This is a genomic window from Amycolatopsis nivea (genome assembly GCF_004522235.1).
Lineage (GTDB): Bacteria > Actinomycetota > Actinomycetes > Mycobacteriales > Pseudonocardiaceae > Amycolatopsis > Amycolatopsis nivea.
In genome coordinates, this window is the sequence record NZ_SDLT01000022.1 from 1 (window position 1) to 57,671 (window position 57,671).

The following is a 57,671-nucleotide window of genomic DNA, read 5'->3' on the forward strand; positions in this document are numbered from 1 at the left end:
GACACGGCCTACAACACCAATCACACCGGTGGATCCAGGTCTAATTCCCTCAAGGAGCCCTTCACGGACCTAGAACGTGCGTCAGTGAACCGCGTCCAGCGCGTTCACCAACCCGCGTCCGTAGTACGAGTTGTTCTGCTTCGGACCCTCACACGCCGACACATCACAAGCCACCGGATCCGCCTCCGCGGTAAGCAAAGCCGCCAACGCCCGCGGCGGCGCGTTCCGATGCGTAGAAGCCAAAAGCGCCGCAACCCCAGCCGCATGCGGCGAAGCCATCGACGTGCCGCACTTAGTCCCATATGCGCCATTGAAAATGGTCGACAGCGGGCACCCCGCGCCCTGCCCAGAAGGCGGAACCTGTCCCGAATCGCCGCCCGGCGCAGTCACCGTGACCGAGCCGTAGTTGGAGTAGTAAGCCTTCGTCCCCGCGTAACCAACCGCGGACACGGTCACCACACCGTCGATCGCCTTGGGCAGGATGCCGCACGAAGAATCAATCTTGTGCGGACGGTTCGGGTCAACAGTCTGCTTCGTGACATCGAAGCCCGAGTTACCCGCCGCAGCGACATTGAGAGTTCCGCGCTGCGTCGAGTAGGTCACGGCACGCCGTACGGCCTCGTACGCGGCAGCGTCGCCCGCTTCGTTGCGGCAGTAGAACATCCCGGGGTCGATGTAGTAGCTGTTGTTCGTCACCTGGAAACCGTGCTGTGCGGCCCAGACAAAGCCGCAGACCGCTGCCTCCGGGAAGATGTAGCCGTCGTCGTTCACGACCTTCACGGACGCCAGCCGCACGCCCGGCGCGATGCCGGTGAAGCCGCGCGACGCGTCCTTGCCCGCGATGGTGCCTGCGACGTGCGTGCCGTGGTCGGAGTTCGTCGGGGTCCACGCGGAAGCGTCCGGCGCGCCGGTGACACAGCCGGTCGAGGACTTCGCGTCCACCGCGTTCGCGAGCGCCGGGTGTTTGGCGTCGATGCCGGAATCCAGCACGCCGACGGTGACCGACCGCGAACCAGGGTTGATCTTGTTCGCTTCGGGAGCGTGGATCGCCCGCATGTCCCACTGCTGAGTCGACAAATCGCTACCGGTGGCGACGCTCTCCGTCTGCTCCAGCATCCCGACCGCCGAACGCAGTCCGGCGCGGGCGGCGGCCTTCGCGGCGACGTCCTTGCCACCCGAATAGGCCCGCTTCACCCCGATCCGGTCGGCGAAGTCCGCGTTGCGCGAGCTGGCGACCGCGACGCCGATTTCCGGGTAGTACGCGATCCGTTTGCCGCATTTGGCGGTCAGCTCCGCGTCGACCGAACGCTGCTTCTCGCCCGGTTGGTACAGCACGACGTAGCTGTACTGGGTGCTGGTGGTGTCGCACGACGGCGCGGGCGCGGCGGACGCTGGCACAGCCACCGCACCGGCGGCGACGCCGGCTACCGCGACCGGGACGAGCAATCGACGTAAACGGGACATTTAGCCTCCATGGTCGGTCGCCCGAAACTAAGCCAGCCCGGACGCGCCCCGCCACCGACCAAAGGACGCTTCGCCGGATCAGGTGTTGGCGCGATCCCGGGACGTCGCCCGGATGCCGCGCCAGCCGAGCACCCCGATCGCGGTGCCGAGCACGAACGAAACCACGGTCAGCACCGCGTGCACGATGAAGTACCCGGTGGGCGAACCGTCGGGCGCCCACGACTGGTTGCTGGCCCACAGATTCTTGGCGAACGTGATCCAAATGATCCAGGACCAGATGCCGAAAGCGAACAAGGCCATCGCTGTACCTCGTGAAATGCGCATGTCTCGAGTATGCCGCCGGACCATCGGCGCTAGATTGCGTGGGTGCACCCCGCTTTCGCCCGGTCGCTGCGAGCATTCGCCGCGACACTCGCCGCAGCCCTCGTAGCCGTCGCCGCGCCCGTCGCCCTCGCCGCACCGGCGCTGGCGGAGCAATGCACCGAGCACGCCGCGCCGCCGGCGCCGGTGGACACCTCGGAGAAGCCGAAGCCGGGCCAGCCCGTCCCGCCGCCGCTTCCGGTGCCCGCCCAGCCGGTCGGCGGCGACCTCCTTGGCGGCTGCGGCCCGGTCCTCCCGCCTGGCGCGCCCGCGCTGCCTCCTGGCGACACCTCGGCGTCGTGGGTCCTCCAGGACCTCGACACCGGCGCGGTCGTCGCGGCGAAGGACCCGCACGCGCGGGAGCGGCCGGCGTCGCTGATCAAGACGCTGCTGGCGCTGGTGGTGGTCACCGAGCTGAAGCCGGACCAGGTCATCGTCCCGACGAAGGAGGACGCCGAGCAGGAGTGCACCTGCGTCGGCATCACCGCGGGCGGGCACTACACGGTCGACCAGCTGCTGCACGGCCTGCTGATGCACTCGGGCAACGACGTGGCGCACGCCTTCGCGACGGCGCTGGGCGGCGTGGACGCGGCGGTCGCCAAGATGAACGCGCTCGCCGCCCGCATCGGGGCGACGGACACTCGCGCGGCGACCCCGTCCGGCCTCGACGGACCGGGCATGTCGACCTCGGCGTACGACCTGAGCCTGGTCTTCCACTACGCGATGAAGCAGCCGGAGTTCGCCAAGGCGGTCGCGACGAAGGCGTACACGATCCCGGCGATCGACGGGAAGCCGCCGATCCCGGTGTTCAACGACAACAAGCTGCTCGGCGTGTACCCCGGTTTCCTCGGCGGGAAAACGGGCTTCACGGACGACGCGCGGCACACGTACGTCGGCGGCGCGGAACGCGACGGCCACCGCCTCGCGATCGTGATGATGCGGGCCGAACAGCGTCCGACGAAGGTGGTCGACCAGGCGGCGAAACTGCTCGACTACGGCTTCGCGCTGGAGAAGAACGGCGCACAGCCGGTCGGCCAGATCGCCTACCGGCCGCTGAGCACCGACTCGGCCGCCCCGATGTCGGACAAGGAAGTCACCCCCGCGGGCGCGACGACCGCGGCGGCGGAGAAACCGGACCCGTTCGGAACGACCGGCTGGGTGCTGACGGTGGTGGTGCTCCTGATCATCATCGCCGGGTTCGTCATCAGCTACCAGCGGAAGCGCAACGCCCGCGCATAGCGAGCCGATGAAAAAAGGGCCTCCTTGATTCGCTCAAGGAGGCCCTTTTGTGTCAGCCCTTCCGCCTGCCTAGCCACGCCAGCAGCGCACCGGCACTGAACGCACCGGCCACGGAACCGAGCCCCAGCCCGTGCTGCACCGTCACACGGGGCTCCAGCAGCACCGGAGCGGGCGGCTGCACCACGCGTCGCTGGTTCTCCCGCGCGGTCGCCGTCCAGGCCGTCACCAGCAGCAGGAACCGCGACACCAGGTTCGCGAACACCAGCAACCCGATCACCGGCCCGAACAACGCGAACGACGGCGACTTCGTGACGCTAGCCAGGTACACAGTCGCGACCTGCTGCAGAATCACGAACCCGACAGAGGCGAAGATCGCGCCCTTGACCGCGCTCCGCAGCGCGACGTGCTCCCGGGGCAGCCGGGCGATCACCCACAGGAAAACCAGCGCGTTGGCGATCAGGCTGAGCACGATCGTCGCGGCTTGGAGCAGGAACTTCGCCCACCCCTGGCCTTCCAGCCCGACCAGTTCCAGCAGCAGTTCGCCGAAGCCACTGCCCGCCGCGGTGATCGCGAACGACACGACCAGCGCCAGCCCGAGCCCGATCAGCGACAGCAGGTCCTTGATCGTCTTGGTGACGAACGGTTCCGTCTTCTTCTCCTGCCCCCACTGCGCGGTGAGGGCGTCGCGGAGGTTGGCCATCCAGCCGACGCCGGAGTAGAGCGCCAGCAGCAACCCGAAGATCCCGATCCCGCTGCCGGAACTCAGCGCGGTGTCGGTGATCTGTTTGACCAGGCCGCGCAGGCCTTCGGGGACCGAACTGTCGATCCCGTGCGTGATCTGGTCGATCACCGCGGTGTTGTGCCCGAGCACCATGCCGACGACCGCGAACGCCACCATGAAGATCGGGAACACCGACAGCACGCTGAAGTACGTGATCGCCGCCGCGTAATGGTTGCCGTAGTTTTCGTTGAAGGAATCGTTGGCGCGGATCAGGTGATCCAGCCACGGGTACTTCCGCCGCAGCCGGGGCAGCAGCTTTTCCTTGTCACCGGTCTCTTTCGCCACCGGAAAACGCTAACCACGGCAACCGGGCCCCGCAACGCGAGCGTGCCCGCGCGGTTACTGCTCGTGGAAGGCGGAGAGCATCTTCTGGGCGGCGGGAACCAGCAGCCGGGTCGCGTCCGCGCCGCTGATGCCGTTCGGGGCGGCGTTGTGGTCGGCGAGGTAGAGCTTGAACACGAAGCGGCCCTTGCGGAACAGCACCTCGCCGTTGGTCTGGCCCTTGCTGCGCACCTGCCCCTCATCCCCGACCTGGGCGGGCGTGGACTGGCCGTCCTTCGGCGCGGACCCGAGGTAGCTCTTCGCCGCGTCTTCGCTGAGGAAACTGATCGCGGTCAGGTGCAGCGCGCGCCGGTCGATGCCGTTGTCCTGGCCGGTGCCGCGTTCGCAGTCGATCTGCACGTAGTTGTGCTGGGTGCTGTTGGTCATGAACATGTCGCCGACCGCGGTGGCGGGGGTTTCGGCGACCATCGGCGAAGCCTCGGTGCCGATTGCCGGGGTCACGGCGTCGGGCGTGAGCATCGGGCAGGGCTGCGCGACCGATTTCGGGAACGCCGAGCTGTCGTAACCGATGACGTTCGCCCCGGCCGGCGCGCTCACCTGCTTGGCGAAGTTCTCGGCGAGCTTCTTGCCGAGGTCCTGCAGCTTGCCCGCGTTCTTGTCCGCCTTCAGCTGGAAGTCGAAGTCGACCAGGGTGTCCCCCAGGACGAGCACGGCGTCGCCGGCAGCGTCCGACGGGCTGTCCGTCGTGCGGCGCTTCGAGAAGATCTTCACCGGGCCGACGGTCAGGCTGGGGTCCGCGTCGTCGAGGTAGGGCTTGGTGTTCACGGTCGGCACGTACGCCGGCTGGGATACCGCGACCGCCAGCTCCTCGTACGTCTGATTGCCCTGGTCGTCCTGCAGGCTGTACACACAGTGGTTCACGCCCGAGGTCAGCGCCTTGGCGTAGGTGTTTTCAGACGACCGCAGCGGTCCCGAACCGTCGCCGACCAGGTAGCGGCGCTCGAAGACGGCCCCGTTCGGGTCCGGCCGCGATTCGACCTTGATCCCGAGCGCGACGAGGTCGGCAATCGTCAGCAGGTTGCACGCCTGGATCACCGGCTTGCCGCCGATCTGCACCGCTTGCGGGTTCGCCTTTTCCTTGATCGGAGCGGGGTCCGGGTACTGCGAGTTCGCATAACCCGGCCGCTGCACGGTCTGGCCGTCGGCGTTCGGGTCCTTCGCGTTCTCGCGGTCCGATCCGGAGAATCCGCTGCACGACGTGACCAGCATCAGCGTCGCGACACCGATCGGCCACAGCCCGGTTTTCCACTTCACTGTATTTATCCCCCCACAGGATATTTTTTTGTGTACTCCCCGCTCAGCTCGCGGGCAGGAACCCGATCCGCTCGTAGACCGACGCCAGCGTGGCCGACGCGACCTCACGGGCCCGATGCGCGCCCGCGGCGAGGATCCGGTCCAGCTCGGCGACATCGTCCAAATAGGACTGAACGCTCTCCTGCAACGGCGTGACCCAGTCGACCAGCACCTCGGCGAGGTCCTTCTTGAGATCGCCGTAACCCTTGCCTTCGTAGGCGGTTTCGAGGTCGGCGACGGTCCGGTCGGTCAGCGCGGAGTAGATCGTGAGCAGGTTGGAGACGCCTGCCTTCTCCTCGCGGTCGAAGCGGACCTCGCGACCGGTGTCGGTGACCGCGGAACGGATCTTCTTCGCCGAGCGCTTCGGGTCCTCGAGCAGCTCGATCAGCCCGTTGCCGGTCGCCGCCGACTTGCTCATCTTCGAGGTCGGTTCCTGCAGGTCGTAGATCTTCGCGGTGTCCTTGACGATGAACGGCTCCGGCATGACGAACGTCTTGCCGAACCGGCTGTTGAACCGCTGCGCGAGGTTGCGGGTCAGCTCGAGATGCTGCCGCTGGTCCTCGCCGACCGGCACCGCGTTCGTCTGGTACAGCAGGATGTCCGCGGCCATCAGCACCGGGTAGGTGAACAGGCCGACGCTCGCGTGGTCGCTGCCCTGCTTGGCGGCCTTGTCCTTGAACTGGGTCATCCGCCCGGCCTCGCCGAAGCCGGTCTGGCATTCGAGCACCCAGCTCAGCTGAGCGTGCTCGGGCACGTGGCTCTGCACGAACAACGCGCTGCGCTCCGGGTCGACCCCGATGGCGAGCAACTGCGCGGCCGAACGCCGCGTCCGCTCCAGCAGCACCTTGGGATCCTGCTCGACGGTGATCGCGTGCAGGTCGACGACGCAGTAGAAGGTCTCGTGGGTGTCCTGCAGCCGCACCCACTGGCGCAGGGCGCCCAGGTAGTTGCCGAGGTGGAAGGAGTCGGCTGTCGGCTGGATCCCGGAAAGCACCCGCAGGCGCCCGTTCTGTTCGTCGGACACGCCCGGGATTCTTTCAGGCTGCGAAGACGCCCCTGCCGCGGGCCCGGCGGTTCGCGGGACGGACGGGACGTTTCGACGCCCTCCGCGCGGGTATCTGCTTCCGGGAGGGCGTTGCCGGAGAGATTTAAGGGGTGGATGTGCAGCTCAGGTCGCCGATACCGCGGTGTGGGGAGAGCGGCGAGGACGACCGGAGCCGCAAGTGACTCAACCGGCGGCGTGGAAAGCATGGCGAAGTTCGCCGCTCGGCCGGGGAAGATCTTGCTGCCGGAGAACCGGCCAGCTGACTAGGACTGCCGCAGGTTGAGCGCGGCGGGAGCCGGTTCCAGCGGCCGGGTCTCCTCGTCCAGAGCCCCGGCGGCAGCGACCGCCTCGAGCGCCTTCGCGCGGGCCTTGCGGCGCTGCCGGACGACGCCCAGCGCCATCCCGATGACGCCGAAACCCACCGCGACCAGGCCGACCGGTCCGAGCATCCCGAACCCGGCCGACGTCGTCTCCGCCCGGACGACACTGTCGTCCGCGAACGCCGTCGCACCCGTCCCGACGGCCGCGACCAGCACCGTCGCCAGCACTGCCAGGACTCGCCCGCCCGCGACGACCAGGGAACGGCTGCCACGGACAGCCCGGCGAACCGGAGTCCGCTCGGCCGACCCCGTCCCGGACACCCCCGATGGGGTGACGGACGAGCGAAGCGCTGGACGGCCAAGAGCCAGCGTGGACCGTGTCACGAACCGGCCTGGGTTGCGCACCGGAGTGCCTCCCGCGAGGTGACTGTTCTGAACGAGCGCCTCACCCGTAAGGATGAGTTCTCGACGTGCTACTGGTCAGAAAACTACCGAGCGTGTCAAGACCTGTCGGATCTGATCAACTCGGGAGCCGAGGCTAGCGCCCACTCGGGGAGTAACCGAGGCCGCCCCTGCGGTCTCGGTGTCATCGGTGGTCAGCGCCGTGCGCCGTGCGCGGAACCACGCACAGTGTCCTCGATCCCCGGCAAACCGGACAGAATCACCCTGCAGAACAAACCCGAACTACCCTCAGCAGGCTTCACCCACTAGTCACCAGCAGGACAACCAGGTTCAGCCCGGGAACGGCACGTCGTACGTCGCGGTGACCGGCGCGTGGTCCGACCAGCGCTGGTCGTAGGATTCTGCCCGTTCGACCACCACGGACGTCACCTTCTCCGCCAGGCCGGGCGTCGCCAGCTGGCAGTCGATGCGCCAGCCCGAGTCGTTGTCGAACGCCTTGCCCCGGTAGGACCACCACGTGTAGGGACCGGGGCCCTCGGGGTCGAGCCGACGCTGCACGTCGGCATAGCCCGCTTCGTAGACGCGCCCCATCCACTCGCGCTCCTCCGGCAGGAACCCGGAGTTCTTCTGGTTGCCGCGCCAGTTCTTGAGGTCGACGGTGTCGTAGGCGATGTTCCAGTCGCCGACCACGACGACCTCCCGGCCCTCCGCGGCCGCCTTCGCGCGCAGCTCGACCAGGTACGGCAGGAACGCGGCCATGAAGCGTTCCTTCTCGTCCTGCCGCTCGGTGCCGACGTCGCCGCTCGGCAGGTACAGGCTCGCGACGATCACGCCGGGCAGGTGCATTTCCAGGTACCGCCCGCTGTCCTCGAACTCGGGCTCGCCGAACCCGGTCCGCACCTCGTCCGGCTCGACGCGGCTGTACAGCGAGACGCCGTTGCGTCCCTTCGCGACCGAGGGCGCGTGCGCGGCGAACCACCCCTCCGGCGCGACGACGGACGCGGGCAGCTGCGCGGCCTCAGCCCGCACTTCCTGACACGCGACGACATCCGCCTCGGTGGCGGCCAGCCACTCGACGAAGCCCTTCTTGACGGCAGCCCGGAGACCATTGACGTTGACAGTGGAGACGATCAGCACCCCGCGCACGCTACCCGCCGGGTCCGACAATTTTCCGCGCGCGGCGGGTCCGGCGAGGTCCAGAATGACCGCCATGCCTCGCTTGACCGTCCTCGGCAGCTGCGGCGCCTGGCCCGAACCCGGCCGCGCCTGCGCCGGATTCCTGCTGTCCCACGAGGACTTCCACGTCGCACTCGACCTCGGCTACGGAGCCGCCCCGCGGCTCTTCCAGCACGTCGCCGCCGACCGGCTCGACGCGATCGTCGTCACGCACGAGCATCCCGATCACCTCGCGGACGTCAGCGCACTCGGCCGGGCCCGCCACTACACGACCGACCGCAAGCTCCCGCTGCACTGCACTCCCGGCAGCGTGCGCCGGCTCGCCGCGATGGAGCCCAACCCGGCTCCCGACGAGAACTTCGACCTCCACGATCTCGGCCCCGACACCGACCTCGGCCCGTTCCGGCTCACCGCCGCGCTTCTGCCGCATCACGTGCCGAACTACGGCGTCCGGCTCACCACACGCGGCTACACCCTCGCCTACACGGGCGACACCGGTCCCGCTCCGCAACTGACCGACCTGGCCCGCGACGCCGACGTCCTCATCTGCGAAGCGACCCTGCAAGGCGCGCCGCCGGACGATCCCCAGTACCTGATGACTGCCGCGGAAGCAGGCCGACTCGCCGCCGCGGCGAATGTCCGCACGCTGTTGCTCACGCATTTCTGGCCCGGTTCCGACCGCGCGGTTTCGGTAGCCGAAGCCCGCGCCGAGTTCGCCGGGGAAGTACTCGCCGCGGAAGAAGGACTCATGCTGAATCACGCATAATCGCGCGTTCCGCACAACAAACGCGATCACCGTTCACCCTGAACGCTTTCACCCCGGCACCGCGCGGCGCAAAAGAGCGAACCGAACCCGCATCCGGCAATCGCGAACACCCAGAGCCGTCCGGACGCACCGGTTCAACCGACCGGCGCATTCCCGCGTGGACAACCGAAGCCGTCCCACCACATGGGACGAATCAGCGAACAACCACCGGCCCGGACCCGCACCAAGCTCAGCAGCCGCTCGGCCCCGGCCGAACCACGCGTCGCAGAAAACCCAGCAACCACGCGAACCTAAGCGCGGCAACAGACTCCACGCACGACAGCGTCAGCACACCACCGGCTCAGCACCTCAGCCAGGCACCAGTACCAACCAGACTCAGCACTTGGCCCCGGACACCGGCGTCACGAAGCTGTCCGCGACCCACTTGCCGTCGGCGACCTTCCGGAACCCGTTCTGCACCACGGGTTGCGCGTCGAATTCCGCGCCGCGCAAGTACTTCCCGACGACCTTCCCGTTGCCCGCGGCGGTTTCCCGCGCGTTGAGCACGTCGGCGGTCACCGAGACCTTGCAGCCGGTCGGGGATCCCTGCGCGTCGGCCCGGCCTTTCTGGCCGAACGCGTAGATGACCACGACCGCGGCGACGACTCCGATAATAATCAGTGTCTTCTTGGGCAAACCCAGAATCACGGCCGCTCCTCAGTCGCGAAAAACCCCTCGTCCAGAGTAGGCAGTCCGACCCGGCCCGGACAGGTTCGCGACCCCATTCCACCCGGAGGTGCCAATCCTGTCACCGACACATCACGAAGAGTGACAAAAAAGAGAAGGGCACCTCGGAAGACTCCTCCGAGGTGCCCTTCTCGCAAAAACGGCTAAAGAAAGATCAGCCCTGCGCGATCTTCTTGGCCAGGTTCTCGTCCAGCGTCGCGAGGAAGTCCTCGGTCGTCTGCCATTCCTGGTCCTTGCCGACCAGCAGCGCGAGGTCCTTGGTCATCTTGCCGCCCTCGACGGTGTCGACGACGACCTGCTCCAGCTTGTTCGCGAAGCCGATGAGCTCCGAGTTGCCGTCCAGCTTGCCGCGGTGCTCGAGGCCGCGGGTCCACGCGTAGATCGAGGCGATCGGGTTCGTGGAGGTCGGCTTGCCCTGCTGGTGCTGGCGGTAGTGCCGGGTGACCGTGCCGTGCGCGGCCTCGGCCTCGACGGTCTTGCCGTCCGGCGTGCGCAGCACCGAGGTCATCAGGCCGAGCGAACCGAAGCCCTGCGCGACGGTGTCGGACTGGACGTCGCCGTCGTAGTTCTTGCACGCCCAGACGTAGCCGCCCTCCCACTTGAGCGACGCGGCGACCATGTCGTCGATCAGCCGGTGCTCGTAGGTGATGCCCTTGGCGTCGAAGTCCGACTTGAACTCGGTCTCGAAGATCTCCTGGAACACGTCCTTGAACATGCCGTCGTAGGCCTTGAGGATGGTGTTCTTGGTCGAGAGGTAGACCGGGTACTCGCGGTCGAGGCCGTACTGCAGCGACGCGCGCGCGAAGTCCTCGATCGACTTGCGGTAGTTGTACATCCCCATCGCGACGCCGCCGCCCTCGGGGAAGTTCGCGACCTGGAACTCCATCGGCTCGGAGCCGTCTTCGGGGGTGTAGGTCATCGTCAGGGTGCCCGGGCCGGGGACCTTGAAGTTGGTGGCCTTGTACTGGTCGCCGTGCGCGTGGCGGCCGATGATGATCGGCTTGGTCCAGCCGGGTACCAGCCGGGGCACGTTGCGCATGACGATCGGCTCGCGGAAGATCACGCCGCCGAGGATGTTGCGGATGGTCCCGTTCGGGGACACCCACATCTTCTTGAGGCCGAACTCCTCCACGCGCGCCTCGTCGGGCGTGATCGTGGCGCACTTGACGCCGACGCCGTGCTGCTTGATGGCGTTGGCGGCGTCGACCGTGATCTGGTCGTCGGTGCGGTCCCGCTCCTCGATGCCCAGGTCGTAGTAGTCCAGGTTGACGTCCAGGTACGGGTGGATCAGCTTGTCCTTGATGAACTGCCAAATGATGCGGGTCATCTCGTCGCCGTCGAGTTCGACAACGGTGCCCTGGACCTTGATCTTGGCCATGAGCAGCGGTGCTCCTTCCGCGGATCTTCGCGTTCGCTTCTTCGCTCTCCGATAGCGGTACAAGCGTACTGCTTAACAGAGCTGGATGGTTCCAGAAGTGGTCGGAATCAAGTCTCTACCACCCTTGACCCGGCCTGCCGACCGGGCACGACTGCGGAACCAGCCGAGCGGGCCGCCCGTCCCATCGCGGCAAGCACCGCACTGGGAGGTCCCGCCATGTCATACCCCGAGCCGTACTCCGTTTATCCTCCCGCGGGCGGCCCGGTCGCCGCACCGGCGGGCAGCCGGGCGGTGGCGCGCGTGCTCAGCGGGCTGTGCGGGCTCGTCCTCACCCCGGTCGCGCTCGGGCTGCTGGCCTACGGCAGCTACCTGCACCAGCGGCAGATCGCGGCTTCGTTCGCCGAACACGGGGACGCCCTCGGCATCACGTTGGCGGTGGCGGGCGCGGTGCTCCTGTTCGGGGTCGCCGTGCTCGGCGCGTGGTCGGGAACCGGACCGATCGCGGGCGGGCTGGTGTGGTGCCTGGTCCCGGGGGTGATCACGCTGGTGGCGCCGCGCTCGGCGTTCGATCTGCTCGACCTGCTGCCGCGCGGCGAGATGACCGTGGGCGTGGCCGGGTGGATGTCGTCGGGCGCGCTGCTCGGCACCGGGTTCCTGCTGGTCGGCACGGGTCTGGCGGTCCGGCTGGCGCGTCGGCGCAGGTAGCGGCGGACCGGCGCGGGCCCGGTGAGACTATTTGCAGATGGGATTGTTCACCGTAGCCGAGGCCCGCACCGAGCTCGCCCGGTTGCTTCCCGTGCTCGCCGAGCTGATCCGGGTCCGCGCCGACGCCGCCGAACTCGCCGCGTCGCTGCGCCCGGGCGGGCGGGACACCAGCCTCGGCGGCCTGCCGGAGTGGAAGGCCGCGCAGGCGAGGCTGGACGACCTGATGACCGCGATCCAGGCGACCGGAGCGGAGCTGAAGGGGTTCGCCCCGCTGCTGGTGGACTTCCCGGCTTCGCTCGACGGCGACGACGTCCTGTTGTGCTGGCTCGAAGGCGACCGCGAACTGTCCTGGTACCACCGGGCCGACCTCGGTTTCGCCGGCCGTCGCCGATTGCCCGGATAATCACTGGTCAACCGCACTACGGTGGCTAGGTGAGCACACTTTTCGACGCCGACGCGGCGGGATACGACGAGGACACCTTCCACCCGTATGTGGCCGAGCAGCTGATCGGCGGCCTGGCCCCCAAGCCCACTCTCCTGGTCGACGTCGCCGCCGGCACCGGCGCGGCAGCCTTCGCGGCCCTGCGCCTGGAACCGGCCGCGGTATTCGCGATCGACCTCTCCCCCGCGATGATCGAGATCGCCCGCACCAAGGCCGCCGACCGCGACCCGGACGGCCGGATCACCTGGCAGGTCGGCTCCGCGGTCCCGCTGCCGATCGGCGACGGCGAGGCGGACGCGGTCGTCTGCGCGTCGGCGCTGCACTTCCTGGGCGCGCGCGCCTTGACCGACTGGCGGCGAGTGCTGCGCCCGGGCGGGAAGCTGGCGTTCAGCGTGGTGTCGGCAGAACGCTTCAAGCCGACCGGCAGGTTCGCTGACGTGTTCCCGCGAGACCTGCGCGTCCCGGGCACCCTCGAGGAAGCCGCCGCGCTGGCCACCGACGCCGGATTCAGCTCGGCGAAGGCACAGCACGTGACGCTCGATCAGGGCGACCGGGTACGGCAGGTTTTCGCGGTGTTCGCGGAGGCTTAACGGTGGAAGTGCACCTCGCCGCGGGTAGCCGCGGCGGGGGTGCAGTGCAGGACGAAGGTGACGTCGAGATCCATGACCGCGCCGTCGGCCGCACGGGTTAGGCGGGAGACGGTGAAGTCGGCGGTCGCGTCCGGAAGTGCGCAAGCGCACGTGCCGCCCGCCTGGGACCCGCGGAACGCGATGAAGCTAGGCGTGGCGAGCTGCGGCGAATTCTGCGGCCGGACAGCGGCGTTCGAGTAAGTCCCCTCGTGCAGCTGCTGTCCGGCAGGCGCGCTCAGTTCCAGCCGGGCCCAGTCCCAGCCGTCGGGCGTCTCGGCGTCCACTTTCACCGCGCCGTTGTACTCCCAGGCTGTGACCTCGTCGACGGTCCAGGAAGCACTGCCTTCAAACGCGTAAGCGCCTTCGTCCGAGGTGTAGCCGAACCCGGCCGCCGGATCCGCGTGCGCGGCCGATGCCGTCCCGAACGCGATACCCGTCGCAGCGACGAGCGCCAAGATTCTTCGCATGATTCCCCTCCCCTGGGTCGCTGCCGATCTTGGCAGGATTCCCTGCGCTGCGGCGGAAAATCCCCCATTCAGCCGTGCAGCTGAGCCCCCTTGAGGATCTTGTCCACCGCGTTCTTCGGCCCGTGCACGGCCATCCCCGCCAACGCCAGCTTCTCCGTCGGCACCGCCCGCACCGCCGCGCGATTGTCGACGTCATTGCCGGTCTGGAACAGCTCGTCGGTGAAGATCGAGAACCGCAGACCCCGCGAGAGCGCGCGGCTGTGCGCCACGCGAGCGTCTCCGCGGTGCCGGCGAACACGAGTACCGGCTGGCGGAACATCGGCAGGTACTCGGTGTCGTCGGCGTCGAGGTAAGGCTCGCCGATCAGTTCGGGCGTCGTGTGCGCCACGCCGCTCACCAGGAACGCCGTGACGTTCAGCCGTTGCCACGAGGCCAGGTCGTCCCGCAGCAGCACGGCGATCTTCGTGTCGAATCGGTTCATGCGGGACAGCATCGGCCCGGCACCGCGTGCGGGTCTTGTACGTTTTGAACATGACGGTGTCGGCTTGGTGCCCTCCGGTGCCTGGGATCGCCGAGGCGTTCCACGCCCGGTTCACCGACCACGCCTACCCCGCGCACACGCACGACACCTGGACGCTGCTGATCGTCGACGACGGCGCGATCAGCTACGACCTCGACCGGCACCACCATGGCGCCCTCGGCACGGCCGTCACCCTGCTGCCGCCGAACGTCGCGCACGACGGGCGCGCCGCGACCAGCCACGGCTTCCGCAAACGCGTGCTCTACCTCGACGCCGACGTCCTCGGCGACGACCTGATCGGGGCCGCCGTCGACCAGCCGAGCCTGCCGGATCCGTTGCTGCGCACCAGGATTCACCAGCTGCACCAGTCGCTGACCGAACCGCTGGAAGCCGAAAGCCGCCTAGCCCTGGTCGCCGAGCGGCTGCGCACCCACCTCGGCCGCTTGACGGTGGCGCCGCCCGACCGCAGCCTGGCCGACGACCTGCGCGACCTCCTGGACGAACGCCTGCCCGATTCCCTGACGCTGGCCGACGCCTCCGAGGTATTGGGCGCGCACCCCGTCCACCTGGTCCGCGCCTTCGGCCGCCGTTTCGGGCTGCCGCCGCACCGGTACGTCACCGGCCGCCGCGTCGACCACGCCCGCCGCCTCCTGCTCGACGGCACCCCGCCCGCCGCCGTCGCCACGACCGCCGGGTTCACCGACCAAGCTCACCTGACCCGACACTTCCGTCGCTACCTCGGCACCACCCCGGCCCGCTTCGCACGCGGCTGACCGGGCGGTTTGTGCGAAGATGGCCCCATGCTGCGCGAACTGCACCTGACCGGCGACCCGGCGGCCGACAAGCTGCTCAACGACGACCCGTTCGCCCTGCTCACCGGGATGCTGCTGGACCAGCAGTACCCGATGGAGCACGCCTTCGCGGGCCCGCGGAAGATCGCCGACCGGATGGACGGCTTCTCGCTGCAGAAGATCGCCGCCACCGACGTCGAGGCATTCGTCGAGATGTGCGTCGTCCCGCCCGCGATCCACCGCTACGGCGGCTCGATGGCCCGCCGGGTGCACGCGCTGGCGCTGCACATCATCGAGAACTACGACGGCCGCACCGAAGGCATCTGGCTGGACGGCCGCCCCAAGCCGGACGGCGAAGAGGTGCTGAAGCGGCTCAAGGCACTGCCCGGTTTCGGCGAGCAGAAGGCGAAAATCTTCCTAGCACTGCTGGGCAAACAGCGCGGCGTCGCCCCGAAGGGCTGGCGCGAAGCCGCAGGCGCATACGGCGACCGCGGCTCCCGCCGGTCCATTGCGGACGTGACGGACGCCAAGACGCTGGGCGAGGTGCGCGCGTTCAAGAAGGCCGCGAAGGCCGCGGCTAAGGCGAACTGACTCAGCCTCGCGCGAACACGCGGATCTTGAGCCGCCCGGCAACTGGGCGAACCGATACAGTGGGCTGTGTCGAGGACGAATCCACATCATGAAGGAGGGGCCGTGGTCGACAAGTTCGCCGATCCGCTGCTGACTCCCAAAGAAGTGGCTCGGCACCTGCAGATTCCTCAGTCCACCATGTACTACTGGCTCGGCGAGAAGGCAGACGGTACGCCGCTGGTGCACCGAGTCGAACCGGAACGACATGGCAGGCCGTCAGTTCCGTTTGTCGCCGTGATCGAGGCCTACGTGCTTCGAGCGCTGCGCGATCTCGGACTGACCAAACGAAAGATCCGTGACGCCGCTGCTGAGGTTCGTCGGTCGTTTCACACGCCGTATGCACTGGCGACGAAGCAGATCGCAACCGACGGAGTGGACATCTTCCTCCACTACGCGGACGGGGACCTCGCGCGCGTCGGAGATGGTCAGCGACCGTTCCGCGAGATCATCAACGATTACCTGCATTTCATTGAATGGGACGCTGCGGACGGTTTCGCCGGAAGCCTGCGCCTCCGGCAGTACCCCGATGTGGCACCGGTGGTGATCGACCCACGGTTCGGATGGGGCACGCCCGTTGTCGAGTCGACGAAGGTACCGGTCGACGCCGTCGTCGATCTTTGGCTGGCCGGCGAATCCTTCACCGACGTCGCTTACGAATACGGTCTCACTTCGGAACAGGTCGAAGCGATCTGCAGAGTAGGCCGTGCCGCCTGAGTTTTTCCTCGATCGAGGGCTAGGACGAAGGCTGGCCGAAGAGCTGACCGACCTCGGCTGGATCGTGCACCGAGCAGCCGCGCACTTCCCGGACGATGCCCAACACGTCGCCGACGAGGACTGGCTGGACTACGGCCTGGCCCGGGGATGGTCGCCATTGTGCAAAGACGGCCGGATCAAAGGTCGTGACACGGAACGCGCACCGCTGGAGACGTACGGCGGGGTTCTTTTCTATCTCGACAACCAACGCCTCAGGGTCGACGACATGGTGGCTCGATTCGAGCAGCATCGGCAAGCGATCCACCGGGCCGTAGCACGTGGCGGCCCGCGCGCATACGCAGTCGGTGCGCACAGCCTGCGTGCAACCTGGCCATGACTCGTCAGGCCGTCTGACTCAGCCTCGCGCGAACCAGACCACGTCCGGTTCCCCGCGCGGCACCGGAATCTCCACCACGTCCACCTCGGCGAACCGCTCCCGCAGGCGAGCCGTGAACCCCGGTGCCGCGCCCGCGCTCCACACCGCCAGCACCCCGTCTGGGCGCAGCAGCTGAGACAACCGCTCCAGGCCGGAAGCCGCGTACAGCGACGCATTCCCCTCGGTGACCGTCCACTCTGGACCGTTGTCGATGTCCAGGCACAGCGCGTCGAACGTCTCGCTCGTCGTCCGCAGCCACTCCAGCAGGTCCGCCTCGACCACCGTCACCCGCGGGTCGGCCAGCGCCGCGCCGTGCACCTCGCGCAGCGGACCGGTGCGGTTCCAGGCGATCACGGCAGGTTCGCGTTCCACGACCACGACCTCGGAAACCACACTGTGGTCCAGCGCGGCACGCAGCGAGAACCCGACGCCGAGGCCGCCGATCAGCACTCGGGCGCCGGGTGCGAGCCGGTCGGCCGCTCCGGTCACGAGCAGCCGTTCCGACTCGCCGTTGCGGGTGTCCATCAGGAACATCCCGTTTTCGATCACCTCGAACTCGGCGCCGTCGCGCCGCAGCACCAGTTCGCCGCCGTGCCCGGGCACGGTTTCCAGTACCTCTGCCACGCCCGGCAGCTTCTCAGACCGCGACCTCTTCGCGGACCTCAGCCCGCTTCCGCGCGCCCCAGAAGAACACGACCACCAGCATCGCCGCGGCGGCGAGGATCGCGGCGATCTCCGGCAGGACGGTCGGCCCGGCCGAGGTCAGCACCGCGCCGCCGACAACGCCGGACAGCCCGACACCCAGGTAGATCGCCGACGCGTTGAGCGACAGCGCAAGCCCGGCGTGCCCCGGCGACAACTCGATGAGCCGGTGCTGCAACGGCGGACTGAACGACCAGTTCGCCAAGCCCCACACGAACAACGTGATCCCGGCCCCGACGACGGTCGTCGCGGTGAACGGCAGCAGCACCATCACGGCGGTGAACCCGATGAGCACGATCAGCAGCGGCTTGCGCGCACCCCACCGGTCGGCCGCGCGGCCGCCGGCGAAGTTGCCGATCGCGCCGCCGATGCCGTAGCAGAACAGCAGCACCGTGATCGTCCCGCCGGAAACGCCCGCGGTCGCGGACAGCACCGGCGACACCAGCGTGTAGACCATGAACGCAGCGAGGCAGGCGAGCGTGGTGGTGACCAGTAGCGCGACCACCCGCTTGTCCCGTGCGACCGCGAACCGCTCGGCGAGCCCGACCACCGGCGGCGGCGCGACCTTCGGCAACGCGACCTGCACGCCGATCGCACCGAGCAGCGAAAGGATGCCGACGAACAGAAACGCGCCCTCGTAGCCGAACTGCTGGGAGATCACGCTGCCCAGCGGAACGCCGAAGATCAACGCGATGGTGAGTCCCCCGAACACCAGCGACACAGCTCGTCCGCGACGTTCCGGCGTGGTCAGTTCAGCCGCGACGGCCGTGGCGGCCGGGGTGTAGACGGCGGCCCCGATCGCCGTGACGACCCGCGCGATGAGCAGCGTGGTGTACCCCGGCGCGACGGCCGCGAAGACGTTCCCGACCGCGGCCACCGCGAGCGCGGCGACCAGCAGCGTGCGCCGTTCCCACCGGCCGGTGGCGGCGGCGAACAACGGCGAGCCCACCGCGTACGCGATGGCGAACGAGGTGACGAGCTGCGCTGCGGCCGTCGCGGAGATGTGCAGCTCGGAGGTGAGCGCCGGCAACAGCCCGGCCACGATGTAGCCGCTGGTGCCGACGCCGAAGGCCCCGAACGCGAGCACCGAGTTCCGGGCCGCCGCCGAGGACGAGACGCTGGACATGAATGTTCCCCCAAGGAAACCTGAACGGATAGTTCGACGAACGTCGTAGTTCGATGACGACCGTACACGGACCCGCCGACAATTTCGACAGTCGTCGTACTATGGACGCATGCCCGCCTCTGTGCCCCTGCCGCCGCTCGCCTATCCCGACCGCGACGAGATCACGGTCGAAGCGGTGCTGCGCGCGCTGGCCGACCCGGTCAGGCTGGCGATGGTCCGGCAGCTGGCGAACTCCGAAACGGAGATCTCGTGCAGCGGTTTCGAGGTGCCGGTGACCAAGTCCACACTCACCCATCACCTCGCGACCCTGCGCCAGGCCGGGGTGATCGTCGGCCGCCAGGAAGGCACGACCCGGTACAACTCGTTGCGCCGCAACGATCTCGACGCACTGTTCCCCGGCCTGCTCGACGGCGTGTTGGCCGCGCCCCGCTGACCGGTCGCGCTACGTGGCGGGCCTCACCCGAATACCGGGATGACAAGGCCGCCCTCCATCGGTTCAACTAGAGCGAGACAGCACGACGACGTCGGGGCTGTCTAGTTTTTTGCCCTCGTTCTAAAGCGCTTCAGAAGCCTGGTCTCCAGGCGCTGAGCAATCGTTTTCTCCAGGAAGGGAGAGCCGTGCCCGTCGCGTTGCTCGCGCTCGCAGTCGGTGCCTTCGGCATCGGTACCACCGAGTTCGTGATGATGGGTGTGCTGCCTCTGACCGCCGCGGACTTCCACATCGACATCCCGTCCGCGGGCTACTTCATCTCCGCGTACGCGCTCGGCGTGGTGATCGGCGCGCCGCTGCTCACCGCGCTGGCCGTCCGGTTGCCGCGCAAAACCATGCTGCTGGCGATGATGGGTCTGTTCACGGTCGGCAACGCGCTGTTCGCGCTCTCGCCGAACCAGGACTTCGGCATCGCGTTCCGGTTCCTCGCCGGCCTGCCGCACGGCGCGTTCTTCGGCGCGGGCGCGGTCGTCGCGTCCAGCCTCGCCCAGCCGGGCCAGCGCGCGAAGGCCGTGTCGATGATGTTCATGGGCCTGACGCTGGCGAACGTCATCGGCGTCCCGCTCGGCACGCTGCTCGGCCAGCAGGTCGGCTGGCGCGCGACGTTCGGCGTCGTCGCGGTGATCGGTCTGCTCGCCATTGCCGCCATCGCGAAACTGGTGCCGCACCAGGGCCGCCCGGCCGACCCGTCGATCCGCGGCGAACTCGGCGCGTTCCGCCGCCCGCAGGTGTGGCTGGCGCTGGCGATCGTGATGTTCGGGCTCGGCGGCGTCTTCGCCTGCATGTCCTACATCGCGCCGATGCTGACCGACGTCGCCGGCTACTCGCCCGCCAATGTCACGGTGCTGCTTTCGCTGGCCGGGGTCGGCATGACGATCGGCAACTACCTCGGCGGACGGCTCGCGGACAAGGCGCTGATGCCGAGCCTGTACGTCGCGCTGCTCGCTCTCGCGACCGTGCTCGCGATCTTCACCGTGACCGCACAGGGCAAGGTCGGCGCGGCGGTCACGATCTTCTTCGTGGGTGTCGCGGGCTTCATGATCGGCCCGATGATGCAGGCCCGGATCATGGAGAAGGCGGGCGGCACTCCGTCGCTGGTCTCGGCCGCGGTGCAGTCCGCGTTCAACATCGCCAACTCAATCGGCGCCTACCTCGGCGGCCTCGTCATCGCAGGCGGACTCGGCCTGCTGGCCCCGAACTGGGTCGGCTCACTGCTCGCCGTCCTCGGCGTATCCATCGCCGCAGTGTCCGGGCTGCTGGACCGCCGCGAGGCGCGAGTCCAGAAAGAACTCGCGCTCGCGTCCTGACCGCGCTCGCTCAGGAGGAGGCGGGCGGCACGCCGTCGCGGTCTCGGCGGCGGTGCAGTCCGCGTTCAACGATCGGCGCCTACCTCGGCGGCCTCGTCATCGCAGGCGGACTCGGCCTACTTGGCCCCGAACTGGGTCGGCCCGCCGCGAAGCGCGAGTCGAGAAAGAACTCGCGCTCGCGTCCTGACGGTGCTCGCTTAGGAGGAGGCGTCGAACGGGCCGCCGACGATCGACAGCGAGATGTAGAGCACTGCGGCGCACAACGCGCCGTAGGTGAGGATGTCGACGGCCTTGCCGCGGATCGCGAGCAGTCCGGCGCGCTCCTCCGGCAGCACCGCGCGCAGCACCCCGGCCACTAACAAAGCCACGCCGACCAGCGCCGCGCCCTCGCGCCAGTGGTACTGCAGCGCCCGCACCACAGCCGCCGCCAGCAGCAGCATGATCACCGCGAACGGCACGTGGACTAGCCAGGGACGATCGCCGCGGTGCCGTTGCCCGGTCATCGCCATCAGCGGGCGGCCGCGCGTTCCGCAGCCTCGACCACGTTCGTGACCAGCATCGCCCGCGTCATCGGGCCCACGCCGCCGGGGTTCGGCGACAGCCAGCCGGCCACCTCGGCGACCGCCGGGTCGACGTCGCCGGTGAGCTTGCCCTCGACGTGCGAAACGCCGACGTCCAGCACCGCCGCGCCGGGCTTGACCATGTCCGGCTTGATGATCCCGGGCACGCCCGCCGCGGCGATCACGATGTCCGCGCGGCGCACCTCGGCGGCGAGGTCACGGGTGCCGGTGTGGCAAAGCGTGACGGTGGAGTTTTCGCTGCGCCGGGTGAGCAGCAGACCGAGCGTGCGGCCGACGGTGATCCCGCGGCCGACCACGGTGACCTGCGCGCCGTTCAGCTCAACGCCGTGCCGCTTGAGCAGCTCGATGATCCCGTAAGGGGTGCACGGCAGCGCGCCCGCTTCGCCGAGCACGAGCCGGCCGAGGCTGATCGGCGCGAGTCCGTCGGCGTCCTTCTCCGGGTCGATGCGCTCCAGGACGCGGTTCGCGTCGAGGTGCTTCGGCAGCGGCAGCTGGACGAGGTAGCCGTGGCAGGCCGGGTCCGCGTTCAGCTCGTCGATTACGGCCTCGAGCTTCTCCTGGGAGATGTCCGCGGGCAGGTCGCGGCGGATCGAGTTGACGCCGATCTTCGCGCTGTCCGCGTGCTTCATCTTCACGTAGGAGTGGGAACCGGGGTCGTCGCCGACCAGCACCGTGCCCAGCCCAGGGGTGATCCCCTTCTCTGCGAGCGCGGCCACGCGGGGGCGCAGCTCTGCGAAAATGGCGTTCTTCGTGGCCTTGCCGTCGAGAATCTTCGCCGTCACGGCGGCCATTGTCGCAGAGCCGCCGGAGACTGCCGGTCAGGAGTGGGTTCTGCACTCTGTGTGTCCGCGACACCACCCGATCGGCCCGCGCGTCTTCCGTCGAATCAGCCGTCCCGGGTCTTAAGCTGGAGGGGCTCCGCCGCATCACCCACCCAGGCGTGTGACCCGTGCCATATCGCGTCCGTCGAGGTCAGCGGGCTCGTCCACCGGCCTGAGGGTGGCAAAAGCCCTATGCGGGGTGCGTTCGTGCGCGCGAACAGTCAAAATGTTCTCTGTGGCACAACCGACGACGCAGCTGAACGCGACGGAGCAGGACACTCTGGTCAAGCAGATCGGACTGGCCCTGCTGCGCGCCGCCCCGCGCGACTGGCGCAAAGTCTCCGCGGAGTACCGAGCCGTCGGCAGGTACCACGAGCTGACCGGCGAGATCGTGCTCGAGGACGGCTCCGCACAGGAATGGATCGCGACGCACGACATCGCGACCCTGTTCGGAAGACTCCGCGCGGGCATGTACCGCGACGGCCGCGGCACCTGGTTCAACGCGCGCTACCAGCTGGACCACCCCTCCAGCTACAACCTCGAATACAACCGCGACGAGCCCGGCTGGCACCTCGCCCCGCCGCCGCAGGCGTACTCCGACGAGCTGCGCATGTTCCCGCGCACCGAGGAGAACGTCCCCGAGTGGCTGATCCGCCGGATGTCCGGCCTCGGCCCGGAACAGCCCGGACCGCACTTCCGCATCGCCCGGATCTTCGACACCATCGGCCCGGCAGGCCGCCCGGTGATCAACCGCCCTGACCTGGACGTCGACGAGCAAGACCGGCTGCTGGACTACCTGGACCACGCCCCCGTCGTGGTCCAGGACCGCGGCTACGACATCGACCGTCTCGCCCAGACCCCCGAAGCGACGGTCCCCGTCGCCTTCCACAGCGACGGCCACTGGATCTGGCCGGCCGCGGTCAACTTCTATCTCCGCACGTACGGCGTCTCGCCGGAAGCGGACCTGATCGAGCACATCCGGGCGAACGCGTTCCAGCTTCCGCAGGTGGATGAGCTGACCCTGCAGGGCGCGGCGGCGTATCTGACTCGCGGGAGCCAGACTCCGCAGCAGCGACCCGCTCCCGGCGGACCTGGCGCTGGTGGTCCCGGTGCCGGTGCTCCTAGTGCGGGTGGTCCCGGTGCTGGCGGTCCTGGCTCGGGCGGACCTGGCGCTGGTGGCCCCGGGGCAGGCGGTCCTGGCGCTAGTGGTCCTGGTGTGGGCGGGCCTGGTGCCGGAGCTCCCGGCGCGGGCGGGCCTGGCGCGAGTGGTCCCGGTTCCGGCGGTCCTGGCGGCCCCGGCTCGGGCGCTACTGGTCCCGGTGGTCCTGGCGCGGCTGGTGGGCCAGTCGGTGCTGGCGCAACGGGCGGCCCCGGCGGACCTAACGGCCCTGGCGGCGCAGGCAGCGCCGGTGGGCCTGGCGGTCCGAACGGAGTCGGCGGACCGACTTCGGGCGGCCCCGGCGGATTCGACGCCAACGAACCTGGTTCCGGCAGCCCCAGCGCTGACGGCCCCGGCTCTGGTGGCCATGGCGCAGCCGGAGTCGGAGCAGCCGCCGCCGGACTCGGCGCGGCCGGTCTGGGAGCGGCCGCACTCGGCGCGGCAGGCGAGTCTGGACCAGGAAGCCACGACAACTTCCACCCAGCCGACGACTTCAGCGACCCCGGTTCCGGCAGGCCCGGACCGGGTGCGCCCGGCCCCGACCGACGCGGCCCAGCCGACGAGTTCGACAACCGCGACTCCGGCCGACCGGACAACTTCCACCCCGACGACAACTTCAGCAGGCCTGGCCCTGCGGACCGGCCAGAAGGCACCTTCCGCCCGTCCGAAGACTTCAGCGGGTCTGGCGCAGCCGACCGGCCAGAAGGCGCCTTCCACCCCGACGACAACTTCAACAGGCCCGGCGCAGCCGACCGGCCAGAGGGCACCTTCCGCCCAGCCGACGACTTCGGCGGCCACGAAGCAGCCGGTGGCCCGGAGGGCATCCACCCCGCTGACGAGTTCGGCAGGCCCGGCGCGGCCGACCAACCGGAGGGCGCTTTCCATCCGGCCGAGGAATTCCGCAGGCCCGGCGGATCGGACGCTCCCGGCTTCGACTCGGCGGACGAGTTCGACGGCCCCGGCTCCCGCAGGCCCGGCGCGGCCGGCGGCCCAGGCGGCCCCGGTCCCGATCGGCGCGGCCCGGCTGACGAGTTCGACAGCCGCGATCCCGGCCGAGCGGACAGCTTCCACCCGGCCGAGGAATTCGCCGGTCCCGACGCAACGGACGGCCACGGTTTCGACGACCGCGGCGGCCCGGAAGAGCACTTCGAGCCCAACCGCGGCGCCTCGGACAGGCGTGAGAGGCCTGGTCCGCAGGGTCCGGGCACATCGGACACGCGAGGGTCCGGGCAGGACAGCCCCGGCGGGTCGCACGGACTGGGCGTAGCCGCCGCGGCGGCAGGAGCAGCGGGCGTGGCGGGCGCCGCCGCGAGCGGCACTCGTGCTGAGCACCCGCACGAAGCTGGTTACGACGAGCACCCCGACGCGGCCGGCTACGACGACCAAGCCCACGACGCCGACGGCTACGACCAGCAGGGGCACGCCAACGCTGGCTACGACCAGGCAGCCGGTTACCCGGAGGACTACGACCGCGGCGAAGGCCAGCGCGCCCACGCCGATGGTTATGACCAGCACGACGAGGGTTACGACGAGTCCGCCCACGGCGACTACGACCACGCACCGCACGGTGGATACGACGCAGAGCCGTACGACCAGCACGGGTACGAGGACGCCGCATCTCACGAGGCCGGTGCCTACGCCGAGCAGGGGTACGACGAAGCCGGTCAGCACGGTCATGACGAAGCGGGTTACGACGAACCCGCGCACCACGTCGATGACCGCAACCGCGACGCGGCCGATTACGACGACGCCCACGGGTACGACGACCACCTCGACGCGCACGGGAGCAAGGTTCCCGGCGTCGGCGCGTTTGAGCAGCCCGCTGCTCCGAACACGGAGGACGGCCTGGTCGGCGCGGATGGCCTCATCGGCGCCGACGGCCTCATCGGAGCGGACAACTCCGCCGACGAACCCGCCGCCCCGAACCGGCACAACGCTGAGCCGGACGCAGGTCGGCGCGGCGCGGCACCGGACGACAGCCGTGACCAGGAGGGTGGCCGTCGGCGAGCCCAGCCGGACGCCGAAGCGGACGACAGCCGCCGGGAAGACGTGCGGCTGAACGCCGAGGACGGCGGGCGGCGCAGCGCCGAACCGGACAGCCAGGCCGAACCCGCGGACGAGCGCGGCAGTCACGTCGGCGCGGCTGCGGCCGGGGTCGCCGCGGCAGGCGGGCTGGCCGCGGCCGGGCTTGCCGCTGCCGCGCACGGTCGGAGCCGGGAGAAGGAGGCCGAGGGCCGCCACGGCACCGCGCCGGAGCGTCCTGCGGAGCCGCCCTTCGAGCAGGACTTCGACGGCGGGCAGTACGACCGCTACGACGACGGCCACTACGACGACGAAGACCACACCGAGGTCCACCATGACCTGGTCCCGAGCCGCAACGGCACCGGCCCGGGTCACCCGGACGACGAGGACGACACCGACGTTCACCGGCCGGTCGACGTCGAGAGTGAAGAGCCGGTGCTCTTCACGCACGGCAACGAGCCGTCCCGAGACGACGACGAGCAGCGTGCCGAACTGTTCACGCACTCCAATGGTTTCGAGGACGACAACCGTCGCGAGGCCGAGTACGACGCGGGCCCTCCGACCGCGATGATCATGCCGGGGTCCGAGATCCCCGGCGGGCTTCCGGTGCCGGAGATGCCGGTTCCGCCGCCGTCCGGCGGGCGGCGCGCGGCTCGGGAGCAGGCCGAACCGGCCCCGGTCGCGCGGCGGGAGCAGCCCGCTCAGCCGGAGCTGGCCGAACTGCAGGCGAAGCTCGACGAACTGGACGTGCCCGAGGCCGCGTACCGGCTCGGCGGCCCCACCGAACGCGGCTGGAGCGTCGAGCAGGTGGGCGAAGGCTGGCGCGTCGGCTGGTACGACGGCGAGCTGATCAACCCGGCGGTGTTCGGCGACGCGGAGGACGCCGCGGCGTTCATGCTCGGCAAGGTGCTGCTGTACCCCGACGGGTATGTCGCGGCGGAAGCCCCCGCACCGGCTGAGCAGCCAGTCGCGGACGCGCCGAAGCCGCCCGTGGTGGCGACGTTGTCGCCGGAGGTCGCGACGGGCTCGTTCCCGGTCCGGCCGCGCGAGAACGTGCCGCCGCAGGAGCAGACCGCGTTCACGCCCGCCGATCAGCTGCTGGCCGACGACGAACCGCCTGCCCGGCAGACCCCGCCGCCCGCTCCGCCGACGCAGGTCGCGGCACCGGTGAGCCCCCCGACCCAGGTGGCTCCCCCGGTCAGCGCCCCGCCGACGCAGATCGCCTCGCCGGTCAGCGCGCCGCCCACCCAGGTCGCTCCGCCGGTCAGCCCGCCGCCGCGGCGGGAACCGCCGGTGCGGCGCGAGGAACCGGTGCGCGCCAACGGAACCGGCGGCAGCGGGCAGTGGCCGATCGCGCCGCTGTCCGGGGAACCGCCGCTGACCCTGTTCCGCGGCAAGGAACTGCGCGAACTGCCCGCGGGCAGCGAACTGGACCGCTTCGGCGGCCCGAACGGCAACCTGACCTACGCGGCGGGCACCCCGTTCGAGGAGCGTTCGCTGGTGCCGGAGTGGGTGAACCGGCCGTACCACGTGTACCGCGTGCAGCGGCCGCTCGAAACCCTGGCCGGGGTCGCGATCCCGTGGTTCAACCAGCCGGGCGGCGGGTCGGCGTACCTGCTTCCGGCGAGCATCGAAGAGCTGCTCGCCGAGGGCGACCTGATCGAACTCGACCCGGGCGAACCGCCGATCGACTGAGAAAACCGAAGCTGCGGAAAAGGGGCGGGGCCAGCGGGCTTCGCCCCTTTTCCGTGCCCGGAACCGTGCTACTTGACGACCAAGCCATGGGCCGCGGCGAACGCCACCGCCAGTTCGACGTCCACGTACGCGCCGCGCAAGTCCGACTGCACCAGCCCGTTCGCGTCGACCACCGCACCGCGCAGGTCGGCTCCGGGAAACTTCGTGCCGATCATCCGGGACCCGGACAGATCCGTGCCCCGCAGGTCGGAATCCGTCAGATCCGCCTCGTTGAGGTTCACTTCCCGCATCCGCAGACCGGACAGGTCCAGTTTCCGCAACCGGCCGCGCGCGAACGACGCGAGCGACAGATCGCATTCGGTCAGCGCGATCCCGGTGTAGCGACAGTCCACAAAGGACGAACCAAGCAGCGAGCACGACGACCAGCGGCTGTCGGCGAGCACCGAGCGGTCGAACGTGCAGGAGCGGAACGCCGACGCGTCGTGCCGCGAACCGGCGAGATCGACCTTGGTGAAGTCGCAGTTGTCGAAGGTGCAGCCGCGGGTGCGCAGGTCGCGCAGGTCCGCTTCGGTGAAATCGCAATCCACGAACTGGCGTTTTTCCCACCACTGGCCGGAAAGTCGTGCTTCGGTGTAGTCCTCGCCGGTCTCCGTCACCCGGACAGGATGTCATCCGCCCCGGTGCCGGCTTTGCGACGGGGTGGCTGCGAGCCGCCGGAAGGCGTGTGTCCACGAACTGTCCGCCGGTCATCGGAAGTCCCGCGATCTCGTGGGAATCCGCAGCCTCAGCTGCTCCAGTTTCTGCGCGCGCACGCTCGCGACGCCGTCCGCTTTTTCCAGCACTCCGTGCACCAGCAGCGCCGAACTGCCCCGCGCGATCCGGTGGAACCGTTGCCACAGCCCGAGTGTGCAGATCACGTTCACCATGCCGGTCTCGTCCTCGAGGTTCAGGAACGTGACTCCACCGGCGGTCGCCGGCCGCTGGCGGTGCGTGACCGCTCCCCCGACGAGCACTCGTTCCCCGTCGGACCGGTCCAGCAGCTTGTCGGCGGTGATGACTCCGAGCGCGTCGAGGCGGTCTCGGATGAACTCCGTCGGATAGCTGTCCGGCGAGATCCCGGTGGCCCAGACATCGGCGGCGGCGACGTCGAGCCCGTCCATTCCGGGCAGCATCGGCGCGTCCACGCCGACGCCGGTGCCGGGCAGTTTTTCCGGCCGGTCCTGCGCGACCGCGCCCGCGGACCACAACGCCTGCCGCCGGTCCGGACCGAACGCGCTGAATGCACCCGCGGTGGCCAATGCTTCCAGCTGCGGCGTGGTGAGTCGGACACGCCTGCCGAGGTCGGACATGCTCTCGTACCGGCCGTTCGCCTGCCGTTCCGCCACGATCTCCTTGACCAGCGTTTCGCCGATCATCCGAACGGTGCTGAGCCCGCCGCGTACGGCGTGGAGTTTCCCCTTGTCCGGCAACGCTTCCAGGGTCGCGTGCGGGAGGCTCAGGTTGATGTCCGGGCCGAGTGTGGTGACGCCGTGCCGGCGCGCGTCCGCCACCAGCGACTGCGGCGAGTAGAACCCCATCGGCTGCGCCCGCAGCAGACCCGCGCAGAACGCGTCCGGGTGGTAGTGCTTGAAGTACGCGCTCGCGAACACCAGATGCGCGAAGCTCAGCGCATGGCTTTCCGGGAAGCCGAAGTTGGCGAACGCCTTGAGCTTCTGGAAGATTTTCTCCGCCAGCTCAGCGTCCACCTCGTTGGCGATGGCCCCGTCAAGGAACCGTTTGTGCAGCCGTTCCATCTTCCGCTGCGACCGTTTCGACCCCATCGCGTGCCGAAGCTGGTCGGCCTCGGCCGGGGTGAATTTCGCGACGTCCAGGGCGATCTGCATCATCTGCTCCTGGAACAGCGGCACTCCCAGCGTTTTCTCCAGCGCGTTCTCCAGCAGCGGATGGTCGTAATCCCACTTCTCGCGCCCCTGCTTGCGGCGGATGTACGGGTGCACCGAACCGCCTTGGATCGGGCCCGGCCGGATCAACGCGACTTCCACGGCCAGGTCGTAGAATTTCTCCGGTCGCAACCGCGGCAACGTGGCCAGCTGAGCCCGGCTTTCCACCTGGAACACGCCGATCGCGTCGGCGCGGCAGAGCATTTCGTAGATGTTCTCGTCAGTGAGGTCCAGTTCGGCGAGATCGATCGTCTCGCCCTTGTACTCCTTGACCAGGTCGAGCATGTAGTGCAACGCGGAGAGCATGCCGAGCCCGAGCAAATCGAACTTCACCAGCCCGACCGCGGCGCAATCCTCCTTCTCCCACTGCAGAACGCTGCGGTTTTCCATCCGCGCCCATTCGACCGGGCACACCTGGCTCACCGGTTCCCGGCACATCACCATGCCGCCGGAGTGGATGCCGAGGTGCCGCGGGAAGTCTTCGAGGGCGAAGGCGAGCTGCACGACGTCGTTCGGGATGTCGTGGTCGTGGTCTTTTTCCGTGCTGCGCAAGGCTCCCCAGCGGTCGATTTGCTTGCTCCACGCGTCCTGCTGGCCCGGCGAGTAGCCGAGCGCCCTGGCGGCGTCGCGGATCGCGGAGCGGGCGCGGTAGGTGATCACGTTCGCGACCTGTGCGGCGTTGAGCCTGCCGTGTTTGCCGTAGACGTACTGGATCACCTCCTCGCGCCGGTCGGACTCGATGTCGATGTCGATGTCCGGATAGCCGTCTCGGTCGGGCGCGAGGAACCGTTCGAAGAGCAGGTGGTACTCGATGGGGTCGACCTTGGTGATCTCAAGCGCGTAGCAGACCGCCGAGTTGGCCGCGGAACCTCTTCCCTGGCACAGAATGTCGTGGTCCCGGCAGAATCGCGCGATGTCCCAGACGATCAGGAAGTACCCGGGGAACTCGAGTTTCTCGATCACCTCCATCTCGTGCTCGATCTGCTGCCAGGCCTTGTCCGCGTGGTCCTTGCCCGAGTAGCGCTTCTCGAAGCCCTCCTTGACGATGTTTCGCAGGTGCGTGGTCTCGGTCTCGCCAGGCGGTACGTCGAACGGCGGCAGCTCCGGCGCGAGCAGCTCCAACGGGAAGGCGCATTCCATGCCCAGCAAGGCCGACCGCTGCACCGCACCCGGGTATCGCTGGAAAACCTCCGCCATTTCGTTGCCAGAGCGCAAGAACGCGGTGGCGTCGCCGGGCAGCCAGCCTTCGAGATCGTCGATGCTGCGCCGGGCGCGGATGGCGGCGACGGCGTCCGCGAGCCGGCCTCGTTCCGGGCGAGCATAATGCGCGGCGGTGGTCGCGACAGTGGGCAGCTTGAGTTCGCCGGCCATCTCGGTCAGCAGGTCGTTGTGCGTGCTGTCGAGCGGCTGGCCGTGGTCGATCAATTCGACATAGACCTGGGTTTGGCCGAAGAGGTCGACCAGCCGGCGCAGTTCGGCGAACGCGGCGTCCGCGCCTTCGCGCACCAACGCCGAACGCACGGATCCCTTGCGGCAGCCGGTCAGCACCGCACATTTCCCCGCGACCTCCTCTGCCACGGCGGCCAAGTCGTAGATCGGGCGGCCTTTTTCGGCCCGCTCCACGTCTTCGCCTTCGTGGCCGCGCAACTGTCCGGCGGTAATCGCGCGGCACAGGCTGCGGTAGCCGTCGCTGCCGCGAGCCAGCAGCAGGAGGTGCTCGCCCTCGGGGTCGGCGACACCGTTTTGCGGCGCGGACAGCCCGAAGCTCAGCTCAGTGCCGAACACCGTTGCGACGCCTAGCTCTTTGGCCGCTTCGGCGAACCGGACCACGCCGTACATGCCGTCGTGATCGGTGAGCGCGATCGCGTCGAGCCGCAGCCGCGCGGCTTCCTCCACCAGTTCCTCGGGATGGCTGGCACCGTCGAGGAAACTGAAGTTGGAGTGGCAGTGCAGTTCGGCGTACGCCACTCGCGGCCCGGCTTCCAGGTCGCTGCGCGGCGGCGGGATGTCGGCGGGGCGGCGGTACCCCTCGCGTTTGCGTCCCCACGCGGGACTGTCGCCGTGGTCGCCGGGCGGCATCCCGCCCGACAGCGCCCGCGCGAGGTCCTTCCACGGGACCGGCGGGTTGTTCCAGCCCATCGTCAGTCCATCCGGTTCTCGGGTGATCGGCGGGGTTCCGGGATCAGCAGTGCGACCGGCACCGGGTCGAGCGGGCACGGCGGTTCGACCGGGACGCGGGGCACCGGCAGGTCGTGGTCCATCACGGGCGAATTCCTTTCGTTGTCTCCACCGGGTTTTCGGGTTTCGCGGCAGCTCGGTTCAGTCGTAGCTTCCCTCCACTGTCCACACTGGATTTTCCGTTCCGGAGCAGAGGACGAGCACCGCCTCCGGCGCCTCGTTTTCCCCTGCCGCGAGCAGCAGTTGCAGCCGGGCTTGCTGCGGTCCGGTCGACCGACGGCCCGACGTGGCAGGCCACGGACCGGCCCATCCGGTGATCGGCCGGGGCGGCCCGCCCGCGACGCACAGTCCGTGCGGCGGCGCGGTCAGCCGTTTGCGCGAGGTGAGACCGACTGGCCGTCCTTGCGCGTCGATGACCTGGACTGGCAACGGTTGTTCCAGCACCGTCGCCGGGGACGGGGACGGCAACCGGGCAGGCCACGTGGCGTCCGGCGGTCCGGCAGGTTCCCGCGGATCGCCCCACGGAATGAGCCGGACCCGGCTCGCCGGATCGCGTCCGCCGTCGAGCAGCGGCGTGACCACGCCCTCCGGACCGAGCAGACCTTGCACCCGCACGAACGCACGGCCGGCCCGTTCGGCAGCCAATTCCTCGTCCTCGCCTGGACCGGCACCGGGATCGCTCCCCCGCCACAGCCCCAGCTGCAATGACCTCCCTTCGACGGTCTCTTCCGGTTCGAGCCGCAACCGCGCGACCCCGGCCGTGGGCCGTTCGCCGGGCGCGGCCTTGAGCCAGCCCTCGAACTGCCACCGGACCCGGTCCGCAACCCCTTGCGGCGTAAGTGGTTCCGCACAACGCCAGACGCGACCGAGCTGCTCACCGTTCTCAGTTGTCGCGTATATACCCAATCGAGTGCATGCGAGCCCGCGATCGGCGAGCGCGGCGTGGAACCGCGCGCCGAGTTTTTTGGCCATGAACGCGGCGACGTCCACCCGGGCAAGCACTGGATCGAACGATTCGGCAAGCGACAGTTCCGGCGGCGGACTGCGGCGCAACGGCGGCCGGTCGGACAGCCCCCGGGCCAGTCGATGCGCGAGCACGCCGGTGCGCCCGAACCGAGCGGCCACGTCCCGCTCGCCGAGTTCGGCGAAGGCGCCGAGCGTGCGCAACCCGAGCCGGACGAGCAGGCCGACCAGATCCGCGCGCTCGGCATCCGGCTGGTCCAGCTCAGTCACCGGCAACGGGGCGAGAAATTCGGCGCTCCGCCCAGGTTCGACCAGCGCCCCCTGCCGTGCGGCCAGCGTCGCCGCGAACAGTCCTTCCGCCACGCCGACCTGGCATTCGACTCCCGCCGCCGCGGCCACCTGGTCCACCAGTTTCTCCGCGAGCTGCGGTTCGCCGCCGAAATACCCGGCCGCCCCCGCGACAGGAACCGCGAGCAACCCGGGCCGCACCACTTCCAGCCCGACGACCAGTTCCTCCACCGCCGACGCGACATTCTCGAAAAACCGTGCGTCCCGCGCCTCGTCTACGCCGAACACCGCCAGGTCAGGACACTGGGATTCCGCTTCCCGCCGCCGCATGCCGCGCCGGATGTTCCGCGCCCGCGCGACCGCGGTGCACGCCACGACCCGGTTAGCGTGAAACACCGCCGCCGGCTGGGTAAGCACACTCCCCGCCGCGGCGACGGCAGCGACCGCGGGCCAGTCCGGGCACCACAAGACCAGCATCCGCACGGGATGGCGGCGCGGATCCTTCTGTCCTTTGTGGACGCTTTGGTTCACCCGACCGCCTCTTCCCGCGCCGCGACGCGCTTCTCGCCCCGGGAAACCCGACCGTCCTGGCCAGGAAGAAGCACCGATGCCGACCGAGGCCGCGCTGCTGCACCGCGTCCGCGGGCATGTACTTCGACCGGACGGGAACGGAGGTGTCCGGCACCGTGCTCGAGCACTCCGGTCCAGGTTCCTGGGGTGCAGTGCAGCTCGACGTCGGCGGAAGGCCAGGGCCCCAGCGAAAGCAGCACGGCCCCGCGGTGCCGAGCCCGAGCCGCAAGCCTCCGCGCGACGTCCGGCCGGACTGACCGGGGTTCGGTGACGACGAGGTCGACGCCATCGAGCAAAGCGGCCATCACCGCCGGGTATTCGGCTCCCGGCTGCGGAACCAACGCGAGCCGCGAGACGACGACGCCGTGCTCGGCCGCCGCGACAATCCCCAGCGACGGGGCCCCGACCACCGCCGCCCACGCCCCGGCGGCGGTCACCTCCGCGAGCAACGCGAACAGCAGCGAGGTGGAGTGGTGAACCGCGACGACGCTCCCGCGGCGCAATCCGGCTCCGGGGAGGAGATCGGCCAGTGCTGGAGCCACCGGAAGCATCCGCCCGGCAGCCTGCCCCCAGTCGGCCCGGGAAGCCCGCTCGGCGGCGACGGTGCTGGCAGTGCTGACGCCAGGGAGGGCGGTCAGTTTGGCCAGCGGGTGTGCCGGGTCTGCCGGTGAGGGCGGGTCCGTGGGGCGGAGCCGGGTTGGGGGACGGAGTTTCGAGGGTTCGAGAGGAGTTTCCTGGCTGGGCTCAGTTAGCGGGGTGGGAGGAGTTTCCGGGCGCAGCTGAGACGGCGGGGTGAGCGAGCGAAGACGAGTTGGCGATTCCGATTCAGGTTGAGGCGGCGAATCGCGTTCAGCAGACGAGTGACCCCGATCGGAAGGCCGTAGTGAATCAGGTCCGCTGGACGCGCGCGAGGCAGTACCGGCGGGGCGAAGCTCGCGGCTGGATTCGGCTGATCGGGCCTGCGAACGAAGCTCGGTGGGCGACCTGGCTTCCGCTGCTTTACCGGAGGTGGCCGGTGTCCATGGTTCGAACGCTGTACCCAGCCGGGTGCGGGATCCGTTCTCCCCCATGGAGAACTTCAGGCTGGGGGAACTCGCGGACATCGCGGCGACTGGTGTCCGTTCCTTCGCCAAGGCTTCGAGCGCCGACCACGGCACCAGTACTTCCCACGAGCGTGCCGGCCGCGCCTCCGGCACGCTCGTGGGCGCGGAAGGTTCCGCGGCGGAGAAGATCTCCTGAGATGCCCGCTTCAGCAGAGGTGATTTCCTTGCGGTGCCAAGGAGATCGGTCGTGGCAGGGTCAGCAGGAAGAACTGGAGTGCGCAGGTTTCCGGGCACCGCCGAAGAGTCGCTCGTCGCGGAAGCGGCCTCGGCCAGAGCCACCGCGGTGCCCTCTCCCGACACCGCCCCAGTCAAAGCCGAAGTACTGCTCGCTCCCAACGCCGCTCCGGCCGCTTCCGGAACTCCCCTAGCCCCGGAAGCTCCCGACGCCACCCTGACCGCGGACGAAGAACCGTTCGCCGCCGAGGCTCCCCAAGCCATCCCGGCGACGGCCGAAGAACCACCCGCCGCCGAGACTCCCACAGCCATCCCGGCCACGGCCGAAGAACCGCCCGCCGCCGAGACTCCCGCAGCCAACGCAACAGCGCCGCCCGCCCCCGAAGCCACCCCGGCCAGAGTCGAAGCCTCGCCCGCTTCCCAAAAACCAGCCGAGGCACCGTCCGCGGAAGTCCCCCCAGGCTCACCAGCCGCCCCCGCGGCCGAGAAAACCTCTGCACCTTCCGCGATCTCCGAAGCAAACCCCGAAGAAGCAGCCCCCGAAGCCGCTCCGGTCGTCACCGGTTTCTCCTTCCGCCGGGATTGGCCGACGGTCCGTCCCGGGACAGGTCGTCACACCTGACCCGGGACGGACGCCGGCACACCGCGGGGAAGGCGGTTCCGCATCCTCATCCGTGCGGAAACCGCACGGTCACCCAACAAATCGCACCCACAACACACCACTGCGCCGAACAGTATCGAACACCCGTTCGACACCACCTAGTCTCACCCGCCCTCCCCCGCCTGTCAAGCGCGCACGGAGAAAGAACCCGGAAGATCACCGGACACCAGGAAAACCGCTCTTTACACTGGGAACCCTGATGAAGACAGGACACATCGCCCTGCGGGGTTTCGCCGAAGCTGACCTTCCGGTGCTCGACCGGTTCTCCACGGACCCGGACGGCGCCGGGACCTTCCAGTGGACGAGGTTCACCGGACCGCAGGCACGGCGCCGGTTCGCCGAGGACGGGTTCCTCAGCCCGGCGTCGAGCGCGGTCGCGGTGACTGTCGACTCGGTCGTCGCCGGGATGGCTACCTGGGAGGCGGCCGATCGGGGCGGGCCCGCCGGCGGGTGCTTCCGGGTCGGGGTTGCGTTGCTGCCCGACTATCGCGGCCACGGCACCGCCGCGAAGGCGTACCAACTGCTCGTCGACCAGCTCTTCCGGCACACCCGTGCGCACCGGCTCGAAGCCTTCGTCGACAGCGAGGACGTCGCCGGGCAGCACACGCTCGAAAAGACCGGCTTCCATCGCGAAGGCCTGCTGTGCCAGGTCACCTGGCGCGACGGCGGTTACCGCGACGAGGTCGTCTACGCGATCTTGCGCGAGGGATGAAAAAACCGGCCGGGACCCGAAGGGCCCGGCCGGTCAGCGAAAAACTCAGTGCGCGAAGTGGCGCGTTCCGGTGAGGTACAGCGTGATCCCGGCGGCCTCGGCGGCGGCGATCACCTCGGCGTCGCGGATGGACCCGCCGGGCTGCACGACGGCTCGCACGCCCGCCTCGATCAGCACCTCGAGCCCGTCCGGGAACGGGAAGAACGCGTCCGAGGCACCGACCGAGCCCTTCGCCCGGTCGCCCGCCCGCGCGACCGCCAGCCGCGACGAGTCGACGCGGTTGACCTGGCCCATGCCGACGCCGACGGTCGCCTGTTCGTGCGCCAGCAGAATCGCGTTGGACTTCACCGCGCGCAGCGCACGCCACGCGAACTCCAGGTCCGCCAAGGTCTGCTCGTCGGCGGGCGAGCCGGTGGCCAGCGTCCAGTTCGCCGGGTCGTCGCCGGGGGCGTCGATCGCGTCGGCGGTCTGCACGAGGACGCCGCCGGAGATCGGCCGGAACTCCACCGGGGACGCGTTCTCGATCGCGGGCAGCTTCAGCAGCCGCACGTTCTTCTTGCGCTGCAAGATCTCCAGCGCTTCCGGCTCGAAGTCGGGGGCGAGCACGACCTCGGTGAACACCTCGGCGATCTGCTCCGCCGCCGCGACGCTCACCGGCCGGTTCGTGGCGATCACGCCGCCGTACGCGGACACGGGGTCGCAGGCGTGCGCCTTGCGGTGTGCTTCGGCGACGTCCGCGCCGACAGCGATCCCGCACGGGTTGGCGTGCTTGATGATCGCGACAGCCGGCTCGGAGAAGTCGAAGGCGGCCCGACGCGCGGCGTCAGTGTCGACGTAGTTGTTGTACGACATCGCCTTGCCGTGAAGCTGCTCCGCGTGCGCGAGGCCCGGCTGCGCACCGCGGTACAGCGCCGCCTTCTGGTGCGGGTTCTCGCCGTAGCGCAGTACGTCCGCACGGTCCCACGTCGCGCCGAGGAAGTCCGGGAAGCCGCTGTCGTCCGAAGGCGCGTACGCGTTGGCGAACCACGAAGCGACAGCCGTGTCGTACGCAGCCGTGTGCGCGTACGCCTGCGCAGCGAGCCGCTTGCGGTCCGAGAGCTCGAAGCCGCCCGCGGAGACCTGCTCAAGCACCCACGCGTACCGCGCCGGGTCCACGACGACAGCGACGCTGCCGTGGTTCTTCGCGGCCGCGCGCACCATCGCGGGGCCGCCGATGTCGATGTTCTCGACGCAGTCCTCGAAGCTCGCGCCGGACGCGACAGTCGCCTGGAACGGGTACAGGTTCACCACGAGCAGGTCGAACGCCGCGATGTCGAGCTGCTTGAGCTGCGCGACGTGGTCGTCATTGCTCTGGTCGGCGAGCAGACCGGCGTGCACGCGCGGGTGCAGCGTCTTGACCCGGCCGTCGAACGACTCGGGGAACCCGGTGACCTGCTCGACCGGCGTGACCGGAACCCCGGCGTTCGCGATGACCTTCGCCGTGCCGCCGGTCGACACGATCTCCACGCCGGCCGCGTGCAGGCCGGTCGCGAGCTCGAGCAGGCCGGCCTTGTCCGAGACGCCGATCAGCGCGCGCCGGACCGGGCGCCGTCCCTGTGCTGTGCTCACGAAAACCTCACCTTTCGTCCGTCCACGGTGCACCCACCACGGCCGAGTCGCTCGATCGTTTCAACCAGCAGCCTGCGTTCCACGGCTTTGATCCGCTCGTGCAGGACGTCTTCGGTGTCGTCGGTCTCCACCGGCACCGCCTCCTGGGCGATGACCGGGCCAGTGTCCACCCCGGCGTCGACGAAATGCACCGTCGATCCGGTGACGCGCACGCCCGCGGCCAGCGCGTCGGCGACCGCGTGCATCCCGGGGAACGACGGCAGCAGCGCGGGGTGGGTGTTGATCACGCGGCCCGCGAACCGCGACAGGAACTCCGGCCCGAGGATCTTCATGAAACCCGCGGACACCACGAGGTCGGGCTGATAAGCCGCGACGGCCTCGGCGAGCGCACGGTCCCAGGCGGCCCGGTCCGGATGGTCGGCGACGCGCACGGTGAACGACGGCACGTCCGCCCGTTCCGCCCGCGCGAGCGCCTCGATGCCGGTGCGATCCGCGCCGACCGCGACGACGGCGGCCGGGAACCCGGGCTGCCCGGCCGCGTCGAGCACAGCCTGCAGCAGCGTGCCGGAACCGGACGCGAGCACGACGATCTTCACCGGAGTGGGCAGTTCCAAGCGGCTGGCCAGAACGGGCTCCTTGCACGGCGGTACGCCTCGGGCGCACGGCGCTTCACCAGGTCGCCCCAACCCTAACGGTCGTCCTCGGCGGGCTTCGCGTCGCCGGAGTCCTCGGTGGACTCGGTCACAGCGTCCGGCTCTTCGGCGGGGGTTTCGGGCTCGTCCTCCGGCAGGTCGAGGCCCAGTTCCGCGTCGGCCTCGGCGTCGAAGTCCTCGTCGCCCTCAGCCGAGGCCTCGTCGGATTCTTCGGCAGGCTCTTCGGGATCTTCGGAGTCTTCAGCGTCTTCGGATTCCTCGGCCTCGTCCGTATCCTCGACGTCCTCGTCGGACTCGGGCTCGGACTCCTCAGCATCCTCGGACTCAGCCGACTCGGACTCGGCTTCAGGTTCAGGCTCAGCCTCGTCCTCCACCTCGAGCGAGCCCACCGGCTGCATCGGAGCGTGCGCCCCCGCGAAGAAGGCCACGAACCCGGCCGGAATGACGATCCAGCAGAACGCGACGATCGACGCCACCCCGACCGGCACGCTGACCGGGTCGAACGGACCGTCGCCGAGCCGTCCGCCGGCGAGCGTGCCCAGCAGCACGCAGCCGAATCCGACGACCGCGCCCGCGACGACCACGACCCGCAGCCGCGCCGCCGGGTCCTCGTCCACCGCGCGGACCGACCAGCCCACCAGCACGCCGACCGCAAGCGGCAGCACCAGCAGCACCGGCCACCACGACGCGGCGTGCTCGGGAATGCCGCCGAGCAGCGGAACCCCGGGGACGGAACCGCCGCGGTAGCCGATGAGGTGCACGTCAAGACTGCCGATGCTGAATCCGGGTCCGCTCACGAACGACATCGCGGCGACCACGGCGTTCGGCAGATACAGCAGGGAAAGCAGGAACAGGCCGAAGCTGCTCCCGAACGACGGCTCGAACAGGCTGGACACCGTGCGCGCGGACAGCGCCGTGGCGGCGGTCAGCGTCAGCGCGCCAGCGGCCAGCAGCGCGAACAGTCCGAGCAGGCCCGCGCGCAGGCCGCGAAGAGCCAGCGGATCGAGCCGGTCGGCGAGCACCCGCGGCATCCCGAACCGGCGAAGCACCCCGCCGGTGGCCGCGAGTCCGGAGATCACGGCAGGCACCACCGCGGCGAGCCAGAAATTCGCCCGCACTGGTTCGCCGATCGACAGCAGCGAAATCAGCACTCCGAACAGCAGATGCGCGCCGGAAATCGTGGCGATCAACGGGACCGCGTGCCGCAGCCTGGCGCAGCGAAGCCGTCGCACGGCCTTGGCCGCCGCGCGCGCGACCAGCAGTACCACCCCGATCGTCGGCAGCAGCGGCAGCATCCCGAGCGGATGGCCGCCGATCCCGAGTTCGACCTGGTAGGCGGCCAGCCAGCCAGGTCCCGCCGACAGCAGCACGCCGCCCGCGGAGAAGACCGCGTGCTGGGCGGTCAGGGTGACGAGCGCGAGCAGCGTGGCGACCACCGCGTAGCCGGTGACGAGCGGGCCGAGCGCCGCGGCGAGCAACACCCGGAACCGGGGAACATCCTGGTCAAGGGAGTCGCCCACCGGCTCGTCGCCCGCGGGGCGTCCGGGACTGGTGAGCACCTGCATGTCCTCGACCATGACATCCGCACTCGGCCGTCCGGGTGAGGCACGCCGCCCGGCGGACGTGGCGAATCCAACGCCCACCCGGTCGTGGCACCGGGCCAAGAAAAACACCCGCTGTGACACGGAGAGTCACAGCGGGTGGGTGATGCGAAGGGGTTTCAGCCTTGCTGTCCGAAACCTCCGGGCGGCGTGCCCGGTTTGTTCTGGTCCGCGGGCGGCTGGAAGAACTGGCCCTGCTGCGGCGCGTACGTCGTGGCCTGTCCGCCCGGCGGCGGAGTGGCGGGCGGCTGCTGTCCCGGAGCGGGCGGCTGCTGGCCCTGCTGGCCGGGAGCCGGCTGGTACTGCGTCGGCTGGTACTGGCCCTGCTGGCCGTAGGGCTGCTGGTACGCCGGAGCGGACGGCTGCGGCGTCGGCGGCTTGAGCACGTTGTACTCGAACAGCAGCACCGCGACCGACGCGGCCGCCTGCAGCAGACCGAGGATCAGCACCACGATCACGATGGCGGACGACCGCCCGGAGATGACGGCGTCGAGCGCGCCCAGCCCGCCGACCACGCTGAACAGCGCGGCGAAAGGCAGCGTCTTCGGCCCCTTGGGCAGCAGGCTCAGCGCCGACAGCAAACCGCCGACGAGCAGGAACAGAATGGGCTGCCCGGCCGTGCCCGCCTCGGAAGCGAAGCCGAGGAAGTACTGCACCAGGCCGAGCCCGGCCACGCCGAGGGACAGCAGCAGCGGAAGGTTCGGCGGCGCACCGGCACCCGCGGCAGGCGGACCCTGCTGCGGCTGGGGCTGCTGCGGGAACCCGCCCGACGGGGGCGGTCCCTGGGACGGCTGGCCCTGCTGAGGGTAGCCGGGCCCGCCACTGGGGAAGGTCATCGGAAGCTCTCCTGTCTCATCGACCGGCGGTTCGGGATCTTGAGGCACCCGGGGTGCACCGGCGGCGTCCCCCGCTCACGAGTGACTGCACGCTAGCGCATCCGCGCTGGGCGTCCGCGTCGTTGGACGCACCGGACACCGGATCGGTTGCGGGCGGAAACGACGGAGGCCGGGCACCGTGTCGGTGCCCGGCCTCCGCCAGTGGAGTCGCTGCTGGTCAGCCGAGGCTGTTGTACAGCTCCCGGGCGAGAACCGCGGTCTCGCTCGGGGTCTTGCCGACCTTGACGCCGGCGGCCTCGAGGGCCTCCTTCTTCGCCGCGGCGGTGCCGGACGAACCGGAGACGATCGCGCCCGCGTGTCCCATCGTCTTGCCCTCAGGGGCGGTGAAGCCCGCGACGTAGCCGACGACCGGCTTGGTCACGTTCTCCTTGATGTAGGCCGCGGCCCGCTCCTCGGCGTCGCCGCCGATCTCGCCGATCATCACGATGACCTTGGTGTCGGCGTCCTTCTCGAACGCCTCGAGGGCGTCGATGTGGGTGGTGCCGATGACCGGGTCGCCGCCGATGCCGACAGCGGTGGAGAAGCCGATGTCGCGCAGCTCGTACATCATCTGGTAGGTCAGCGTGCCCGACTTCGACACGAGACCGATCGAGCCCGGGCCGGTGATGTCGGCCGGGATGATGCCCGCGTTCGACTTGCCGGGGCTGATCACGCCGGGGCAGTTCGGCCCGATGATCCGGGTCTTGTTGCCGGTCGCGACCGCGTGCGCCCAGAAGTAGGCCGAGTCGTGCACCGGGATGCCCTCGGTGATGACGACGGCCAGCGGGATCTCGGCGTCGATCGCCTCGATGACCGCGTCCTTGGCGAACTTCGGCGGCACGAAGATGACCGACACGTCGGCGCCGGTCTCCTTGATGGCCTCCTCGACCGTGCCGAACACGGTGAGGTCCTTGCCCTCGACGGTGACCGTCTGGCCGGCCTTGCGGGCGTTGACGCCGCCCACGATGTTGGTGCCGGACTTCAGCATCTTGGTCGCGTGCTTCATGCCCTCGGAGCCGGTGAGCCCCTGGACGATGACCTTGCTGTTCTCGTTGAGGAAGATCGACATCTCACGCACCTGCCGCGGCGAGCTCGGCAGCCTTGTCGGCCGCGTTGTCCATTGTGTCCACCACGGTGACCAGCGGGTGGTTCGCGTCGGCCAGGATCTGGCGACCCTCGACGACGTTGTTGCCGTCCAGGCGGACGACCAGCGGCTTGGTGGCCTCGTCGCCCAGGATCTTCAGCGCCTCGACGATGCCGTTCGCGACCGCGTCGCAGGCGGTGATGCCGCCGAAGACGTTCACGAACACGCTCTTCACGTCGGTGTCGTTGAGGATGACGTCCAGCCCGGCCGCCATGACCTCGGCCGACGCGCCGCCGCCGATGTCGAGGAAGTTGGCGGGCTTCACGCCGCCGTGCTTCTCGCCCGCGTACGCCACGACGTCCAAAGTGGACATCACGAGGCCCGCGCCGTTGCCGATGATGCCGACCTCGCCGTCGAGCTTGACGTAGTTGAGGTTCTTGGCCTTGGCCTTCGCCTCGAGCGGGTTCTCGGCCTGCTTGTCGACGAGCTCCTCGTGCGCCGGGTGGCGGAAGGAGGCGTTCTCGTCGAGGGTGACCTTGCCGTCGAGGGCGATGATCTTGTCCTGCGGGTCGCGGACCAGCGGGTTGACCTCGACCAGGGTGGCGTCCTCGGAGACGAAGGTCTCCCACAGCTTCACCACGACGTCGGCGGCCTCGTCGATGATCTCGGCCGGGAAGTTGCCCGCCTTGAGGATCTCGAGCGCGGTGGCCTTGTCGACGCCCTTGATCGCGTCGACCGGGATCTTGGCGAGCGCGTCCGGGCGCTCGACCGCGAGCTGCTCGATCTCCATGCCGCCTTCGGACGACGCCATCGCGAGGAAGGTGCGGTTGGCGCGGTCGAGCAGGAAGGAGAAGTAGTACTCGGACGCGATGTCCGAGGCTTCCGCCACCAGCACGCGGTGCGTGATGTGGCCCTTGATGTCGAGGCCGAGGATGGCTTCCGCCTTCTCCTTCGCCTCGTCGGGCGTCTGGGCCAGCTTGACGCCGCCCGCCTTGCCCCGGCCGCCGACCTTCACCTGCGCCTTGACGACGACCTGGGTGCCGATCTGCTCCGCGGCGGCCTTGGCTTCTTCCGGGGTGCTTGCCACGGCGCCCGGCAGAACCGGTACTCCGTGGGCGGCGAAGAGATCCCTCGCCTGGTACTCGTAGAGGTCCACTACTCCAGTCTCCTGACGACACGCCACTGTGGTGGTCCGTTTTCCGGACCGCGCTGTCGGACCAGTCGAGGTTAGCGACCAGCGCAGACGCAGGGGACGCCGCACCTGGTGAAGTCGGTCACCGTGCGCGGTCAGAGGGTGTGCCGAGGGTGTGAGACCGCCCACCGACAAGCATTTCAGCGGCCTTTTCGGCGCTTTCGGAGCCCAACTCGATCACTGTGGTGCTGGAGAGCGCTTCCGCGAGACCTTTGGGCGCGGGACCGCCGAGGAGGCCCAGAATGTCTGGATCCTCCTGTTCGGTGGTGCGCACGATCTTTTCCGCCGTGTCGAGGTGTCCTACGTGGACGACTTCGAGACCGGCGTCGCGCAGCAATCGCGCCAACGGAATCGCCGCGGTTTCTTCGGCCAGCTCGACGAGGACGACGCGCCGCGGACTCACTTCTTCGCACCGGCGGCCGCGATGACAGCGGTGATCACTGCCGACGCTGTCGCGGCGAGCCCGAGCCAGAAACCCGCACCCGGCTTCGCGGCGTAGAACAGGATGCTGACCAGCGGAATCTCGGCGACGCGCAAGGCAAGGAGCAGTGCCGCTCCAACCAGTCCCGCCGCCGCGGCACCCGGCCGGGAACGAACGCTCAACCCGAGCGTCCCGAGAACGACGAGCAGCGCGGCGAGCAATCCCCACGACGGAGTGTCGAAATCGGACCAGAGACCGGGCGGCGCGTAATCCTGCGCGGTGAACACCGGCGTGCCGAACGCCGCGATCGCCAGCACCGCGGTGATTCCGGCCGGAATGAGCGCGGCGGATCGCGCCCCTTCGGTACCGGTGTCATCGCGTTCCACGACGCCGGTGATCACCGCGGCCAATCCGGTAAGCCCGGCGAGTCCGAGCGCGATCGCGGTGAAAACGGCACCCGCGCCGAGGTGATAACTGATCGCGCCGCCGAGCCCGCCGAGCCCAGTCGCTTCGGAGGCGGTGATGGCCGTGCTGAGAACCGCTGTTCCCGCGAGAACGACGCCGGCCCACAACACCGCGAGAATTCCGCGCGCGATCGGCGCGGTGCGGCGGGAGAAGAGCAAAGGTGTTGGCAGCACGACAAGAATTGCCGCGACCAGCAACTGCAGCCGAGCCGGGCTGTCCGTGCTGTTGCCGAGCTGCGGAGCGTACGCACCGATCGCCGCTGCGACCCCGGTCAGCAACGCGAGGAACCCGGTGAGCGCGCGCCAGATGGTGAGCCCTGGGACACGCGCCTCGCCGGCCAGGTCGGTGCGCTCGGTTTGCGTCTGCTGCGGTGTCGCAAGTGGAGTGAGGACGAGGACCAGCACCATCGGCACGACGGCGAGATACGCGCCCGTCGAGACCTCCAGCCCGGGCACGGCGAACCCAGCGACCAACGTCGGCACCGCGACGGCGAGCACCGCCGCGACAATCCCGCCGAGCGTCCCGCGAGCGACACCGTCGGAGCCAGCGAAAACCCCGAGCACCGCGGCGACCGGCAGCGCACCGGCGAGGAGAAGGTACCCGGCGAGCGCCAGTCCCGGGCCCTCGAATGCTGACCGCGCAAGGAGAAACGGATCGTCCGAGAGGACGGGGGTCATCAGCAATCCGACTGCTGCCACGACGGCGAGCAGCGGAATGATCAGCCGCCAACGACGTTTGTCGTCGCCGCCGGCGATCTCGTTGCGCTCCAGCACGACGCGCGCGGCCACTATCCCGGCGGCGAGCGTCAGCAGATGGCCGACGATCAGCAGCCAGAACCCGATGCCGACACCACTGCGGTCGAGCAGGCGGTCCGGGAGGTACAGCTCGGGGCGGATGGTTTTGGAGCCGTTGACGAGGAATTGGAGATCGAGGATCAGCCTGCCCGGCGCGAGAGCGGCGAGGCCGGTGACGAGACCGGCCGCCAGTCCGTAGCGGCCGCTTCGGGCTGCGGCGACCGCGATTCCGGCTGGGACGACGGCGAGGATCACGAGAAGCGGCCAGGAGAGGTAGCCGGGTCCTGCGTCCGGTGAGACCGGGGCGATGGCGCCTGCGGCTAGGGCCAGGGAGCCGACGGCGAGGAGGGCGGTGGCGGCTTGGAGCCTTGGGGAGGGGGGTTGGTCGGTTAGGTCTAGGAGGGTCTCGCCTTTACGGCTTGTGTCTCCGCGGCTTGCGTCGCCCCTGCTTGCGTCCTGATGGCTGGGGATAGTCCGAGGCGCAGACCTCTGCTCGTCAGGGATGGCGGCAGGCTTCCGGCTAGCCAGACCTGCCTCGTCACGCCGTTGCCCGGCGGCAGGTTCCCGGTTAGCCGGGCTTCCCGCAGCGGGCTGGTCGGGAGTGACCGGGTCGGCTGAGCTTTCCGCGGCAGTCTCCCCAGCACGGCGCGACTGGCCAGAGCCTGCCACCGACTGCGACTCGTCACGGTCGGATGGGCCTTCCTCGGGCGTCGCTCCGCCGCGGCGAGGCGAGTCCGCGGGACTTGCCGACGTCGACTCGGTGCCGCCGGGTGAGTCCGCCGAATATCCGGCAGGGTCCGTCCCGCGGCGACGGGGCGAGTCGGCGGGGCTGTCGGCGGGATCCGATTTCGCGCGGTCGGCGTCGCGGCGGGCTCGGGCTCGGGCGGCGGCCTTGCGCTCGGCGAGGCTGGGACGCCGGGGTCCGGCGGGACGGCCCGGGGTGTCCGGGGCGGAATCGCCGTCGGAAGGCTCTGGGGTCGGCGGAGTCATCGCTCGCGACGCTAGCAAGGACCGGCCCCGGCGCGGGGACAGCAGGGCCGCCTCGACCAGGCCGGAACGCACTTCCAGGTGAATTCGCCGCCGGATGAACCTTTGGCCGTTCCCGCGCGTCTGACGGGTGCGAAGAAAAAATTCCGCCGATCCGCGTAAGAGGGGCGCGGGCCGGAGGTCTCGACGGCAAGAGGGACTGGAGTGCCGGAGGGAGCGTCGGGAAAAAACTTCGGGGAAGTCGCGTAAGGGAGTGGCGTTCGGGGCGTCACTCCGGCACGGGGCGAAGCACGGGGACACATCGCGGGGGCGATGGACGAGGTCGGATGCCTGTTCGTGGCAGGTGCCCGACCCGGTCGCGGAGGGGAGCCGCGGCGGGTGCCGGAAGGTCGTGGGGACGGCCAGCCGGGACCGAGATGGAGGGGCCGAGGCCTGCCGGGGAGGGCAGGTGAACGGCCGCGTCGCGGAGGGGAGCCGCGAACTCCGTTCCTGGCAGGCCGGGGAGGACCTGCCAGGAACGGAGACGGCCAGTGCCTGCCGGGACAGGCAATCAGGCCGGGTCGCGGAGGGGACGGCGACAGGTTCGGCAGATCGTGGGGACGGTCGGCCGAGATCGGGGACAGGGACGGCCGGGGCCTGCCGGGGAGGGCAGGTAACCGGCCGCACCGCTCAGAACCCGCGGGGCTTGCCGTGAGTGACCGGCATCACAAGATTCGCCGTGAACCTGCTTCAACGCACCGGGGTGGCCGGTTATTTCGTCCGCGAGACCGCCGGGAGGGCCTTCATGGGCGTTGGGCCATCCGAAGGTATGTGACTCAAGCCACAAACGGCGAAGTAGTTTCCGATTAACTTTGGGTAGTTTCCACAGCTAGACGCGCGATGCACGCCACTCGTTCGGCCGAAAGCCCGGTCGCGTCTTGCTCATTGAGGCGCCGCTTCGTTACTGTCCTGCGGTCCCCATTACAGTCAGGTCACGAAGCAGGACGCTGAGCGAATCACCCCCGAGGTTCGTTCACGGGATCCCCCGCCCGAGTCCGTTTCCGCCCGGCTCCCCGACGATGGAAGGCCCTGTCTTGGCTTCACACCGCTCCCCCGGCGGCCAAGCCCCTTCCCCGGCGCTGAAAGACGCACTGGACGGTGCAGTCATCCGCGTCCGGGGGCAGCACCGCATCGCCCCGCCCTCCTCCGCGCTTCGCGGACGGGTCGTGGTCGCCGCCGTCGCGGCTGGCGCGTTCGCCGCAGCCGCCGCCGGGCAGACCCTCAAGTCCACCAGCGGCGGAGATTCCGACGCCGCGGTCACCCCGCTCGCCAACGCACAGAACGCGAGCGCCTCGTTCACCCTCGGCAGCGCGGGCTCCGGGGGAGCTCCCGAACTGCTGCCGGCCGGGCACGCCGTCGACGCCTCCGCCGAAGCCGCGAAGATGGCCGACAGCGCCAAGGTCACCAAGGCCCGCGTCCAGGCGGAAACCGAAGCCGCGCGTCAGGCCGCCGAAGAGGCCGCCCGCCCGAAGACCTGCATGCCCGCTCACGGCACGTTCACCTCCGGCTTCGGCGCCCGCTGGGGCACGAGCCACCTCGGCATCGACATCGCCAACTCGATCGGCACCCCGATCTACGCCGCCTCCGACGGCACCGTCATCCAGGCAGGCCCCGCCAGCGGCTTCGGCCTCTGGGTCCGCATCCAGCTCGACGACGGCACCATCCAGGTCTACGGCCACATGAACAGCTTCTCCGTCCGCGAGGGCCAGAAGGTCAAGTGCGGCCAGCAGATCGCCGAGATCGGCAACCGCGGCGAGAGCACCGGCCCGCACCTGCACTTCGAGGTGTGGCAGGACGGCACCAAGAAGATCGACCCGCGCCCGTGGCTTGCCGCCCGCGGCGTGAACGTCTGAGCCAGACCGCATTTCCTGTTCGCCGGGCGATCGGCGCAGTGGTGCCCGCCGCCGCGCGGGCAACATCGACTGAGTTTGGTTCGTACGGATCCTTTCTTGGCTGCTCGTAATGGAAACGCCTTTGTGCGTGAGGAACTCTGGCGGCGCGTGTCATCGCGAGGCCTGGTATCGACAGGCTCGTCCGCGAACTGGGATTTCGTCGGTTAGTCGCAGCGCATGGCCGTCGGCCCGAACAATCGGCGATGAGTTCCAACGATCTCTGCCCGGCCTGAGCGAGGTTTCAGCTGTCAGGCGATGGCGTCACGGATCGCTGCCCGGCAGGCGACGGACGAAGTAGGCGACTGCTACCTGCCACACTGTGCACAGGTCAGCGCGTCTTCGCCAGGGCATCCATCGCGCCAGTCCCTCGTCAGCGCGCGATGTTCCTCCGCAGACGACACATCTGCCGTCTGGTCCTAATGCGTGCTGTCTCAGCAGCGCGCGCCATGCTGCGGCCAGCCGTGCCACATCCCCTGGCACGTCCCGAGCTGGCCAAGCTGCCGTCCCCACAGCAACCGTCCCCGCGACTCTCCTCAAGTACTCCTGTACCCCAGCGGCAAATACCCCAAACAGCACCGCGTCCATCCCCTGCGTCCCTTCCGTAGCCTACCGCATTTCATCGAACTTGTGTTCGATGAACTCAGTATGTCGGAGGGGACCGACAAGATCGGTGGGTTCGCTGGGGAGTTCACTCGGTCCGGCGAAAGATGTCCCGGACGGGGCGGGCAGGCGTCCGACACCGGGCAAGTGGGCTGCGGCAGGAGGCTGGGAACAGGCGGAAGCCGCGCAGGGCCCCGGGCAACGCCGAGTTTTGGCACAGCCAGCGGGAAAACTAGGGCGAGCGGGCCTGCGCTGGAGGACGAGGAAGGCTTCGCGGGGAGGAAGGCTTGCGGTATCGACAGGGGTGGCTTGCCACGGCTGGAAGCATCACGCGCCAGACGTGCGGGGCTGACGCCTGGAGAGGCAATGGGAGCTGAGGGGTGACGTTGCGCGAAAGGCAGCGTGGAGCCCAGAGCAGCGCTGCGGTGTTGGCGGCGGCCGGTGCTCACTGTGGCGAGTCAGCTTGGGCAATCCCACTGTGGCGCGCGGGACTGCGGAGAATCGCGCCCCGGGCCGCGGCTCCCCTCGGCACGGCACGGCACGGCACGGCACGGCACGGCACGGCACGGCACGGCACGGCACGGCACGGCACGGCACGGCACGGCACGGCACGGCACGGCACGGCACGGCACGGCACGGCACGGCACGGCACGGCACGGCACGGCACGGCACGGCACGGCACGGCACGGCACGGCACGGCACGGCACGGCACGGCACGGCACGGCACGGCACGGCACGGCACGGCACGGCACGGCACGGCACGGCACGGCACGGCACGGCACGGCACGGCACGGCACGGCACGGCACGGCACGGCACGGCACGGCACGGCACGGCACGGCACGGCACGGCACGGCACGGCACGGCACGGCACGGCACGGCACGGCACGGCACGGCACGGCACGGCACGGCACGGCACGGCACGGCACGGCACGGCACGGCACGGCACGGCACGGCACGGCACGGCACGGCACGGCACGGCACGGCACGGCACGGCACGGCACGGCACGGCACGGCACGGCACGGCACGGCACGGCACGGCACGGCACGGCACGGCACGGCACGGCACGGCACGGCACGGCACGGCACGGCACGGCACGGCACGGCACGGCACGGCACGGCACGGCACGGCACGGCACGGCACGGCACGGCACGGCACGGCACGGCACGGCACGGCACGGCACGGCACGGCACGGCACGGCACGGCACGGCACGGCACGGCGGATCAAACCACCGAAGCCGCGTCAGCCGTAACGGTCACCGCAGCCGTAGCCACAGCCGCTGGCGAGTCGAAACTGCAGCAGCCGAAAGTGTCGTAGCCGAAAGCTCAGCAGACCTCAGAGTTTGACCATCGGCACACTGCCGATCAACATCAGCCGGACCTTCCCGGAAGCTCCGAAGTCGATCGTCGCCGTCGCGCGGGGGCCGATGCCGTCGCAAGAAATAACCGTGCCCAGGCCGTACTTGTCGTGGCTTACGCGGTCTCCGACGTCCAGCTTCAGCGCCACCGTGTCCTTCCACGCCTTGCCGAACGGCGAGCTCGAGGACGTCGACGACGAGGAGGACCGGCGGCCCCACGTCGTCGCGGCTCGGGGGCCTGACGAGGAACCGGACGAGGAGCCGAAGTTGCCGAAGCCTGGGGAGGACGGTTCCAGGCGGCGCCAGTCGACCAGGTCCGGTGGCAGCTCGTCCAGGAAGCGGGACGCGGGGTTCATCTGCGGCTGTCCCCACGCCGACCGGGTGAGGGCGCGGGATACGTAAAGTCGTTGCCGCGCACGGGTGATCGCCACGTAGGCCAGGCGGCGTTCTTCGGCCAGTTCAGCCGGGTCGCCCAGGGCGCGCATGTGCGGGAAGACTCCGTCTTCCCAGCCGGTGCAGAAGACGACTGGGTATTCCAGGCCCTTGGCGGTGTGCACGGTCATCAGGGTGACCACGCCCGCGCCGCCGTCGCCTTCTTCGCCGCCGTCTGGGGACGGGATCGAGTCGGCGTCTGCGACGAGCGAGACTCGTTCCAGGAAGGCAGGCAGAGAACCTGGGGCGGGGACGCCGTCGTCCAGGACCAGTTCTGCGTTTTCGTCGTTGGTGACCTCGGCGGTGAACTCGGCGAATTCGCGTGCCACCGTCACCAGTTCGGTGAGGTTTTCGACGCGCGACGCGTCCTGCGGGTCGTCCGATTCCTCGAGCTCCGCGCGGTAGCCGGTGCGCTCCAGGACCGCTTCGAGCAGGTCGTGGACCTCGGTGCCGGACGACGCCATCTCCTGCAGTTCGTCCAGCAGCGTCACGAAGCCGGTGATCGCCTTGGCCGAGCGCGGGTTCAGCAGCGCCACCTTGTCGTCGACCGCGTCGCGCAGTGCGGCCCAGAACGAGATTCGCTCCCGTTCCGCGTGCGTCGCTACGACTGCTTCGGCTCGGTCGCCGATGCCGCGCTTCGGGACGTTGAGAATCCGGCGCAGGCTGACCGTGTCATCGGGATTCGCGAGGACGCGCAGGTACGCGATCATGTCCCGCACTTCGCGCCGTTCGTAGAACCGCACGCCGCCGACGACCTTGTACGGCAGGCCCAGCCGGATGAAGATTTCCTCGAACACTCGCGACTGGTTGTTGGTGCGGTAGAACACCGCGACGTCCGAGTAGTCCGCCTCGCCCTTCTCCGCCAGCGAGTCGATCTCCCCCGCGACGAACGCGGCCTCGTCGTGGTCGTTGTCCGACACGTAGCCGACGATCTTCTCGCCGTCGCCCGAATCGGTCCACAGCCGCTTGGCGCGCCGGTTGGGGTTGCGGGCGATCACCGCGTTGGCCGCGGACAGGATCGTTTGCGTGGAACGGTAGTTCTGCTCCAGCAGAATCGTGTGCGCGTTCGGGAAGTCGCGTTCGAATTCCTCGATGTTGCGGATGGTCGCGCCGCGGAAGGCGTAGATGGACTGGTCCGCGTCACCCACCACGCACAGTTCGGCGGGCTCGATCCCGGTGTCCGTGGCTTCGGTTCCGGCGAGCGCGCGCACCAGGGTGTACTGCGCGTGGTTGGTGTCCTGGTACTCGTCGACCAGGACGTGCCGGAAGCGCCGCCGGTAGTACTCCGCGACGTCCGGGAACGCTTGCAGCAACGACACTGTCCGCATGATCAGGTCGTCGAAGTCGAACGCGTTCGCGCTCGCCAGCCTGCGCTGGTACTCGGTGTAGACCTCGGCGACCCGCCGCTCCAGGTCGTTCGCCGCCTTCGAGGCCGCGTCGTCCGGATCGACCAGTTCGTTCTTCAGGTTCGAGATGTGCACCGCGAGCGTGCGGGCGGCGTACTTCTTCGGGTCGATGTCGAGATCGCGCGCCACGAGCGTGATGAGCCGCTTCGTGTCGTCCGAGTCGTAGATGGAGAAACTCGACGACATGCCGAGCGTTTTCGCCTCGCGGCGCAGGATCCGCACGCACATCGAGTGGAACGTGGACACCCACATCGCGTTCGCGCGTTTGCCGACGAGCGCCGCGACGCGTTCGCGCATCTCGGCGGCGGCCTTGTTGGTGAACGTGATCGCCATGATCTCGCCCGGATGCACGCCGCGCTGGCCGAGCAGGTAGGCGATCCGGCGCGTGAGCACGCGCGTCTTGCCCGATCCGGCTCCCGCGACGACCAGCAGCGGACCTCCGGCGTGCGTCACCGCCTCGCGCTGGGCGGGGTTGAGGTCCTCGAGCAGGTCTGCGGTTCCCGGCCGGGCAGCGCGGGCGGGCGGGTCTGCGGGGAGATCGAAGAGGGTGTCCATCGTCTGTCAACGCTACCCCGGGGGTACGACAGTCCCGGAACAGCCACGGGGTCGGCCTGCGCTTCCGGACGTACGCCGCAGTGTCGCCTCGCGTCCGACGCGCGACGCCGCCGCGGCGCGGAGCATCGAATGGCATGGACGACAAGATTCCCGCCCGGCTGAGGGCTTCCGACGGCGATCGCGAGCGCGTCGCCGAGACCATCCAGGCCGCCGGTTCCGACGGACGGCTCACTCTCGAAGAGGTGGAAGAGCGGCTGCGCACGGTCTACGCCACCCGCTACACCGACGAACTCGGCGAACTCACCGCCGATCTCCCCCGGACGGCGCCTGCCCGGCCGCGCGGCGGCGGCTGGCCGCTGACCCGGGCCGCGCTGCGCGAACATCCGGCGCTGCGCGTCCACCTCGGCATCGTCGCCGTGCTCGCGACCTTGCTGATCGTTCGCTGGGCGATCGGCGGCGCGTTCTTCTTCTGGCCGGCGATGCCGTTGTTCTGGCTGTTCATCAGCCTGGTGCTGCACGCGCGGGTGCGGGCGTTCCGCGGGCGGCCGGGCGCGCCTGTGCCATACTGAATCCGTGCGGCACAGCAGCGAGCGATTTTTTTACGGGACCCGGACTCCGGCTCCCGTGATCGCGTAGTGCCCCACCCGCCATCACCCGCAGCCCCGGAGTCCACTGGACCCGGGGCTTTCGCCGTCCCTGGGACAGGGAGTCCGGACTTCAGAGAGGTCCCGATGAACGCGCAGACGCAGAACGCCGACGGACAGCCCGCCGAGCACACCCCGGCGGGCGAGGACATCTCGTCGCTTCGCGAGGAGATCGACTGGCTCGACTCCGAAATCCTCCGGCTCGTGAAGCGCCGGGTCGAGGTGTCGAAGACCATCGGCGCGGCCCGGATGGCCGCGGGCGGCACGAAAATCGTCTACAACCGCGAGATGGACGTGCTGGCGCGCTACCGCGAACTGGGTCCGGAGGGCCGTCAGCTGGCGATGCTGCTGCTGAACCTCGGGCGCGGCAGGCTGGGCCGCTGACCCGGTATCCGGGGCATCCCCGATTCGCGCGGCAGGGAAACCGGGCAGACTGGACACATGATTAACCTCATCGCCGTCATCATCGCGATCGCGAGCGTGCTGGCGGCCCTCGGCCACGTCGGCTACCTGGCGCTGCTGAACAACGCGGCGGGCAAGCGGGCGGGCGGGGCCCCGGTGGCGCAGTACGTGCGCAGCCGCTGGGCTCTGGCCGGCGGCGCCACGGCGGCCTCGCTGTTCGCGTGGCTGCTCACTTCCGGCAACGTCGTGCTGGACGTTCTCGCCATCGTCATCGCGGTCGGTAGCGGCGCGACGTCGATGAAGGCCCTCCAGTCCACGCAGGCGAAGTACCGCAGCGGCGGCTGACCAGCCCCCGAACTGGGCAAACGCCGGGCGGGACGCTGCGCTGCGTGACGTGCCGCCCGTTCGGGCGCGCCCGGTCGAGTGAAACCGGTGCAAGTTGCAGGATGGGTGAAGACATTCGCCTGCCGGTTTCCTACTGTGAAGTCCGTGAGGACCCTGGCGTCTGCGCCGGGCTATGCCCGGAGGACGCGCGGGAGCTGCGGCTCCGCGCGCCGTTCTCCGCGTGCGCGTGCATTTGCGCGGGAGTTCGCAAGTGTGGACGCAAGCGTCGTTCTCCTCGTCCCTGCTCCGTTCGGGTTGACGACCGCCCCGGCGCCGTCACGCCCCCCTCGCGGAGGGGTCGAACCGGCATGACGGGAAACACGATGGGCGGTCGGCGGCACGCGGACCGTCCCGGCGCGGTGTCGGACGCCGAGGTCACCGTTCCCGGACGGCACCGCGTCCGCGCCGACGGCACCTGGACCCCGGTGGTGCCGCCCCGCACCGCCGGACATCACCGGCACCGCACCGGTGCCGTGCCTGCCGTCGACGGCGCCCCGATGCAGCGAGGCAGCGAGAACCCGCGGCTGCGCGGCGCACCGGCCCCGCGCGCGGACCGCGTGCCCGACGACGGGAACCGCCCGGCCCCCAACCAGCCGGTCTTCCCCACCGCGAGCGGCACGTTGCCGATCGGCGAACCGCCGTTGCCGCAGCCGCAGCGCCGCCGGACGACGAGCGATCGCCGCGCCCCCGTCGAACCCCCGCGCCGCCAGGCCTCCGCTCCGGACCGGCTGGCCGAGCCTCGCCAGACCGCTGCTTTCCCCGGACAGCCGTCCGAACCCCGCGGCCGCCAGACCGCCGCTCCCCAAGACCAGCAGGTCGCGGCCCCGCTGGCCCGTCAGCCCGAATCCCGCGCCGCCTTCGCTCCCCCGCAGGACCGGATCCCCGAGGAGCACCGCGCCTTTGCCCCGCCGGAAAGCGCACTCCCCCAGCCGACCCGGCGCACCCGGCAGGAACGCGTCGCCACCACCTCCGCCGCGCTGGCCAACCGGCCGGAAAGCCCCCGCGAACGGGTCGAGCTGAACCCGGTCGCGGAGGAACCGCCCCGGCGCCAGCGCGTCACGCTCGGCGAACCGGCCGTATCGGCGCGGGAGAGCCAAGAGCAGCAGGACGACGAGGTGCGCGTGTACGCCGCGCCGCTGCTGGACGGCCTCGGCACGTTCGATCTCGGCTCGGTGCCCGCGTCCGTCACCCCGCCGAAGACCTGGCGCAAGGCCGCGTGGTTCGCCACCGGCGCGTCCGGCGCGGTGGTCGTCGGACTGCTGTTCGCCGGGACGTTCCTGGTCGGCGGGCCCACCACCACGACGACCGACGCGGTCGGCGGGGGCGGCTGGCCCGGCAGGCAGAACGGCGGCAACCCGAACCTCAGCGCGCTCATCCCGAACGGGCAGCACGGCGGGGTCGGCGGCAGCGTCCCGCGCAGCGACTCCAGCACCAGCCCGGACGGCGTCACCTCGGACAACGGCACGCATCCGCAGCAGGGCTCGGGTCCGAACAGTTCCGCGAGCAGCAGTTCGGCAGGCGTGACCACGTCGGCGGGCCCCGGCACCGGCACCGGCAGCAGCACGTCCGCGCCGACCACCACGGACTCGCCCTCGTCCAGCGAGCCGCCGCAGAAGCCGCCGGTCACTCCCGCTGAGCGGGAAACGAAAGGACCGCCGGTCTTCACCGCCGGCGACGCGGACACGATGGGGAACAACTCGGAGAAGTTCTTCAACAACGTCACAACCGACCCGTCGGAGGCCTCGTCGGTCACGTCCGGCGACCTCAAGCAGCAGGGCCCGCAGGGGCTGCGCAAGCGCTACGCCGACGTCGCGTACTTCGAGGTCAAGAAGGTCACCATCGACCCGCAGCACGGCACCACGGTGAACACGGTCGAGGTCACGCACCAGGACGGCAGCAAGAGCACCGAGCAGCAGACGCTCACCTTCGACGACAACGGCAAGATCACCGACGACGGGCGCTGACCAGCACACTGTCTGCAAATGCCGATGCACGTGCGGTGCGGTGAGCGGTTGTTCCCTCGTCCGGTTGGGTGACATAAGCTGCCGTTCGTCGTACGACGGCGGCATTCCGGCGACGGAGTCTGGCGGCAGCCGGTCGGCACAGGGTTACCTGGCGACTACGAGGTCCGGGCCGACCACGAATCGCCTCGGACCGCCCCGGGGACACCGCCACCGTGTCGTGTCCCGCCCCGAACCCCCAGAGCGAGGACTTTCGTGCTTGAACGGCAGCGAACCCGGCGAGAACCCGACGCCGTGCGCGTCGAGGACGTGATCCCGCCGGAACTGCTCGAGGACGTGGCCGAGGCCGACCGCGAATATCTCGAGCAGGTGTTCCGCGAACCGCAGAAGTACCTGCCGCCGCGCACCCGCCGCCCGGTCGCCCAGGCCGCGGAACCCGTCGAAGAGCCCGAAAGCAAGCTCGCCCGCCGCGCGAAGCTGGCCGGGCTCGTCGGAGCGGGCGCGCTCGTCGCCGGCGCCGTCGTCACCGCCTCGCTGCTCAGCGGCGGCCCTCGGCCCACCGTGCCGGTCGCCGGAGGAGCCGCGATGCCCGCCGGGTTCAGCGGCGCGGCAGCGCTCGGCGGGCAGGCCGTGCCGCAGCAGCGCAAGGTCCACTCGTCCGGCGGCACGACGTCGGGGCAGAGCGAAAGCACGACGCAGTCCCAGCACACCGGCTCGACGGCCACCACGCCGTCGAACTCGGGCGCCACGACTCCGGAAACCACTTCCGGCACTTCGTCGTCCGCCTCCTCGAGCACCGCCCCCTCGGCGGAATCGCACAAGAAGTCCGCCACCTCGTCCGCGGCCGCGCCGGATCCGGTGAAGCTCGAAGCGGTGCGCAAGTTCTACGCCTCGATCGACCACCAGCCGGAGAACGCGCTTTCGCTGCTCAGCCCGAGCGCCGCGCGCGGCGAAACCGGCGATCTGGTCCGTGCGTGGAGCGGTGCCGACTCGATCGACGTCCAGGAACTGCACGTCCAGGACGACGGTTCGGTCTTCGCCGTGGCGCTGGTCCACCAGGCCGACGGAACCCTCTTGCGCGTGACCCAATTGTTCGACGTCGTCGAGCAGGATGTGATCTCGCAGGCCCGCGTCCTGTCCGCGGTCTACTCCTGACCTGCGCGAACGTGGTTGTGGCGGGTCGGCCGAAGTGTGCCGCGTGCGTGTGCGCAGAGTGAGCGCCTAGCCTTGTCACGGGTCGGTCTCGGCAAAACCGGCACACGGTCCACAGCAGGTGCCTACGCTCCGGTGCTGCGGCGGGTTCGAACTCACCCCTTTGGGGTAGAACAGTCCCGCCCCGGGAAGTCGGAGCCCCAAAGGGAGGTCGCGTGAGCGACGAGGGTCGTCTGGTCGCCGACCGGTACCGGATCGTCGGGAAAATCGGTTCCGGCGCGATGGGGGCCGTCTGGCGCGCCCACGACGAGGTGCTGGGCCGTACGGTCGCCATCAAGCAACTTCTTCTCCAGCCCGGGCTGGAGAACCACGAGGCGGAGGACGCCCGGCAGCGCACCATGCGCGAGGGCCGGATCGCCGCCCGGCTGCACCACCCGAACGCGATCACCGTGTTCGACGTCGTCACCGACGACAACGGCCAGCCCTGCCTGATCATGGAATACCTGGCGTCCACCAGCCTGGCGCAGGTGCTGCAGGAAAAGGGCACCCTGCCGCCGATGGAGGTCGCCCGGATCGGCGCGCAGATCGCCGCCGCCCTGCGCGAGGCGCACGCGGTCGGCATCGTGCACCGCGACATCAAGCCGGGCAACATCCTGCTCGCGGGCAACGGCACGGTGAAGATCACCGACTTCGGCATCTCGCGGGCCAAGGACGACGTCACGGTCACCAAGACCGGGATGATCGCGGGCACCCCCGCCTACCTGGCCCCCGAGGTCGCGATCGGCGGCGACCCCGGCCCCGAGTCGGACGTCTTCTCGCTCGGCTCGACGCTGTACGCCGCCTGCGAGGGACAGCCGCCGTTCGGCCTGTCCGAGAACACGCTGAGCCTGCTGCACGCGGTCGCCGCGGGGCAGATCAACCCGCCGCGGCAGTCCGGTCCGCTGGCGAGCGTGCTCGCGGTGCTGCTGCACCCGGAGACCCAGCACCGGCCCACCGCCGACGAATGCGAGGAGCTGCTGGCCGCGGTCGCACGCGGCGAGACCCCGCTCGGCGGTCCGGACGCCGACACCATGATGGCCTCGTCCTCGGGCACCCTCGGCGCGGCCGCGCTCGGTGCAGCCGGTGGCGCGGCAGCCGCTGGTCTGCTGCATCCGGACGACGAGCAGGCCGGCCACTCCGGCACGCTGCTCGACGACCCGGGCGTCACCCAGCAGTACGACCCGAGCGCACAGCAGTACTACGACGAGGACCCGTACCCGCCGGGCTCCGGCTACCCGGAAGACGACTACGACGACCGCGGTTACCACCAGGACGGCTACCACCAGGAGCCGCCGCTCTACGGCGACCCGAGCCGCAACGGCCTCGCCGCCACCCGCGCGGTGCCGGTGCCGGACCACTACGAGGACGATCCGTACGACGAGGACCCCGCGCCGCGGACCCGCGTGCAGACCGCGCCCGAGGACGACGAGGACGAGAAGCCCGGCGCGTGGAAGAAGCCCGCGATCATCGGCGGCGTCGTGGTCGTCGGCCTGGTCGCGCTCGGCGTGTGGCTGCTGACTCCGGGCAATCCGCCGGACGCTTCGCAGCCCGCGCCGCCCGTTTCGTCGTCCGCGGTCGCGCCGACGTCCGTCACACAGCCGCCTTCGGAAGCAACCACTACGTCCCCGCCTACGTCTTCCCGGGAAAGCGCGACCCGCGAGACCCAGTCGACGCGGCACTCGCGGCGGACCACTTCTGCGGAGGACACTCCGACGCAGGAAACGTCCCAACCGCAGAACACCAAGCCGACGAAGCCGACGGGTTCCAAGGAACCGACGAAGACGCCGAGCGAGACCAGCGGGCCGCCGTCGCCTACCGGATGATTCAGGGACAGCATTGAGTTCAGAAGGCAGCATCGTCGGCGAGCGGTACCGGCTCGACCAGCCGATCGGGCGCGGACGCGCGGGCATCGTGTGGCTCGCGTTCGACACGCGGCTGTTCCGGACCGTCGCCGTCAAACGCATGTACCTGCCCGTCGGCCTGCCGCCGGACCGTGCCGAACAGGCGCGCGCGATGGCGATGGAAGAGGGC

Annotated in this window: 51 protein-coding genes and 2 pseudogenes (1 of these 53 running past the window's edge); 24 read left to right on the forward strand and 29 right to left on the reverse strand. The window is 69.7% G+C overall.

Annotated elements, in window-relative coordinates:
• Window positions 1-81: 81 nt before the first annotated feature.
• Both EIZ44_RS24375 and EIZ44_RS24380 read right to left on the reverse strand, forming a co-directional pair.
• The gene (locus tag EIZ44_RS24375; RefSeq protein WP_134731412.1) at window positions 82-1,464 is read right to left on the reverse strand and encodes a S8 family peptidase; all 1,383 of its coding nucleotides are present in this window, start codon (window positions 1,462-1,464) and stop codon (window positions 82-84) included.
• Between the two features lie 78 nt (window positions 1,465-1,542).
• The gene (locus tag EIZ44_RS24380; RefSeq protein WP_037816154.1) at window positions 1,543-1,788 is read right to left on the reverse strand and encodes an SCO4848 family membrane protein; all 246 of its coding nucleotides are present in this window, start codon (window positions 1,786-1,788) and stop codon (window positions 1,543-1,545) included.
• 42 nt (window positions 1,789-1,830) lie between these two features.
• Between EIZ44_RS24380 and EIZ44_RS24385 the strand changes: the two genes are divergently transcribed.
• Window positions 1,831-3,063: a D-alanyl-D-alanine carboxypeptidase family protein gene (locus tag EIZ44_RS24385; protein ID WP_134731414.1), complete on the forward strand. Its 1,233-nt coding sequence runs from the start codon at window positions 1,831-1,833 to the stop codon at window positions 3,061-3,063.
• Window positions 3,064-3,115: 52 nt separating this feature from the next.
• On the opposite strand, the gene yhjD is transcribed toward EIZ44_RS24385, so the two are convergent.
• The 5 genes from yhjD to EIZ44_RS24410 form a co-directional block, all read right to left on the reverse strand.
• Window positions 3,116-4,129, reverse strand: coding sequence for an inner membrane protein YhjD (gene yhjD, locus EIZ44_RS24390; RefSeq protein WP_134667577.1), 1,014 nt, complete (start codon window positions 4,127-4,129; stop codon window positions 3,116-3,118).
• Window positions 4,130-4,183: 54 nt separating this feature from the next.
• Entirely contained in the window at window positions 4,184-5,440 is a 1,257-nt protein-coding gene (locus tag EIZ44_RS24395; RefSeq protein ID WP_134731416.1) for a hypothetical protein, read from the reverse strand.
• A 43-nt stretch (window positions 5,441-5,483) separates the two neighbouring features.
• Window positions 5,484-6,503 (reverse strand): tryptophan--tRNA ligase, encoded by a 1,020-nt coding sequence (gene trpS / locus EIZ44_RS24400; protein ID WP_037816158.1) that lies wholly within the window; start codon window positions 6,501-6,503, stop codon window positions 5,484-5,486.
• Between the two features lie 284 nt (window positions 6,504-6,787).
• The gene (locus tag EIZ44_RS24405) at window positions 6,788-7,165 is read right to left on the reverse strand and encodes a hypothetical protein (RefSeq protein ID WP_240691396.1); all 378 of its coding nucleotides are present in this window, start codon (window positions 7,163-7,165) and stop codon (window positions 6,788-6,790) included.
• A gap of 411 nt (window positions 7,166-7,576) precedes the next feature.
• Window positions 7,577-8,392 carry an exodeoxyribonuclease III gene (locus EIZ44_RS24410; protein ID WP_037816421.1) on the reverse strand — a complete coding sequence of 272 codons (816 nt, stop codon included), beginning with the start codon at window positions 8,390-8,392 and terminating at the stop codon, window positions 7,577-7,579.
• A gap of 64 nt (window positions 8,393-8,456) precedes the next feature.
• Here EIZ44_RS24410 and EIZ44_RS24415 point away from each other — a divergent pair, with 64 nt between their 5' ends.
• A complete protein-coding gene (locus EIZ44_RS24415; protein ID WP_167754261.1) occupies window positions 8,457-9,188 on the forward strand; it encodes an MBL fold metallo-hydrolase in 732 nt (243 codons plus the stop codon).
• A 375-nt stretch (window positions 9,189-9,563) separates the two neighbouring features.
• On the opposite strand, the gene EIZ44_RS24420 is transcribed toward EIZ44_RS24415, so the two are convergent.
• On the reverse strand, window positions 9,564-9,875 hold the full coding sequence (locus tag EIZ44_RS24420) for an SH3 domain-containing protein (RefSeq protein WP_134731422.1): 312 nt from the start codon (window positions 9,873-9,875) through the stop codon (window positions 9,564-9,566).
• 193 nt (window positions 9,876-10,068) lie between these two features.
• Window positions 10,069-11,292 (reverse strand): NADP-dependent isocitrate dehydrogenase, encoded by a 1,224-nt coding sequence (locus tag EIZ44_RS24425; RefSeq protein WP_037816160.1) that lies wholly within the window; start codon window positions 11,290-11,292, stop codon window positions 10,069-10,071.
• Window positions 11,293-11,508: 216 nt separating this feature from the next.
• Here EIZ44_RS24425 and EIZ44_RS24430 point away from each other — a divergent pair, with 216 nt between their 5' ends.
• Genes EIZ44_RS24430 through EIZ44_RS24440 form a run of 3 tightly spaced genes read left to right on the forward strand, consistent with a single transcriptional unit; the run spans window position 11,509 to window position 13,029 of the window.
• Window positions 11,509-11,997 carry a hypothetical protein gene (locus tag EIZ44_RS24430; protein ID WP_240690852.1) on the forward strand — a complete coding sequence of 163 codons (489 nt, stop codon included), beginning with the start codon at window positions 11,509-11,511 and terminating at the stop codon, window positions 11,995-11,997.
• A 37-nt stretch (window positions 11,998-12,034) separates the two neighbouring features.
• The gene (locus EIZ44_RS24435; protein WP_037816161.1) at window positions 12,035-12,400 is read left to right on the forward strand and encodes a DUF2203 domain-containing protein; all 366 of its coding nucleotides are present in this window, start codon (window positions 12,035-12,037) and stop codon (window positions 12,398-12,400) included.
• Between the two features lie 29 nt (window positions 12,401-12,429).
• Complete coding sequence (locus EIZ44_RS24440) at window positions 12,430-13,029, forward strand: class I SAM-dependent methyltransferase (protein ID WP_134731424.1); 600 nt, start codon at window positions 12,430-12,432, stop codon at window positions 13,027-13,029.
• Here the strand turns inward: EIZ44_RS24440 and EIZ44_RS24445 are convergent.
• On the reverse strand, window positions 13,026-13,535 hold the full coding sequence (locus EIZ44_RS24445; protein ID WP_134731426.1) for a hypothetical protein: 510 nt from the start codon (window positions 13,533-13,535) through the stop codon (window positions 13,026-13,028). The genes EIZ44_RS24440 and EIZ44_RS24445 overlap by 4 nt on opposite strands.
• Window positions 13,536-13,603: 68 nt before the next feature.
• Window positions 13,604-14,016: pseudogene (locus EIZ44_RS24450) on the reverse strand (DUF2000 family protein).
• A gap of 50 nt (window positions 14,017-14,066) precedes the next feature.
• Between EIZ44_RS24450 and EIZ44_RS24455 the strand changes: the two are divergent.
• The 4 genes from EIZ44_RS24455 to EIZ44_RS24470 all read left to right on the forward strand — a co-directional run bounded on the left by EIZ44_RS24455 (window position 14,067) and on the right by EIZ44_RS24470 (window position 16,566).
• Window positions 14,067-14,828: an AraC family transcriptional regulator gene (locus EIZ44_RS24455; protein ID WP_134731428.1), complete on the forward strand. Its 762-nt coding sequence runs from the start codon at window positions 14,067-14,069 to the stop codon at window positions 14,826-14,828.
• Window positions 14,829-14,855: 27 nt separating this feature from the next.
• A complete protein-coding gene (locus tag EIZ44_RS24460) occupies window positions 14,856-15,437 on the forward strand; it encodes an HhH-GPD-type base excision DNA repair protein (RefSeq protein ID WP_037816165.1) in 582 nt (193 codons plus the stop codon).
• 102 nt (window positions 15,438-15,539) lie between these two features.
• Window positions 15,540-16,190, forward strand: coding sequence for a DUF433 domain-containing protein (locus EIZ44_RS24465; RefSeq protein WP_037816166.1), 651 nt, complete (start codon window positions 15,540-15,542; stop codon window positions 16,188-16,190).
• Window positions 16,180-16,566 (forward strand): PIN-like domain-containing protein, encoded by a 387-nt coding sequence (locus EIZ44_RS24470; RefSeq protein ID WP_078870583.1) that lies wholly within the window; start codon window positions 16,180-16,182, stop codon window positions 16,564-16,566. Before EIZ44_RS24465 ends, EIZ44_RS24470 begins: the two co-directional genes overlap by 11 nt.
• 18 nt (window positions 16,567-16,584) lie before the next feature.
• On the opposite strand, the gene EIZ44_RS24475 is transcribed toward EIZ44_RS24470, so the two are convergent.
• Together EIZ44_RS24475 and EIZ44_RS24480 are read right to left on the reverse strand one after the other, a co-directional pair.
• Window positions 16,585-17,229: a spermine/spermidine synthase domain-containing protein gene (locus EIZ44_RS24475; RefSeq protein ID WP_134731430.1), complete on the reverse strand. Its 645-nt coding sequence runs from the start codon at window positions 17,227-17,229 to the stop codon at window positions 16,585-16,587.
• Window positions 17,230-17,242: 13 nt separating this feature from the next.
• Entirely contained in the window at window positions 17,243-18,433 is a 1,191-nt protein-coding gene (locus tag EIZ44_RS24480; protein WP_134731432.1) for an MFS transporter, read from the reverse strand.
• 109 nt (window positions 18,434-18,542) lie between these two features.
• On the opposite strand from EIZ44_RS24480, the gene EIZ44_RS24485 reads away from it, so the two are divergent.
• The 3 genes and pseudogenes from EIZ44_RS24485 to EIZ44_RS46295 all read left to right on the forward strand — a co-directional run.
• Window positions 18,543-18,866 carry an ArsR/SmtB family transcription factor gene (locus tag EIZ44_RS24485; protein WP_134731434.1) on the forward strand — a complete coding sequence of 108 codons (324 nt, stop codon included), beginning with the start codon at window positions 18,543-18,545 and terminating at the stop codon, window positions 18,864-18,866.
• 185 nt (window positions 18,867-19,051) lie between these two features.
• On the forward strand, window positions 19,052-20,230 hold the full coding sequence (locus tag EIZ44_RS24490) for an MFS transporter (RefSeq protein ID WP_043835162.1): 1,179 nt from the start codon (window positions 19,052-19,054) through the stop codon (window positions 20,228-20,230).
• A gap of 11 nt (window positions 20,231-20,241) precedes the next feature.
• Window positions 20,242-20,371: pseudogene (locus EIZ44_RS46295) on the forward strand (MFS transporter); the annotation flags it as partial.
• 56 nt (window positions 20,372-20,427) lie between these two features.
• Here the strand turns inward: EIZ44_RS46295 and EIZ44_RS24495 are convergent.
• Complete coding sequence (locus EIZ44_RS24495) at window positions 20,428-20,739, reverse strand: DUF3017 domain-containing protein (protein WP_134731436.1); 312 nt, start codon at window positions 20,737-20,739, stop codon at window positions 20,428-20,430.
• Window positions 20,739-21,593 carry a bifunctional methylenetetrahydrofolate dehydrogenase/methenyltetrahydrofolate cyclohydrolase gene (locus tag EIZ44_RS24500; protein WP_037816426.1) on the reverse strand — a complete coding sequence of 285 codons (855 nt, stop codon included), beginning with the start codon at window positions 21,591-21,593 and terminating at the stop codon, window positions 20,739-20,741. Before EIZ44_RS24500 ends, EIZ44_RS24495 begins: the two co-directional genes overlap by 1 nt.
• 265 nt (window positions 21,594-21,858) lie before the next feature.
• Here EIZ44_RS24500 and EIZ44_RS45625 point away from each other — a divergent pair, with 265 nt between their 5' ends.
• Window positions 21,859-26,508, forward strand: a complete 4,650-nt coding sequence (locus tag EIZ44_RS45625) for a TNT domain-containing protein (protein WP_240691397.1) — start codon at window positions 21,859-21,861, stop codon at window positions 26,506-26,508.
• 68 nt (window positions 26,509-26,576) lie between these two features.
• On the opposite strand, the gene EIZ44_RS24515 is transcribed toward EIZ44_RS45625, so the two are convergent.
• The 5 genes from EIZ44_RS24515 to imuA' all read right to left on the reverse strand — a co-directional run bounded on the left by EIZ44_RS24515 (window position 26,577) and on the right by imuA' (window position 32,998).
• Window positions 26,577-27,164, reverse strand: a complete 588-nt coding sequence (locus EIZ44_RS24515; protein WP_037816173.1) for a pentapeptide repeat-containing protein — start codon at window positions 27,162-27,164, stop codon at window positions 26,577-26,579.
• 90 nt (window positions 27,165-27,254) lie between these two features.
• Window positions 27,255-30,587 carry an error-prone DNA polymerase gene (locus tag EIZ44_RS24520; RefSeq protein ID WP_134731438.1) on the reverse strand — a complete coding sequence of 1,111 codons (3,333 nt, stop codon included), beginning with the start codon at window positions 30,585-30,587 and terminating at the stop codon, window positions 27,255-27,257.
• A gap of 2 nt (window positions 30,588-30,589) precedes the next feature.
• The gene (locus EIZ44_RS45970; RefSeq protein WP_276323746.1) at window positions 30,590-30,712 is read right to left on the reverse strand and encodes a hypothetical protein; all 123 of its coding nucleotides are present in this window, start codon (window positions 30,710-30,712) and stop codon (window positions 30,590-30,592) included.
• Window positions 30,713-30,767: 55 nt separating this feature from the next.
• Window positions 30,768-32,354, reverse strand: coding sequence for a DNA polymerase Y family protein (locus EIZ44_RS24525; protein ID WP_167754267.1), 1,587 nt, complete (start codon window positions 32,352-32,354; stop codon window positions 30,768-30,770).
• A 50-nt stretch (window positions 32,355-32,404) separates the two neighbouring features.
• On the reverse strand, window positions 32,405-32,998 hold the full coding sequence (imuA', locus tag EIZ44_RS24530) for a DnaE2-dependent mutagenesis accessory factor ImuA' (protein ID WP_134731440.1): 594 nt from the start codon (window positions 32,996-32,998) through the stop codon (window positions 32,405-32,407).
• Window positions 32,999-33,515: 517 nt separating this feature from the next.
• Between imuA' and EIZ44_RS44845 the strand changes: the two genes are divergently transcribed.
• Together EIZ44_RS44845 and EIZ44_RS24535 are read left to right on the forward strand one after the other, a co-directional pair.
• Window positions 33,516-33,686, forward strand: coding sequence for a hypothetical protein (locus EIZ44_RS44845; RefSeq protein WP_167754262.1), 171 nt, complete (start codon window positions 33,516-33,518; stop codon window positions 33,684-33,686).
• Window positions 33,687-34,584: 898 nt separating this feature from the next.
• Window positions 34,585-35,097, forward strand: coding sequence for a GNAT family N-acetyltransferase (locus EIZ44_RS24535; RefSeq protein WP_043835171.1), 513 nt, complete (start codon window positions 34,585-34,587; stop codon window positions 35,095-35,097).
• Between the two features lie 45 nt (window positions 35,098-35,142).
• Here EIZ44_RS24535 and purH read toward each other — a convergent pair whose 3' ends face one another.
• The 8 genes from purH to EIZ44_RS24575 all read right to left on the reverse strand — a co-directional run bounded on the left by purH (window position 35,143) and on the right by EIZ44_RS24575 (window position 44,045).
• Window positions 35,143-36,705: a bifunctional phosphoribosylaminoimidazolecarboxamide formyltransferase/IMP cyclohydrolase gene (gene purH, locus EIZ44_RS24540; protein WP_134731442.1), complete on the reverse strand. Its 1,563-nt coding sequence runs from the start codon at window positions 36,703-36,705 to the stop codon at window positions 35,143-35,145.
• Window positions 36,702-37,319 (reverse strand): phosphoribosylglycinamide formyltransferase, encoded by a 618-nt coding sequence (gene purN, locus EIZ44_RS24545; protein WP_037816178.1) that lies wholly within the window; start codon window positions 37,317-37,319, stop codon window positions 36,702-36,704. The genes purH and purN overlap by 4 nt, the downstream gene beginning before the upstream one ends.
• Window positions 37,320-37,393: 74 nt before the next feature.
• The gene (locus EIZ44_RS24550) at window positions 37,394-38,935 is read right to left on the reverse strand and encodes a cell division protein PerM (protein WP_167754263.1); all 1,542 of its coding nucleotides are present in this window, start codon (window positions 38,933-38,935) and stop codon (window positions 37,394-37,396) included.
• Window positions 38,936-39,078: 143 nt separating this feature from the next.
• Window positions 39,079-39,795 (reverse strand): DUF5336 domain-containing protein, encoded by a 717-nt coding sequence (locus tag EIZ44_RS24555; RefSeq protein WP_037816180.1) that lies wholly within the window; start codon window positions 39,793-39,795, stop codon window positions 39,079-39,081.
• Window positions 39,796-40,012: 217 nt separating this feature from the next.
• Window positions 40,013-40,903: a succinate--CoA ligase subunit alpha gene (gene sucD / locus EIZ44_RS24560; RefSeq protein ID WP_037816181.1), complete on the reverse strand. Its 891-nt coding sequence runs from the start codon at window positions 40,901-40,903 to the stop codon at window positions 40,013-40,015.
• Between the two features lies 1 nt (window position 40,904).
• Entirely contained in the window at window positions 40,905-42,074 is a 1,170-nt protein-coding gene (sucC, locus tag EIZ44_RS24565; protein WP_134667608.1) for an ADP-forming succinate--CoA ligase subunit beta, read from the reverse strand.
• A gap of 118 nt (window positions 42,075-42,192) precedes the next feature.
• Entirely contained in the window at window positions 42,193-42,513 is a 321-nt protein-coding gene (locus tag EIZ44_RS24570) for a hypothetical protein (protein WP_134731446.1), read from the reverse strand.
• The gene (locus EIZ44_RS24575) at window positions 42,510-44,045 is read right to left on the reverse strand and encodes a hypothetical protein (protein WP_240691398.1); all 1,536 of its coding nucleotides are present in this window, start codon (window positions 44,043-44,045) and stop codon (window positions 42,510-42,512) included. Before EIZ44_RS24575 ends, EIZ44_RS24570 begins: the two co-directional genes overlap by 4 nt.
• A gap of 1,937 nt (window positions 44,046-45,982) precedes the next feature.
• Between EIZ44_RS24575 and EIZ44_RS24580 the strand changes: the two genes are divergently transcribed.
• Window positions 45,983-46,669, forward strand: a complete 687-nt coding sequence (locus tag EIZ44_RS24580; protein WP_037816184.1) for a M23 family metallopeptidase — start codon at window positions 45,983-45,985, stop codon at window positions 46,667-46,669.
• Between the two features lie 1,102 nt (window positions 46,670-47,771).
• Window positions 47,772-48,560, forward strand: a complete 789-nt coding sequence (locus EIZ44_RS24590) for a histone H1-like repetitive region-containing protein (protein WP_240691399.1) — start codon at window positions 47,772-47,774, stop codon at window positions 48,558-48,560.
• Window positions 48,561-48,643: 83 nt separating this feature from the next.
• On the opposite strand, the gene pcrA is transcribed toward EIZ44_RS24590, so the two are convergent.
• On the reverse strand, window positions 48,644-51,058 hold the full coding sequence (gene pcrA / locus EIZ44_RS24595) for a DNA helicase PcrA (RefSeq protein ID WP_134667614.1): 2,415 nt from the start codon (window positions 51,056-51,058) through the stop codon (window positions 48,644-48,646).
• 134 nt (window positions 51,059-51,192) lie between these two features.
• Here pcrA and EIZ44_RS24600 point away from each other — a divergent pair, with 134 nt between their 5' ends.
• The 7 genes from EIZ44_RS24600 to EIZ44_RS24630 all read left to right on the forward strand — a co-directional run.
• On the forward strand, window positions 51,193-51,627 hold the full coding sequence (locus EIZ44_RS24600) for a DUF1707 SHOCT-like domain-containing protein (protein ID WP_134667616.1): 435 nt from the start codon (window positions 51,193-51,195) through the stop codon (window positions 51,625-51,627).
• A gap of 162 nt (window positions 51,628-51,789) precedes the next feature.
• Entirely contained in the window at window positions 51,790-52,086 is a 297-nt protein-coding gene (locus EIZ44_RS24605) for a chorismate mutase (protein WP_009072470.1), read from the forward strand.
• A gap of 57 nt (window positions 52,087-52,143) precedes the next feature.
• Entirely contained in the window at window positions 52,144-52,449 is a 306-nt protein-coding gene (locus tag EIZ44_RS24610) for a hypothetical protein (RefSeq protein WP_037816187.1), read from the forward strand.
• Window positions 52,450-52,796: 347 nt separating this feature from the next.
• Window positions 52,797-54,452, forward strand: a complete 1,656-nt coding sequence (locus EIZ44_RS24615) for a hypothetical protein (RefSeq protein WP_240691400.1) — start codon at window positions 52,797-52,799, stop codon at window positions 54,450-54,452.
• A gap of 252 nt (window positions 54,453-54,704) precedes the next feature.
• Entirely contained in the window at window positions 54,705-55,604 is a 900-nt protein-coding gene (locus tag EIZ44_RS24620; protein ID WP_037816189.1) for a hypothetical protein, read from the forward strand.
• A 212-nt stretch (window positions 55,605-55,816) separates the two neighbouring features.
• Window positions 55,817-57,463 carry a serine/threonine-protein kinase gene (locus EIZ44_RS24625; RefSeq protein WP_037816190.1) on the forward strand — a complete coding sequence of 549 codons (1,647 nt, stop codon included), beginning with the start codon at window positions 55,817-55,819 and terminating at the stop codon, window positions 57,461-57,463.
• A gap of 13 nt (window positions 57,464-57,476) precedes the next feature.
• Window positions 57,477-57,671: the 5' end (the start) of a serine/threonine-protein kinase gene (locus EIZ44_RS24630; protein ID WP_134731452.1), read on the forward strand. The gene runs 939 nt beyond the window's last position; only the first 195 of its 1,134 coding nucleotides appear in the window; it begins with the start codon at window positions 57,477-57,479; the stop codon falls past the right edge of the window.

Bases quoted from the DNA above. Each gene is read 5' to 3' on its own strand.
- EIZ44_RS24615 (WP_240691400.1), top strand. From the start codon at position 52,797: ATGACGGGAAACACGATGGGCGGTCGGCGGCACGCGGACCGTCCCGGC.
- pcrA (WP_134667614.1), bottom strand. From the start codon at position 51,058: ATGGACACCCTCTTCGATCTCCCCGCAGACCCGCCCGCCCGCGCTGCC.
- EIZ44_RS24610 (WP_037816187.1), top strand. From the start codon at position 52,144: ATGATTAACCTCATCGCCGTCATCATCGCGATCGCGAGCGTGCTGGCG.
- EIZ44_RS24430 (WP_240690852.1), top strand. From the start codon at position 11,509: ATGTCATACCCCGAGCCGTACTCCGTTTATCCTCCCGCGGGCGGCCCG.
- EIZ44_RS24535 (WP_043835171.1), top strand. From the start codon at position 34,585: ATGAAGACAGGACACATCGCCCTGCGGGGTTTCGCCGAAGCTGACCTT.
- EIZ44_RS45625 (WP_240691397.1), top strand. From the start codon at position 21,859: ATGTTCTCTGTGGCACAACCGACGACGCAGCTGAACGCGACGGAGCAG.
- EIZ44_RS24550 (WP_167754263.1), bottom strand. From the start codon at position 38,935: ATGGTCGAGGACATGCAGGTGCTCACCAGTCCCGGACGCCCCGCGGGC.
- EIZ44_RS24425 (WP_037816160.1), bottom strand. From the start codon at position 11,292: ATGGCCAAGATCAAGGTCCAGGGCACCGTTGTCGAACTCGACGGCGAC.
- EIZ44_RS24495 (WP_134731436.1), bottom strand. From the start codon at position 20,739: ATGGCGATGACCGGGCAACGGCACCGCGGCGATCGTCCCTGGCTAGTC.
- EIZ44_RS24520 (WP_134731438.1), bottom strand. From the start codon at position 30,587: ATGGGCTGGAACAACCCGCCGGTCCCGTGGAAGGACCTCGCGCGGGCG.
- sucD (WP_037816181.1), bottom strand. From the start codon at position 40,903: ATGTCGATCTTCCTCAACGAGAACAGCAAGGTCATCGTCCAGGGGCTC.
- EIZ44_RS24460 (WP_037816165.1), top strand. From the start codon at position 14,856: ATGCTGCGCGAACTGCACCTGACCGGCGACCCGGCGGCCGACAAGCTG.
- imuA' (WP_134731440.1), bottom strand. From the start codon at position 32,998: ATGCTTCCGGTGGCTCCAGCACTGGCCGATCTCCTCCCCGGAGCCGGA.
- EIZ44_RS24525 (WP_167754267.1), bottom strand. From the start codon at position 32,354: ATGCTGGTCTTGTGGTGCCCGGACTGGCCCGCGGTCGCTGCCGTCGCC.
- EIZ44_RS24435 (WP_037816161.1), top strand. From the start codon at position 12,035: ATGGGATTGTTCACCGTAGCCGAGGCCCGCACCGAGCTCGCCCGGTTG.
- EIZ44_RS24600 (WP_134667616.1), top strand. From the start codon at position 51,193: ATGGACGACAAGATTCCCGCCCGGCTGAGGGCTTCCGACGGCGATCGC.
- EIZ44_RS24480 (WP_134731432.1), bottom strand. From the start codon at position 18,433: ATGTCCAGCGTCTCGTCCTCGGCGGCGGCCCGGAACTCGGTGCTCGCG.
- EIZ44_RS24380 (WP_037816154.1), bottom strand. From the start codon at position 1,788: ATGCGCATTTCACGAGGTACAGCGATGGCCTTGTTCGCTTTCGGCATC.
- EIZ44_RS24605 (WP_009072470.1), top strand. From the start codon at position 51,790: ATGAACGCGCAGACGCAGAACGCCGACGGACAGCCCGCCGAGCACACC.
- EIZ44_RS24455 (WP_134731428.1), top strand. From the start codon at position 14,067: ATGACGGTGTCGGCTTGGTGCCCTCCGGTGCCTGGGATCGCCGAGGCG.
- EIZ44_RS24485 (WP_134731434.1), top strand. From the start codon at position 18,543: ATGCCCGCCTCTGTGCCCCTGCCGCCGCTCGCCTATCCCGACCGCGAC.
- EIZ44_RS24415 (WP_167754261.1), top strand. From the start codon at position 8,457: ATGCCTCGCTTGACCGTCCTCGGCAGCTGCGGCGCCTGGCCCGAACCC.
- EIZ44_RS44845 (WP_167754262.1), top strand. From the start codon at position 33,516: ATGGAGAACTTCAGGCTGGGGGAACTCGCGGACATCGCGGCGACTGGT.
- EIZ44_RS24375 (WP_134731412.1), bottom strand. From the start codon at position 1,464: ATGTCCCGTTTACGTCGATTGCTCGTCCCGGTCGCGGTAGCCGGCGTC.
- EIZ44_RS24445 (WP_134731426.1), bottom strand. From the start codon at position 13,535: ATGCGAAGAATCTTGGCGCTCGTCGCTGCGACGGGTATCGCGTTCGGG.
- EIZ44_RS24555 (WP_037816180.1), bottom strand. From the start codon at position 39,795: ATGACCTTCCCCAGTGGCGGGCCCGGCTACCCTCAGCAGGGCCAGCCG.